The organism is Chryseobacterium sp. II3a, assembly GCF_057815135.1.
This window is the reverse complement of the sequence record NZ_JBYPZJ010000002.1, coordinates 689,649-747,319: the sequence shown is the minus strand read 5'-3', so window position 1 is coordinate 747,319 and position 57,671 is coordinate 689,649. Positions and strand designations below refer to the sequence as shown.

Below are 57,671 nucleotides of genomic sequence, written 5' to 3'. Positions count from 1 at the left end.
TATGTTGTAAGACGCCAAGGCGCAAGAAAATCAACGATTTTCAGCAAGTGCATATTTTAAAAGCAAAGATTCTATGTATCCTTTAGTTTGTAAAAAGAAATTAAGTTTACAAAATAAAGGGTATATAGGCTTATAGGTAACCTAAAAAGTGGGTATTAAGAAAGACCATTAACATAACATATCTAAAGTATTTGAGAAAACATCTGCTTTCTACCTTCAGATTTACACAGTCTCTTTTTGTGTACTATAAAAGTTAGGGAACCGCATCTGTACCGTAGTTCCTTGATTTTCATTTGAAGTGACGATCAGTTCACCATGATGCATTCTTACGATGTTTCTTGCCAATGGAAGCCCAATTCCGTAGCCTTCATAATTATTGGTATTGGAAGCTCTGAAAAACGGATCGTAGATTTTATTCATTTCCTGCTGTGGAATTCCGATCCCATTATCTTTTACAATGATGTAAACATCTGCATCTGTGGCTCCCAAGGAAACTTTCACCTGTTGAAAATTAGAATATTTACAGCCATTACTGATAATATTGGCAACTGCAAGATGTAGAAGCTGCTCATTACCTTGTACTTTCAGTTTTTTAGGATTATCAGGAAGCATACTGATATCCAGATAGATATTATTTCTGGAATCAATTTTTCTCAGGGTTTCAATAACATCCCAGAGTAACTGATCCATTCTTACCTTATCCATTTTTTGGATCTTGCCATCAAACCCTGTTTGCGCAATCATTAATAAGGCTTTAATCTTTCTGTCTAGCTTTTCAGCTTCATCCAGAATAATTTCAAGAGTTTCTTTATATTCTTCTGGTGTTCTGCTTATAGAGAGAGCAACATCAGCTTCCCCCATAATTGAGGTAAGCGGAGTTCTCAATTCATGGGAAACATTTCCGATCAGATGATTCTGAGTTTCAAAAGATGTTTCGATACGGTTAAGCATTCCGTTGAAGGTATCCACCAATTCATTCAGTTCTTTATTATCCGGTTGGGGCTCCAATCGTAAATGAAGGTTTTCTGAGCTGATTTCTTTTACTTTCCCTGTAATTTTAAGAATAGGTCTAAAAAGTGTTTTCGACAGGTAAAATGAAAAGATCATACTAAAGAACAGTGAAAGCACAATACAAGTAAGCAATGTTCTTTTAAGGAAACCAAGATAGTAGATTACGTAATGGTTTTTGGCTGAAGCAATAGCAATATAATCTTTATCGTCATATTTAAAGCTCTGCCCGATGTAATAGAATTCTTTATCATTATAGTTATCCTCACCTTTTTTCAGAACATTTTTGAAGAAATAATCGGGAATATGAACTTCCTGAGAGATTTTCTTGAAATTGGAATCTGTTGGAACAGCAAAGACATAATCTTTTTCCATCGGAAGTTCCTCATCATTCAGGTTGCTGAGAATATAATTTTCAGGAAGATCCAGGTGATCTTTACTTTTTTCTATCTGAACAATAGTAGCTGTACGAATCTTTAAAAGCTCATAAAACCTCTGATGAGAAAAATTAACAATTGAAAAGTAAACCAAACCACTGAACAACAGGATAATGACGGTAAAAACCAACATTAAAAGTACCATCGTTTTGGTCTGATTTGTCATCACTTTATTAAACATTCATTATGCTTTTTTCAGAACATAACCCATTCCTATCACCGTATGAATTAATTTATTATCATCCCTATCATCCAACTTCTTTCTTAGATAATTCACGTAAACATCTACCACATTGGTTCCCAATTCATAATTTACCCCCCATACAGCATCTAATATTTCTGCTCTGGAAATCACTTTTTCAGGATTATGAAGGAAATAAACCAACAATTTGTACTCTGTAGAGGTTAATGTAATGTCTTCTCCGGCACGGGTTACCTTTTTCGTATAATCATTTACCATTAAATCTGAAAACTGAAATACATGTTCATTATCCGGTTCCGGCTCAGCAATCTCCTGTGGACCATTATTGTGGCTTCTCCTCAGCAGAGATTTTACTCGGGCTACCAACTCAATAAACTTGAAAGGTTTTACCAGATAATCATCGCCGCCACTTTCCAGTCCCAGAACAATATTTTCAGAAGTTCCCAATGCTGTTAAGAACAAAATCGGAACAGTTTGATTGGTCTTTCGGATCTCCTTACAGACGTCTAAACCATTCATTTCCGGCAGCATAATGTCTAAAATAACCAAATCGAAATCATTGCCTTGTACCAGCTGTACACCTGTACGCCCGTCAAAAGCCACGGAAATTTCATATCCGTTTTCCTGGAGCCCCTTTTTAATAAAAGATACTACACTGGTTTCGTCTTCGATGAGAATTATTTTTTTCATAAATGAAATAAGGAGTTTTACAAAAATAGGAAAATTTTATTGGGATAGACAAACCTGGAATAGGGAAGGAAAAGCTTTTTAAGCTGGAATAGGAATGTATTTCATTACACTTAATGAAGGTAAAAAGTCTATGACGAAGGATTTTATCAAAAAAAAACAGAAAACAATTAGATTTAAATTTTGATATTGGAACAAGGATATCGCCATCCGAGTTCCAATATTTTTTTGATTATGATTGAAGGTCTAATTCCATCTGTACATCTACACGGTCATAACCAGGGTTCGTAATTTCAGTATGCTTAAACCCTAGTTTTTCATATAACTTTATGGCAGGAACCAAGATTGAATTGGTTTCGAGGAATACTTTTTCTGCATTCAATTCTCTCGCTTTTTCAACAAGAGCATTGCCCAGCAGATAACCGATTTTCTTTCCCTGTGCTTTAGGGCTTACTGCCATTTTTGACAGTTCAAATGCAAGAGGTTCTTCCTGAGCTCTTACCAGGGCACACGTTCCTACTGCTTCCCCATTCAACAAAGCAAAGGCAATATATCCGCCTTTGTCTAAAATGTATTCTTCAGGATTATCCAAGAGTTTATAATCACTTGCTTCCATAACAAAAAATGTTTTGATCCATTCTTCATTTAAGGCTTTAAAGGCTTCCTTATATTGGGGTTCGTAAGCTATAATTTTTACTTCATTATTAATATCATTCATCGCTTAAGTTTATTATATTCTGTTTTTTATCATTTTTCCTAGTTTTTCCAGATCGCTTTCTACGCGGTCTGTCCATTCCAGAGCATAGTTTAATCGCATACAGTTTTGATACTGGTTGTATTGTGAAAACATTCTTCCCGGAGCAAAGTTCACTTTCTGGCTTACTGCTTCATCATATAAATCTTCCGTACATATTCTTTTATCCAGTTCTAGCCACAACATAAATCCACCTTTGGGTTCAGAAATTTTGGTATTATCCGGAAAATATTGGGTCACAGACTTTTGAATCTGCAAATAATTAGCATACAGCTTCTTTCTGAACATTCTCAGATGATGATCGTAACGGCCATGTTCAAGAAAATCGGCTATCACATCTGAAAATAAGGATGGACCGGAGACGGTCTGTACCAATTTTTGTCTGATAATCTTTTCTTTAAACTTTCCCGGAGCAACCCAACCTACCCGATACCCCGGAGCTAGGGTTTTAGATACTGAACCCACCCACATTACAATGCCTGCTTCATCATAAAATTTACATGGTTTTGGCCTTCCGGCTCCGAAATAAATGTTTCCATAGACATCATCTTCCACCAAAGGAACATTATATTCAGTAAGCATTCTTACCAATTCTTTCTTGTTCTCATCCGGCATCTGAAAACCTAACGGATTATTATAATTCACTACAAAACAGCAGGCAGAAAGTTTCGGCATCACCCTTTTTAAAGCATCCAGATCTATTCCGGTAATGGGATGGGTAGGAATTTCTACGGCCTTTAATCCCAGCAACTGGATAGCCTGAAGAATCCCAAAATAAACAGGACTTTCTACCGCTACATAATCTCCAGGTTGAGTAACAGCCATCAGGCAATTGTAAACCCCATTCATAGCTCCCGAAGTTATCACCAGGTCATCTTCAGTAATTCGTCCTTCCATCACAATAGACCATTTGGCAATTTCTCTCCTGAGCCCTACACTTCCCTGTACCGGCTCATAATTGGTACCACTGTCACTCTTCCGCTTTATTACGTCAATCATACATTTCTTCATCTTGGCAACAGGAAGAAGGCTTTTTCCTGGAATTCCCAACGCAAACTGAGTCATATCTGTTCCTCCAATGGCTCCAAACACTTTTCCGATAAGATCTTCCGGGCTGTTTTTCTCTTCCGAAACTTTCATTTTAGCAACAGAAGGAAGTGCCAGCTTTCTTTGAGAGGTTTGGCTCACATAATATCCATATTTAGGACGTGATTCTACAAGCGAGCGGCTCTCAAGCTCCATATAAGCCTGCTTTACTGTATTCAGGCTGACATTGTAAAGTTTTTGAGCACTCCTCAACGAGGGCAGCCTGTCTCCAAATTGCAGGGTCTCACTTTTGATCTGCTCTGTGACAGAATTCGCTATTTTGAGGTATAGGACATCTTTCAACATTGAATTACAGTTTTAAGTAAATGTACAATTTTATACAGATCTTACTGAAGATCAAGCCAGCTCATCATACTTTTGATGCTGCTTTTTAATTGTTCAGGATTTCTAAAATTAGGGGTTGTATTCCTTTTAAAGTAGTTTTCAACTCTTATTGAAAAGGATCTTTTTTCTATTTCACTCGTTCCTTTCTTATCATAAACGGCAAATTTGATTTCTCCTTTCTCACCAATGACAAGACTGGCAAATAATACAATTTCTTTTTTCTTCTTTGCCAAAAGGAATGGAATTCCAAAATCTGAAGCGGTCTTTGAAATACTCTGTGTCTGTAAAAATATGTTTTTCAATGCTAACATGTCTGAAATATAAACTTCAGCATATTGAAGCTGTTCTTGATGTTGGGCGATTGTTTCCATAATATTTCTTCTTTACCTTAACAAAATTATGGAGTCTCTCAGTCTGGATACAGATACAGAAGTATAGAATATTGTGGGTACAGATTTTTATACGTGAAGAGATTTGTTGGAAAACGCGAAGGACGCAAAGGATTAACCTAGTCTCCTGCTTTTAAGGCGCAAAGATTTTATCTGCGATAAAATTGAATACTGCTAAAGCTATGTTTAGAGGGCCACGAATTCACGAATAAAATGATTTTACGCAGCCTATAAGCCTATGTGCTTATATGGTAAAATATTAAACCACATAATAGCATAGATATTCTTGATAAAATATACGCTTGCTGAAAATCTTCGATTTTCTTGCGCCTTAGAAACAGCATAGTATTTAAAAATCTTTGCGTCCTTCGCGTTTTCCAACAGAATTATTATTTCTTTTCTCTCGCTAATTTCGCTGATTAAGCAGATGTTCATGTAAAATCTGTGTTATCTGAATGATCTGCGAGAATATTTAAAATAAAAACGGCTGCTTCAAAGAAACAACCGTTTTTATCTTTAGAAATAGAAGATCTGAAGGACTACTCCACTTTTTTCAAGGCTTCTTTAATACCTTCCAGCCCGTCTCCGAATTGAGCAAGCAAAGCTACAATCTGAGACATTCTATCGTTTTCCCCTAAGCCTTTTAGCGTTTTATTTTTAACAAAAGTCTTTTTGATCTCTTCCCAACGTTCTTTTTCGTCTTCCGAGATGACTCCTATCAGTTCTTTAAGCTTCAACATATTAGCTTCTGCACCTGTTGTTAAAGTCTGAGATTCGTTCTGATAGTGGTTCAATACAATCTGAATGACTTCATTTTCCTTTAAAATAGGCTGTATCTGAGCAATAAGCTTATTCATATTACGGTAAGATCCCTGAAGTTTAAAGGGCGGTTCATTCCTGTAATCATCGGACATCGCTGCGGAGGCAATGTATTCTTTGTTAACTTTCAGAATCATATTTCTAACCAAAATGGTATTTTTCAGTACTGCCCTAAAGTCTGATATTTCATTGGAGCTGAAATTCCCTTTCAGATTGTCTGCGGGATTATCTGTTAACACACAGTCATACAGCTCATAAAGGTTCTCCATACCCGGATGCGTAAGTCTAGTCAGATATTCGTTAGACATCAGGGAATTTTCGATCAAACTTAAATCAAAAAGATCTGTTTTTGAACCTGATATTTCGCCCAGATTGTAGGTATCTGAACGGTTGGCCAGCATATCCGGGATTTTAAACTTCTCACCGCTTTCCGTATATGGATTTCCTGCCATGACCAGACAGAATCTTTTTGAACGCAAATCGTATGTTTTACTTTCTCCATTATAGATTCCTTCAATCTTTCTCTGCCCATCTGCCAAGGAAATGAATTTCTGAAGGAATTCAGGATTACAGTGCTGAATATCATCCAGATACAACATCACATTATCTCCCATTTCCAAGGCAAGATTCAGTTTTTCGAGTTCTTGTCTTGCCCCTGCGTTTTTAGCTTCTGCCGGATCTGTAGAAACGATGTCATAGCCTAATGAAGGCCCATTGATTTTCATAAATACCAATCCCATACGTTCTGCCATATATTCCATGAGGGTGGTCTTTCCATACCCAGGAGGAGATACCAAAAGAAGCATTCCCATTCTGTCTGTCCTTTTATCAGAACCAACAGTTCCAAGCTGTTTGGCAAGGTTTGCTCCTATTAAAGGGAAATAGACATCATTAATCAATTTATTCCTTACAAATGAGCTTAAAATCTGAGCATGGAAAGTTTCCAGTTTCAATGCTTTTTTCTTTTCATTTACCCAGCTGTATTTCAATTCCTGAAGTCGTTTGTATTTCGGAACGGTCACTGTATTGAAATGATTCATTCGGGAAACAAATTCAAAGTAGTTAAGATGATACTCTGCATCCTTTTCAAGGGACTTCAGTTCTTTTATCGCTACTTCATAAGTGATTCGGCGAATATTTTTCGGATCAAACTTTTGAGTGATGACAAATGCGAGAACCTCATGTATAATCTCTTTGTCCGCATTCGGATCAAAAGCCTGCAATGCCCCTTCTGCAATATAATAACATGCTGAAGGATAAGAATACATAGCCTGTATTTGAGCGAAAAACTCCAGATCTTTTCCTTTTTCCTTAAGCTCTTTTAAAAATAAACCATACAGTGCTCCTGCTTTTTCTGAGATCAGGAAGTTTTCTTTGTCTTCCTGTTTCAGGTATATTGCAGCGTTGATATAATCTGTCTCTATAAAAATACCATTTATCGATGCAAAAGATTTCATCTCTGCAGCCAATTCCTTGCTTAGGTATTCAAATACCTGTTTTACAGCAAAAGATTGAGCAATAATAGTGGCTGCTTCAAATTGCTTGGTATAATATTCTTTTCTTTCCATATCCAGGAAAAACCAAAATATCTGCGCCATAGCTCTTTCCTCTGTGGTAAACCTCATCAATCCCAACTCATTATGCATTTGCTGTAACCTTGTTACAATGAGCTGAGCATCTTTATCATGAATTCCTTTTACCAACCCTTCTCCAAAATGCTCGGCAGTAAACTGTTGAATGGTCTTTTCATTTTGTTCTTCTGTTTCTATTTCTTTATGATTTGAAAATACATTCCAGGCAAGGTATTCAAATCGCTTTACCTTGGTGTTTTCTGAAACAAATTCCTGGTTCCAGACTTCTTTGAACTCATCAACTGTAGGAAAGTTCAAAGGTTCATAGAAGCTTGTTCCGGTAAGATGGTAGTAATACTGCGCATTCCTCAGCACAAGAGTAAGATCCAGTTTCTGCTGATTGACTGCAAATTTATAATCTCCTAATGCGATAATGCTTTCACCATCTACATAGATCTCTTTTTTATCTTTAAGCTTTCTTACGGATTCCTGCTGACAGGTTTTTAAAAGGGTTTGAATTTCTTCACTCTTTGCTGAATCTTCCAGCTCTGTCAATTGCCTGGCGAGATCTCTCACTTTCTCAACCATCAGGTCTGAAACGAAATAGCCATTGATTTCATTTTCAGAGTCAAAGGACTCCGCCTTGGTCTGAACGGATTTCAGGATTCTTTGGGCTGCATCAAAGAGACTTTGGGTTCTTTTGTTTCTTGATTCTGTAAGCTGTACTCTTTTATTCTGGAAATGTCCGTAGACTTCTTCTCTTTTGGCTCCTATCTGCTGTATAAATTCATCAAAATCAATAAATTTAGTCTCCATTTCTTCTAATTGAATGGAAAGTTTAGTCAGATATTCATCACATTTCTCCGGTGTTTGAGAAAGCTCCAGGAAATTAATCACAGACTGATCAAATAAGGTAATCTGCGCCTGGAAATCAGAAGCCAGTTCTTTTCCTGAGATCTCTCGTTTCCTTTTGCTGAGCTCAAGTCTTTCCTGATTCAATCTTGCAAAGATCAAGGAGATATTTTCAATGATCTGGGTAGATTGTGAAGTATCTTCAATTTTAAGATTATTGACAATATCTACCAGCAACTCCAACTGTCCGGATAATGTGCTTATGTTTTCATCGATGGTTTTAGCATCAATAGCCTTTTCTAATGCTATAATATCCTCCGAAATGGTCTGTGCTTTCTCCTCATAAGGCAATAAAGCTCCTTCCTGCAGCAGAAAATCTACGCAGGCATTAGAAAGTTCGGTATAACGGTCTGAAAGCGCTTTTTCAAGAGAATCCAACAGATTTACATCTGCATATTTCAGTTCTCTTGCTCCTGTAACTTCACCTCTTAAAGCTCTTATCTGTGAAAGAGCATCAATATATTCTGTAAGCTGAGCATAATGAACCCTTTTTGTATCCTCAAGGATCTTATCACAAACGTGTTTTATTTTTTCTAAAGCTTCTTCTGTGTTTTTCCTTTGATCAACTACTTTTTCGTATTCATTGATTGCCGAATGGGCAATTTTCCGGATTTCTTTAAGGGGCTGATCCAGTTTCTGCACTTCATTCTCACCCAAAAAGTAATAAGTATCGAGAATAAAGGTGGAAAGCTTTACAATATCATCGTATAATCCACTGTAAGAATCTTTTTTATTCAGAAGGGTGATAAGCTCCTGGCTTTCTGCCATTACTCTTACAATATCTTTATTTCCGATCTTGTAAATCAGACTATCCGCTTTTTCAGCATTTGGCTGTAATTCTTTCGAAAAAGGAGTTTGCCAGATCTGAGCGAGATGATGCTTCGTAGTTTCAATACTATCTCTAAGATATATTAGTTTTCCATCATTAAGAAGTGAGAAACCGCTGCAACGGATAGGCGTTTCTATCGTTTGGGTAATGATATTATAGGAGATCAGCTGATAATTATTTGATTTATCATCATAGAAAACATATAAGAAGTTCTCTCCGTTGGGCTCTGTAACGGTTTTCAGATAATACAGTCTGTTCTGATCCTGTGAAATCACCTTTAACCCACCGGTTTGAAGAGCATATCCGTTTGAAAACAGTACTCCCTGATTTTCCGGGAGTAATAACCCGGAGTATTTGAGCGCATCAGCTCTTGAAACCGTCTTCTCTTTATGATTATAAATGAAATAGCGTTCTGTTTCCTGATAGGGCTTTATTTTAAACAAGACAAGGTTATCCAAATCACAGAAATGGATCTCGGCATCATCGAGATTCTGATCTTTATGGATTACATCTTCGGAATAAATTCCTTTTCCGGTATCTGTATTATCTTCAATCTTAATGGTGATATCTCCACCGATACTTTCCACGAAAACCTTATCGGCAAGGGAAATATGTGGATGTTTTCCGGATCGCTGCATGTCTCTTGTCGCTTTCGTCCATGCAAAGCCATGCTGTGGCGGATATGCAGTTTCTGAAGCACTTCTTGAATCTACATAAATAAGCTGATTGTCTTTGATCAGCCATTTGAATGCTTTAATATCTGTAGTGCTTTCCGAAAGCTGGAAAACCATATATAGGTAGTTCTCTGTAAAAGTAAATCTTGCAAAGAATGTATTTCTGTAATATTTGTAAAGGTTTTTAAACTCATCAATAAAGACCTCGTCACTGATCAGGTCATAATCCTGAGGTTCAAACCTGTTTTTATTGATTCTATAAATGGAAAAAACGTCTGAAATATTAATTTCAGTCTGTAAGCCTAAATGAGCATTGGAACCAAATATTAAATAATCTCCTAATGAATAGATATCTTTGGCTATACAGTTATGGTCTGTGGAAATCCTTTCATTAGCAATCAACGAAAAATCTATTCCACCGAAGATATTTTTACGATCTTCATTAAGCTGCTGAAGCCTTTGAATAAGGTCATTTTTCTGCTCATTCAGACGATTCTGAATAATTTCGTAGGTTCCTGAATTAAGTTGTTCTGACATAGTGTTGGATTAGATGGTTAAGGCTGTGTTCAACAGCATATCTTTGTGTAGAACTTATTATACTTTCATCTTCATGTAAACCTTATAGGTTTTGAAAACCTATAAGGTTTGTCATGCAAACAGTCAATCTATTTTATAAATTGATTATCAATAAATTAACTGTTTTTCATATATTAAACATGGTTATTGTTTACTGGTTTATGTTCTACGCCCATATGTCTGGCCATGTCAAGGGCTCTTTCCAGAATTCCTTTTTCCTGTTGATTGGCTACACCGTTCAGTTTAAAGATCAGGGAGGCGATACTCATATTCTTGATATCGTCTGATGAAATATTGTATTTGTCTACCATTCCCATTACCTTGGCAATGATATTTTCACCGTCACCCAACAGGTTTTCTCTCACCATCTGTGCATTTTCACTATGGCTCACGAATTTATCCAATCCTTTTCCTGCTGAAACCTGGCGGATTACATTATCAAAGAATGTGTTGTCACCTCCTACGATATCGATCTTCGCTGTTTTGAATGCTTCTGCCAATACCAGAGACTGCGCTTCTGCAATATCTTTCTGGATAGCAATTTCAGCTAACTCCACTTCTTTTTCTTTATTCAGTTTCAGACGGAATTCTTCGTGATCTTTTCCTGCATCGTTCAGCTTCTTCATCGCTTCTGCTTTTTCATTGATTCCTGCCGCTTCTGCCAATGCTTTTTCTTTAATCACTTCTGCCTGTGCAATTCCTTCTTTCTTCACTGCTTCAGCCTTTTTCTCAATGACTACCGCTTCTACAATTCCTTGTCTTTCCGCAGCGTCTGCTTTTGCGTGCAGCACCTGAGCCTCAGATAAACCTACAGTAGCTTCTTCTTTTGCCTTAGCATCTGCAATGATCTTACGGGCTTCTGCCTCTTTCTCTGCAGCGTCTCTCTTCGCCTGTGCTTCGATCACATATTTCTGAGCATCTTTTTCTGCGGCCAGCTTACGTGCTTCTGCTGCTCTTGTTTCTTCAATTAGCCTTTTCTCTGCTTCCTGAGTAGCGACTGTAATTTCAACCTGTTTGTTTCTTTCAGCGGTTTTAAAAGCTTCAAGATCTTTAATTCCCTGCTGTTCTTCCACTACTGTTTTCTCCATGGTCAAACGTTCGCGGATCGCATCCTGAATGCTTTTCTTTTCTATTTCTATCGCTTTCTCTTTTTCAATCTGGGCAAGGGAAACAATTCTTTCTCTTTCTGTAGCTTCTAAGGCTTTGTCTTTTAATACTCTTTCTGTTTCTACAAGATCTGCACGTTCTTTATTTTTTGCAGCAATAACAACCTGGCGAAGTTTATTTTCTTCTGCAATCTGAAGCTTTTCTTCTGTTGCAATACGAACGGTTTCATATCTCAGACGTTCTTCTTCTTCTACTTTTAAGATTTCAGCATTTTCACGTGCTTTGATATTGGCTACTTCTCTTTTTTGAGATTCCTGCTTTTCTGCCAGCTGTTTTTCAAGCTCAAGAATAGCTTCTCTGGCTTCTACATTCTGTTTCGTAATGGTTTTTTCTTCATCACGACGAACCTGATTGGCTTTAATATTTTGCGTTGCTGTAAGTTCAGTGATTTTTTTTATCCCTTCAGAATCAAGAATATTATCTTTATCCAGTTTGTCAATAGACGTTTGTTCAAGATAATCGATTGCGCAATCATCTAAAACATAGCCATTTAAGTCTGTTCCTATGATATCAAGAATTTCCTGACGGAATTCACTTCTTGCTTCGTATAATTCAGTGAAATCAAATTTCTTTCCTACTGTTTTTAGGGCTTCTGAAAATTTAGCTTCAAAAAGTTCTCTAAGGGTTTGAGCATCGGAAGCTCTCTGGCAGCCGATTGTTTGAGCGACATTCACAATATCATCTACTGATTTGTTCACGCGGATAAAGAATGCCACCTGGATATCTGCTCTCATATTGTCTTTACAGATCAGCCCGGCTCTTCCTTCTCTTGATATCTCCAGTTTTTTCACGGAAATATCCATAGATTCCATGCGGTGAATGATAGGGATTACGATTCCTGCATTAAAGAAAACTTTTGTGCCACCATAACCGGTTCTTAAAATAACGATTCCCTGAACGGTCTTTTTATACATGGATAAAATCCAGAAAATCAACCCAATTGATGCTACTGCAACAATGATAATTCCAGCAATTAATGGTAAGTTCATAGTTTTATAAGTTTAATAGTTTATATAAATGTGTTTTTTAAAAGGTGTTGAGAAAAATCTCCAACATAGCGTTCAACATGATTAAAAATAAGCTGAGCATGGTTATTTGTTTTTAATACCTCATGGATTTCTGTACATAGTAAATGCGCTTGTCAAGGTCTTCATCTACAATCATTACTTTGGTTCCGTGTTCCAGCTTTGTTCCGTCCTGGCTTCTCACCATAAGCGTCATAGGGTCACTTCCGATAAAGACTTCCATCATTCCTATTTTATCATCCTGAATACTTGATTTCAAACGCCCTTCTCTTCCTAAAAAGGCATAGGACGCTTCGCCTTTGTGATTAATTTCCTTGAAAAAGGGGTTTAAAGGCTTTAGAATAACCTTAGTGATCAGCATTCCTGCAATGAACAGGGGAAACAGGATCAGTATTCCCGCCCATGTTGGCAGTGGAATGAAGTAGCTCAGGTAAAATGAGCCCAACCACGTAATCAATAGTGACAACGTAAGAAAATAGGTAACCGGAACAATATCCAGATTCAGAAATTTCAGGAAGTGCATCCATGCAGAAGGATCGTGATCCGGAGCATGAAAATGGCCATCCGGGACGTGAGTATCCGCCCCTACATCAAGATCAGAATGCAAACCCACATCAATATCCAGCCCAGTAATAATGGTAAATAACCAATAGACCACTGAAAGCCCCAGCAACACACTCAAAACAGTGTTCACCGGTGAAAATGCTATGTTTAAAAATTCCTGAAAGGTCATATATTAGCCTTTTTTAAGTGTTTCCTTTAATCTGTTTAAAGCTTCTTCGGCTTCATTATCTTTGTTGTTTACCATCGCGTCAATCTCTTCATCAATCGTCTTTCCTGATTTTGATAGATCAGAATAGGCATCTGCCAGCGTTTCTTGCTGTACAACTCTTTCTTTCAGTTTCTCCAGCATACTTACCGTACTTCCGGTATCCATCTGGGTCATTTTCTGATTAATGTCTTTCGTAGCTTCACTTACCTGAACTCTTGCTTTAAGGGTTTTTAATTCATTTTCCCATTTGCTAATACTGGATTTCAGATGATTGATTGTCGCCTGCATCTTTTCACATTCACTGTGAAGCTTTTCGTGTTCTTTATGCAACTGATCTGCATTTTCCTGGGAAGAAGCCTGTCTTTTTAAAGCTTCTTTGGCCAGACGATCTGCTTCTGAAGCTTCCACTTCTCCTTTATCCGCTTTCTGAACAATCACTATAGCTTTGTTGTAATAGTCCTTTGAAGTCTGTTCTTCTGTTTCCGCCTCATTTTTCTTGCGAATGGTAAGCGCTTTCAATTGTGCCAGGGATTCGATACTTTTTCCCAGTTCTTCTTTCATTTCACGGATTCCCTGTTCCGTTGCATTGATAGGATCCTCAAAGTTGTCGATCACAGAATGGATCTCTGCTTTTCCTATTGTTAATAATCTTTTGAAAATGTTCATTTTAAATATCTTTTGTGAATTACTTACTCATTTCAAGCATCTCATTAGTAAACTCTCCTACCAAAATTCCTAATGAATTGATGGAAGCCATTACTTCATTCTGTGCCATATGGTCTGTAGGAAGCGTATCTCTGAAAATCACCCGCTTTCCTGTGTTGTCTAAAACAAAAGCTCCATGCACGATATCTCTGTTTTTCTGAAGCAGTCTTCTAAAGGTTTGTTCTGTCGGATTTTTTATTTCGAAAAGGAATTGTTCCATAATAAGGATAGAATCTGAAATAATAAGGATCATATTTTTGATTCCGTTGGACTCTTTTTCAATGATTAAGATTCTCTGAGCCTCATCTTCAAGAATAATGTTAAACTCATAATCTAACAACCACTCTTTGACCGTTCTAAATATTTGATTTTTCATGCAGGTTGGTTTAGTGTTTTGCTTTTTCGCTCTACACAAATATACCATAAAATTTTCAAATTGCAAATATTTTTAGCAATTATTTATTTGAGATTCTCTATCTTTGCAAAAAAGATTAGACAAATAATGAGCTTCTTTGGAACTAATATTAAGAAAATAAGACAGGTTAGAGGTTTGAGCCAGAAGGCTTTTGCTGATTTATTTGACTTAAACAGAGGGGTAATAAGCTCTTATGAAGAAGGCCGTGCAGAACCGAAGATTGAAACGATATTAAAGGTTGCCAGTCATTTTAATCTTGATCTTGATAAATTATTGACAGAAACACTACAGGTGAATCAGTTAGCCAGCGTTTCAGACATTGACCAACTGATGCTATTCCCTGAATTGGCTATTAACGAAAGAAAAGAAGCAACACATCCAAGGACAAATAATTCTGAAAACAGTACAATTCTGCAAAAAATATTAGCATCCGTAGATTTAGTGTATGAATTTACTACAGAAAAACAGCTTCTTCCTCCGTATCATTATGGAGATATTCTATTTCTGAATAAGGCAGACCTTAAAAAAGAAACAACCAACCAGCTCCTGGAAAATATCAATGGTAATTTGCAGCATGCAACAAATACAGACAACAAGGATCTTTATAAGATTGTAGGACATGTTTCAACTGCTGAAAAGAACATATTCACAACTATTTTTGAAAGATTGGAAAGACTGGAAAGAAATAACAGCTAATTCCGGATATTCCAATCTGTTTATTTTTGCAATATAATTTTGAATACACACTGAAGCCCTATGAACACAACTCAGAAATGAAGACACCTGCAATATAAGCATTCTTCCTTCCTCAGAATGGCATCAGATGGAAAATCACAAACAGTGCCCCAAATAGTAATATATAGAGCTCTTTACGATAGTATGTAGGAGCTTATTTTTTTAGCTTATTTCAAGCACTAAGGTTATATAAACAAAAAACCCTCCGTATTCAAAATACAGAGGGTTTTGTACCCCAGACGGGACTTGAACCCGTACGTCCTTGCGGACACAGGATTTTAAGTCCTGCGTGTCTACCAGTTCCACCACCAGGGCTGGTGTGTGGTATAAAAAAAGGATTTGAAAACAAATCCTACTTTTCATATGGTGCGGATGAAGGGACTCGAACCCCCACGCCTCACGGCACCAGATCCTAAGTCTGGCGTGGCTACCAATTACACCACATCCGCTGGTTATATTGATCTGTTTTCACAGATTCAAAATCAATTCTCTTACAAATATAAGAAATTCTATTAAAGAACACTCTCTATATAAACAAAAAACCCTCCGTAACGAAATACAGAGGGCTTTGTACCCCAGACGGGACTTGAACCCGTACGTCCTTGCGGACACAGGATTTTAAGTCCTGCGTGTCTACCAGTTCCACCACCAGGGCATGGTGTGGAGCGAAAAACGGGATTCGAACCCGCGACCCCAACCTTGGCAAGGTTGTGCTCTACCAGCTGAGCTATTTTCGCATAGTGCGGATGAAGGGACTCGAACCCCCACGCCTCACGGCACCAGATCCTAAGTCTGGCGTGGCTACCAATTACACCACATCCGCTGGTTTTTTTGTATTGTAAGTTTTAAAGAGCTTGCTTCGTTTTTGTGAGTGCAAATATAGGACAATTTCCTTTACCTCCAAACTTTTCCGGGAAAAAAATTAAAATTTTTAGTTTTTTTTTCACCGGCACCTATTATTACATTTCATTTTCTTACTTTTACAACGTTAATAATTACGATATGGAATTACAAGGAACGGTAAAGAAACTTTTTGAAACTCAAACTTTTGCAAGCGGATTTCAAAAAAGAGAATTGGTTATTTTAACCCAGGAACAGTATCCACAGCCGATAAACATAGAATTTTTATCTGATAAAATTAGTTTGTTAGATAACCTTAAAGAAGGTGAAAATGTAAAAATAGGAATCAACATCAGAGGTAGAGAATGGGTTTCTCCGCAGGGTGAAACTAAATACTTCAACTCCATTACAGGATGGAAAGTAGAAAAAGTTTTTGATAATGGATCAGAACCTACTCAGGCTATGCCTCAGCAGTCTGCTTCTCCTGTTTCTAACGAGAATCCGTTTGCCGGAGATGACGATGATGATTTACCTTTCTAATTAAAGAATTAAGATCAAATATAAATCCTGCTTTCCTAAAAGTAGGATTTTTTTTCTAAAAAATGGTCCGACTAGACGAAAACGAGATTTCATTTCCCGATCCGGAAGTGTATGATGGGCATGACGGGCTGATTGCCTTTGGTGGAGATCTGTCTGTAGAACGTATTTGGTTTGCTTATCAATTGGGTATCTTTCCCTGGTATAACCCGGGAGAAGAAATCTTATGGTGGAGCCCGGATCCTAGATTTATTTTAATCCCTGATGAAATAAAGGTTTCCAAATCGATGAGAAAAATCTTAAACAGGAATGTTTTTACTTTTTCAGAGAATAAAAATTTCAGGGAGGTCATCAAAAACTGCCAACAGGCTGAACGAAAAGGCCAAACCGGCACCTGGCTTTCTGATGAACTGATGAATTCATTCATCAAGCTTCATGAATATGGTCTTGCCAGAAGCATTGAAGTATGGCAGAGCGGAGAACTTGTAGGTGGTTTTTATGGGTTACAGATTGGAAATGTTTTCTGTGGTGAAAGTATGTTTGCCAAGGTGAGCAATGCTTCCAAAGCAGGATTTATTCATTTTGTAGAAAGCAATAAAGACCAATTAGAATTAATTGACTGCCAGTCTCATACTGAACATTTGGAAAGTCTGGGCGCTAAAATGATTCCCAAGAAAGAATTTTTAAAAATCCTACACGAAAACAATGAACGCAGATAAAGAAAAATGGCTTCTTCTGGCCACCCTAAGTATTATTTGGGGGTCTTCTTTTATTTTGATCAAAAAATCACTGGATCATTTCAATCCTTGCCAGGTAGGATCTCTGAGAGTTCTTATTGCTGGGATTATTTTACTTCCGGTTGCCATTTCCAATTATAAACTTTTTCCGAAAAAACATTTAAAGTGGCTTATTTTGGCTGCATTTACCGGAAATTTTATTCCTATGTTCCTGTTTCCTATTGCAGAGACAGAAGTAAGCAGCAGCATCGCAGGGATCATCAACTCTATGATGCCTATTTTTGTTATTATTGTAGGCGCTTTGGTATGGAAATTTGAAACCACGAAGAAACAGATTATAGGAACACTGATAAGCTTTACAGGAGTCTGTATTCTGGCTTTTGGTGGTGGTGACAGCGCCACATTCAAATTGATTCCCATCCTATTGTTATTGCTGGCTACCTTATGCTACGCTTTGAGTACAACTACGGTAAAATCAAAATTGATGGAGGTTTCTTCAGTCGTTTTATCATCTTTTATATTTTCGTTTGTTTTAATTTTTCCCTCCATAATTGCCCTCACAAGTACCGGATTCTTTTCTGAATTTAGCTTTTCAAAAAACAATATGCTTGGGCTTATGTTTGTAAGTTTGCTTTCCATTTTTGGAACCGGGCTTGCCATGACCATGAATTATCGATTATTGAAAGTATCTACTCCTCTTTTCGCCTCAACGGTTACGCTTATCATGCCTATTGTAGCAATTATTTGGGGGCTCATTGATGGGGAAAAACTAACGATTATGCAATTTATTGGTGCAGGAATTATTATTGCGGGGTTGATCTTTTTAAGAAGCAATCCAAAAAAATAGGAGGCTGGAAGAAGGAGGCTGAAGGTTTATTTTAATCGTATACAATTCATTGATTATTTTCTAATCAATATTTCAGTATTATTATTTTAACACAGAGCTCTCGGAGAATTAAAAAAATATTGCTTACAAAATGTTCGCAAAGGCGTTTCACTCAGCGGTGCTCGCATTCTTTACTGAAACTGAGTACCCTTGCGCACGAAAAATGTCCATCTAATTTTATACTCCCCCACGGCTTTTTAGATTAAAACAACCACACTTCCATTCGGAGAAGTAAGATTATTTTGGTCTCTTCATGCCTTATTTTTACTTTGAATTTACCAATCTCTTTATCAATAAAAAAACCTGTATTTCTACAGGTTTTCATTATTATTTAAGATAATATTTAGTTCTTTTTCTTTACTTTGTTTGCTTTTACTTTTTTCACTTCATCTTTAATAAAAGGATATTTTTTCTGCATATCCTTAGCTAAAGACGGATCCAGTTCTAAAGCTTTCTGAAGCGATTCTATTCCTTTCTCCTGATCTTTCAGATTGAAAAAACAGTTGCTTAACTGGTAAAACAATTCTGCTCTGTTGTGGTGTTTAATGGCTGCATTTAAAACTGTTACGGCATCTTCATATTCTCCTACAAGCATCAGAACTTCTGAGTATGCGTACCAGTTGTAAAATCTTGATGGCTCAGCATCTACAAGCTTTTTAAGGCATGAAAGGCTTTCTTCAAATTTGCCGGAATCAATGAACAGGAATGCTAATCTTTTTTGATAATCAAGATTATTTTCATTCAACTGAGTGGCTTCTTTAGCAAAATGAAGGGCTTCAGACATTCCGCCCATTTCTTCATATAGATAAGACTGCTCCATCATTGCCAGATAAAACTGAGGATCTTCTCTCAACGACTTCTGAAATGAGTTTAAAGCCAAAATAGGCTGCTTTAAAGCTTTATTACACAATCCGATTTTATAGAAAGTAAATGCTTTGGTATATTCCAGTTCAAGCATTTCCTCATAAGTATCAATCGCTTTTTGGTATTGCCCCAAAGCTTCATAACAAGCTGCTTTATTGGCATATACTCCTACAGAATTTGAATTGATCGCTAATAAATAGTCATATCCTTTTATCGCTTCATCGAAGTTCTTCCTGTTGAAATAGAATTGTCCATATTCAAACCAAGCGGTTTCAGAATAAGGGAATTCATCTAAATATTCATTAAGAAAGGCAATTGCCTCCTCACTCTTATTCAGATCACTAAAGCACACCATTGCATTTTCCAGCGAATATTCATCAGCCGGATCTTCTTTAAGTGCTTTTCTGTAATGCTTAAGAGCGTTAAAGGGATCTCCGAGATTTACATATTCATCTGCAATAAAGTTGTGAAGGAAGTTTTCTTCTTCCTCCAACGTAAGGGCTTTTTTACAGATTTCAATGGATTTTCTAGGATTACCCAGGTTCGAATAATACTTGGCGTAACAAACTAAAAAGTCTGTATTCTCCATAGAGGAACCTTTCAGCTCGTCGATAAGGTCTTTCGCCGCATTGTATTCTTCCCATTCCAGAAGAATTTCAAGTCTTTTGATCTTGATATCTAATGAATTGGGGTGAAGCTTCAGTCCATAATTAACCGCCATATCAGCGTAATTAAAATCACCAAGCTCCAAATAATAAACAATGATATCTTCCAACTCCTCGGTATCGAAGTAGAATTCGTCATTGTTTTCCATCATTTCTTCGAACTTTTTTACAAGTTCATTTCCAAAATACTCTTCCAATAGTGTCCTCTCCGTCGGCCCAATGCCTGAATTTACTTGCAGACCTCGGCAAACTTTATTAATTAATAATATATCTGAAACTGATATTCAAATATTTATGCAAAGTTGCAACTTTTTTTTGAAATATCCATTTCATAAATTTCTATTATAAAAATAGTAAAAAAAGAAAACCGATAAAAGAATTGTGGATAAAAAAACAGAAATTGGGGTTAAATTTTTATTACGAGCCTTTTTCCACTTTGTATCTCAGTATTCCATACCGTTTCGATATTTTTTATATCAGCCTCTTCTGTTTCTATTTTAATTTTTCCTTCCACAGCGGCCTGGAATATCTCAGGAATAATTTCTGAAAATAATAATGCTGATTCTTCCTTCGTCCAGCTTCCTAAGCCTGATCCCGAAATCTGAATATCTGTTGCTCTGAGAATCTGCGAAGACAGCTGAACGGTATCACTGCTCATCCCGCCAATAGTAATCAGTTTTGTTTTATGGGAAAATGTTCCGTCTCCTTTCAATGCAGATAAAATCATTTCTACAGAATGTCCCCAGATATAATCAATAATAATATCGATGGGACTTTCAGCATGAATTTCCTTTATTCTATTTTTAAAATCTTCGTCATTTAACTGTAAAGAGACAGCTTCATCCGCTCCCAGCTCACGGAGTGCCCGCAGAGATTCCCCGTTTCTTCCTGTAACAATAATCTTTTTAGCTCCATACACTTTCGCAATCTGTACAGCAATTCTACCTGTAATTCCAGTTGCTCCATTAACGAGAACAACATTACCCGGCTGTATCCCTGCTTTAAATTTTAATGCCATTGCGGATCCCATTACTGCATTGGGAAGAGCTGCAGCTGTAGAAAAATCCAACCCTTCGGGAATGGGTACCATCATTTGCGGATTGGCAATTGCTTTTTCTGCAACAGTTCCTTTCTTGCTGAAAAAATAAACTTTTGATCCGTCTTCAAGATATCCTACTCCATCGGAACCTACAACGGCTGGCTGATGAACTTCATTTTCTGTAGAATAATGTTTCCCGCTGGCTCTTGCCTTATCAAGATTTTTGATGGATGCGGCCTTTACAGTGACCAATACTTCGTTTTCATTTGATAGTTCCGGCTCGGAAAAATCGGCATATTGGGGAGTGCTTCCTTTTTCAAATACTACTGCTGCTTTCATTATTTTAAATTTTTATACAAAATTATGGAGAGGAAAATAGCAGGGCGATAACATTTGTTATCAATTAGGAGGGAAGATGGAAGCGGGAGGATGGAAGTTATTGTAAGCCGTTATACTAATGAAAGGATTAAAAACGCAAGGTTCGCAAGATGATTATTTTGCGTCTTATTTTTTTCGGGCGCAAGGGCACTTCGTTCAGCTAAGAATACGTTTCATTGCTGAGTGAACCGCATTTACGAACGTTTTTTAAGTATTATTTTGAAAATTCATTGCATCTGTTGTAATAAAAAATAATTTATTTGGACAGCCGTTGAATCTCGACTGCCAGAAACTTCTGTCTTCCAGCCTCCATCTTCCAGCCTAAGAAAGCTTTTCTTTCAATATTTTACTTTTAATCCGACTGAGGTGCACTGTTGTAATTCCTAAATAAGATGCAATATAATGCTGGGGAACTCTTTTAATGATTTCCGGTTTTTTTTCTGCAAGATTTATATATCGCTGTTGGGGAGTATCTTTTATAAAGGAAAAGAAATGTTTCATATAGTCGAAGATTCTTTCAAAAAGAGCATCCATAAAAAATGTTCTCATTTCTGGACTTTCATAGATCTCTTCCAGAAATGCTTCTACGTCCGGTTTTTTTATTTTATATAAAACACAGGCTTCTACTGTTTCAAAGGAGACCATACTGGGTAGGCCTTTTTTAAAGCTCTCAAGAGAAGAAAACATGGTGTTCTCAAGGAAAAACTGAAAAGTAACGTCTTTACCATCATTATTATACCACGCTCTTACAATTCCTTTTTCCAGATAAAAAGCATTATTGGAAACCTCACCTTCATTTAAAAGTAAGGTTTTGGCAGGAACTTCTATCCGCTCAAAGCAGCCTAGGAATTTTCTCCACTTCTGTTTGGAAAAGGGAAATTTGTTTTTGATATGCTCAAACATACAGGTATAAAAAAAGAACGGAGCAAGTCCGTTCTTATGCATTATTTAAATTAAACTTTTAATCTTAGCGATGATATCATCTCCTAATCTATCAGCTTCTTCCTGAGATTTTGCTTCTGTATAAATTCTGATAATCGGCTCTGTATTGGATTTTCTAAGATGCACCCAATTGTTTTCGAAGTCTATTTTCACCCCGTCTACAGTAGAAACCTCTTCGTTCTCATATTCTTTCTCCATTTTGGTTAAAATAGCATCCACATCGATCTCTGGAGTCAGTTCTATTTTCTTTTTACCCATGAAATAGCTTGGATATCCAGCTCTCAATTCGGAAACCGTTTTATTTTCTTTTGCCAGATGGGTAAGGAATAAGGCAACACCTACTAAAGAGTCTCTTCCGTAATGAAGATCAGGATAGATAATTCCACCATTACCTTCGCCTCCGATTACAGCATTTTTCTCTTTCATTAAGGTTACCACGTTTACCTCTCCTACAGCACTTGCAAAGTATTCTGAATCGTGAGACTGCGCAACGTCTCTCAATGCACGGCTTGAAGAAAGGTTAGAAATTGCTGCTCCTTTTTTATGTTTTAGCAGATAATCTGCAACGGCTACCAATGTATATTCTTCACCGAACATTTCTCCTTTTTCATCAATAAGAGCCAATCTGTCTACATCCGGGTCTACTACCACTCCAAGATCTGCGCTTTCTTTTTTTACCAATTCGCAGATATCTCCTAAGTGCTCTTTTAACGGTTCAGGATTATGCGGAAAATGGCCGGTTGGCTCACAGTACAATTTAACTGTTTCACAACCTAATTTATCTAATAACATTGGAATAGCAATTCCTCCTGTAGAGTTTACAGCATCCAACACCACTTTAAAATTTTTAGCTTTGATCGCCTCAACATCTACCATTGGTAAATCAAGGATTTGTTGAATATGAATGTCAAAAGCATCTTCTCTGATTTCATATTTTCCAAGATAATCTACTTCTGCATAGTTGAAGTCTTCGCTTTCTGCTAAAGCAAGTACATCTGCACCATTTTCACCGGTGATAAATTCTCCTTTTTCGTTTAAAAGCTTAAGCGCATTCCATTGTTTTGGATTGTGGGATGCGGTAAGGATAATTCCTCCATCAGCTTTTAACTCTGGAACCATTATTTCAACGGTAGGAGTTGTGGATAGGCCCAGATCAATCACATTGATTCCTAGTCCTTGTAATGTTGCTGTTACCAGTGAAGAAACCATTTGTCCTGAGATTCTGGCATCTCTTCCGATGACCAACGTTAAGTCTTTTTTATTTTTATTATTCTGAAGCCATGTTCCGAATGCGGAAGCGAATTTTACCACATCTAATGGTGTCAAGTTATCATTTACTTTTCCACCTATGGTTCCTCGGATTCCCGAAATAGATTTTATTAACGACATTCTGTTTTATTTCTTATTGATTAGTGTAATAATTTATGAGAAACAAAGATACTTAAAAAGACAGTGTCCTTATAAAACGGGAATCTTTTTTTGAATTTTATCATAGGTATTCGCTACAACTCTCGGAGGCGCAAAACGATAGCCTATGTACAGTAAACCATATACGCTATTGTTCTGTACAGCCTGATTCCTTGTTTGATTATAAGCATAGGCACTGAAATTCATTTTTCCACCGAATAAAAACCGATCAGTATTGTACCCTATGTGAAGCCCGCCTTCCATTCTTAAAGTCAGATACTGTACATTCTTTACAGATCCATCTCCAAAAACATCGCGATACGTTGAAAATTTTCCTCCGAGTCCGAGAGCCAGGTAAGGGGCAATATTTACATTTTTTCCGAGCACCCAATTGTAGAAGTAGCCCATATTGGCTCCTAATTTATACTGTGTTTCCTTGGCTTTCTGATCTTCTATTTTATTTCTTAAAATCGTAAGGTCATAATCCAGAAACGGAACCCAGCTGCCACTGCTTTTCTTTTGCCATTCACCCTGAGTGTAAATACTTCTTGCGGAAAAGTTTTTATTCAGAATATAGGCGGTAGAGCCTCCAAAGCTTTGTACTCTTAAATCCGGGAATTGCATATAAGGATCTCCTTCTTTCCAATCAGGAAAGATTTCTTTCATATTTTCAATATAAAAGCCCTTTACATTTTTGTAATAAAGATTCTGGATCAATCTATTAGGAAAAAATCTGACACTAAAGTCTGTATAAGAACTATTCCCTTTCAGGTCGTTGTCATTATTTCCATCAAAAAATCGAGGAGCAAAGGATATGGTAGCACTTATGATCTTATAATCTATCGAAAAGGAAACTTTTGTTTTATTATTGATAGAAAAGATCTGTTTCTTTTCGTTTCCTTCTTCGCCTTCTGTAAAAATATAACTTTCAATATTGGTATCCAGATTGGCACGAATCATTACCTGATCAGCGTAAGATTTAATATCTGTGGTATCTCTTTGTGCATTGACCGGGATGGCCAACAGTAAAACCGATACAGCAAATATTCCTTTAGTAAGACTCAATCTGGATATTTTAAATTAAAAAAATGAAAATACTACATTTTTTTCAATTATCCATTGAGTTTTGTATTAAGAACAACCGCAATCTTTATCGCAGCTTGATCTTTTGGAGCTGAATTTTTTAGGAGCAAAATTCTTTTTAAGTACTTTGAATAAAGAATAGCATGCAAATGCTACCAATAAAGCAATAAGTACATACTGAATAATTAATGAAGAATCCATTATTTTAAAATTTGATATACTATCATCGACACAAAATATGCCAAACCAGTCATCATAGCTACCTGAAAGCCTGTCCATTTCCAGCTTTTGGTTTCTCTATAGACTACTGCCAGTGTAGATACACACTGCATTGCAAACGCGTAAAACAGAAGAACGGAAATTCCGGTTGCAAAACTGAAGACTTTTTCTCCGTTTGGTTTTACATCTCTTCTCATTTTATCAATTACTTTTACTTCCGGAGCATCATCTTCAAGGCTATACAACGTTGACATAGTACCTACGAATACTTCTCTTGCTACAAAGCTGGTCAGAATTCCTACTCCCATTTTCCAATCGTAACCCAGCGGAGCGATCAGCGGTTCTATTCCTTTCCCCATTTTAGCCAGATAAGAATGATCTAAGTGAACATCTGAAGCTACAAACTCATTCGGCTGCTGTTTTGGCCCGAAATAACTTAAAACCCAGATAATAATACTTACAATGAAGATTATTTTTCCTGCTCCGGTAATGAAATCCCATACTTTTCCTAAAACCATTTTAAGGTCATATCCGAAAAGTGGTTTTTTATAAGCAGGAAGATCCATTACCAAATATGTTTTTCCTTTGTCTTTAATGAATCTTTTCAGAATAGCAGCAGAGAATAAAGCCACTAAGAACCCTAAAAGGTACATTCCCATCAGAACCAAAGCTTTATATTTTATTCCTAAGAACGATCCTTCTGAAATAATTAATCCGATAATAATACTGTATACCGGAAGTCTTGCAGAACACGTCATAAAAGGTGTTACCAATATCGTAAGTAATCTTTCTTTAACGTTCTCAATATTTCTTGTAGAAATCACTGCCGGAATTGCACATGCTGTTCCTGAAACAAGAGGCACAATACTTTTACCGTTCAATCCAAACGGACGAAGAAGCCTATCCATCAGGAAAACAACTCTTGCCATATATCCTGAATCTTCCAATAAGTAAAGAAAATATAATAAAATACCAATCTGTGGTGCAAAGACTACAATTCCGCCTATTCCCGGAACAATCCCGTTAGAAATCAGTGAATTGATTGGCCCTTCCGGAAGATGCTCACCTGTAAAGGCTGACAGCCAGGAGAAAAATTCTTCAATCCAATTCATCGGATATTCTGCAAGGAAAAAAACACTTTGAAATATTATTAATAAAATCAATAAGAAAACTACATATCCCCAGAATTTGTGCACCAAAATTTTATCCAGTTTCTCTGTCAGCAATTCTTTGAACTGAGGTTGTTTGGAAATGACGTTAGCCAGTATTTTATCTACATTCTGATATCTCCTAACTGTCTCCTGAACCTGTAATCTTTTAGGAACCAAACTTTTAACCTCAGAACCATTGATCTGATCCATTGCGGGATCTATTTTTTCAAGATCTGTTCCCAGTGAAAGACTCATCCAGGCCTTATATTCATTCTCAAACCCTTTTTGAGAGATCAGTTTCTGAATAAAATCTTTATGTTCGTTCGGTGTTTCAAAAGAGGCTTTATCAGCCTTCACAAATGTATTGTTATAAACAGCTTCCCTCACTTCATCAATCCCAATCTGTTCCTTCGCATTGGTTTGAATGATCTTAATCCCTAATGCTTCTGAAAATTTCTGAACATCTATTGTGATCCCTCTTCTTTCCGCCTGATCGATCTGGTTAACGATCAGAATCATCGGGATGCCAAGATCCTGAATCTGCTGGAATAGAAGAAGACCTCTTTTTAAACTTAATGCTTCAAGAATATAAACAACTCCAGCATAGTTCTTTTGTTCATCAATAAGGTATTTTGAGAAAATAGCTTCATCTTCTGAACTTGGATATACACTGTAAGAACCCGGAAGGTCAATAACTTCAACATCCTCGTTTTTATAAGAATAGTTTCCCGAATGACTTGCTACGGTAACTCCGGCATAATTTCCGGTTTTCTGCTTTTTGTTACAAAGCGCATTAAAAACCGTTGACTTTCCTACATTAGGATTTCCGACTAAAAGTATCTGTTTTTTCTTGTTTGCCTGCATTAATTCAATTCTTCAACAATGATATAATCTCCTTCTTCCTCACGAAGAGCAATCCGGCTTTTCTCAGCTCCAAATTCCACATACATCGGTCCATTGAATGGAGCCTGGTACAAAATCCTGAAAACAGTCTCCGGTAGAAGTCCCATTTCAATGATTTTATTGGGCATTTTCAGATGGTCATTATCATATCCCAATATCTTTCCCATTTTATTTTTAGGAAATCCACTTAATTTATGTAAATCTTTCTCTTTCAAAGCCCTATTTTTTTGTAGTGCAAATATACGCTATTTAAATTTAATCTAAATAACGTTAGCCCGATAAAAAAATCAACCCAAATACATTACTGTACCTGGGTTGATTCGGAATATAATTTAGTTGATATGAATGCTTATTTTTTCTTTTTGTCTGAAGAAGACTCTCCTTTTTCAATAGGGTTATCATTCGCGTTAAAGTAATCTTTCGTCATTTTTTCCTGTCTTTTAAGGGCGTCCCCGATAGTTACATCTGATCCCGGCATCTTCATATTCATCATTTCCGGGGTCACTCTCTGCCTGATTTCGGCCATCGGATCTTGTTTAAAACTGGCGTAAGCCTTCTCAAATTTTTCCTTTGTGGTAGGTGTCACGGTATTAGAAATACCATATTTTGCGTTGATTTTATCGGAATAGGACAATTCCTCATAATTTTCAATCTTTTTATTTCCGCTCAACATCCATGAATAATTCTTCTCCTCATCTTCAATTTTAATGATTAAACCTGGAAGGCCATAAAACTTATAAGGGCCATCCTGAAAGGGAATATCTGAGCTAAACCATGCCGTCCATTTTCTTCCTCCATATTCTGTAGTCGCCTTTTGAGTATTATATTCCCCAATTTTTTGTTTTTCCGGCTGAATATTCCAGTTGAACTTAATAGGGTCATCATATCCAAATAAATTCATGCTTACTCTATCCACATATTGTTCTTTCATTTCCGGATAAGTCTTCACTATTTTATAAGCAAACTTAGGCATTCTGATAAGCTTTGAAATATCTTTCCATGTTTTGGCTTTCTCCATTTCCTCAACAGCAACTCTGATAATAGAATCCTGCGAAGGTATGGTATAATCCTGATAAATAGACTTTTTAGGAGTAATATCCAAAATTGTTATCAGCTTATCCAGCTTTGCAGAATCTTTTTTGGGCTTAAAGGTAAGCTCATAAAAGAATCGGTTAGCTGTTTCTTTAGTCTCCTGAGCATAAGCAAAGGCAAAAAGTGTAATAAGAAATACTGAAAATAGCTTTTTCATTCCTCAAGTTTTATTAATTAGTAATCACTCTTTGAGATTTGTTACAGTTTTTTTTCATTTTTTTTATGTGGAAAAGCAAGGATAGAAATTAATATTGATCAACCTATAACTGCCTGCATGGAAAAATTATGATTCTCTTAAAACATTTTCAGGGATAAAAGCTATAACTTTAATCCTCTCAAAAACAAAATATTATGGATACTTTATCACAATTTAAAAATGAGTTAGAGGCCGAATACCAAACTACCAGAAGATTCTTTGAAAATTATCCTGACGGAAAAAACGACTTTGCCCCTCATGAAAAAAGCATGAAAATGCTGCCCCTAGCCACTCACATCGCTGAAATTTTTGAATGGCCCAACACAATGCTCACCACTTCAGAACTTGATTTTGGAAAAGGAGATTATCAGCCTAAAGAACTTTCTACAAAGGCTGACCTCCTTCAAACTCTGGATCAGAATTTTAAATCTGGAAGAGAAGCCCTTGAAAGTGCTAATGAAAACGATCTTACTGCAAGCTGGGCCCTGAAAAACAATGGAGAAGAGCTGGCAAAATGGTCTAAGTATGAATCTATCCGCCACGCTTTGAATCAAATTACCCACCACAGAGCGCAATTGGGTGTTTATTACAGAATCAATGATATCCCTTTACCTGGAAGTTATGGACCTTCTGCCGATCATCAGGCTTTTTAATTAATCATTATATCTCAACAAAAAACCAATCCGCTCTGGATTGGTTTTTATTTATTTAAAGTTGAATTTTACGGTAAACATCACCTGGCTAGGACGGAGCTGCATTGTTGTTTGTTGAATCGTTGCATCTTTTACGCTCACTTTTTCAAACACTTTTCTGTCTGCAATATTCATCCATTTTAGCTCGAAATCAACTTTTTTCTTAGTCCAACTAAATTGATAAGATAAGTCAAAAAATCCATTATTGAATTTCGTGTCTCCAAATTTTGAATTGATCTGATCCCAATAGAACCCAAGCGTATGACCTTCCAAAGGATAGAAAAATACATTTAAATTGTGTGTATATCCTTCAACTTTTCCTAGGTTTCCCGTCAAATAAGCATTTGACTGCTTACTCCAGGTTTTGGTGGCATTAAAATCTATACTCATCCACGAGAAATAAGTATTATTAAACTTAAATCCTAGTGTATTTGCATTGGTCTTATTATCAATTAAATCCGCATTTCTTATCAACTGTGATTTTGATAAACTATTCGTGAAACTAAAAGAAGCATTAGTTTTAAATTTTGGAAAATATTTACCAATTTCTGCATAATAGCTATTGCTTGTTCTTTTGTTTTCTCGTTCGATATATTCAATCACACTAAATCCTAACTCATTGACAACACTTGATGCCAATAAATTGTTTTTAGCGTCACTTAATCTATACCCTACATTAAAAAAGAGATTATTGAGCGGGTTTCTGTACTCCAATCGAATACCTCCATTTTTAGTGGTGGTCTCAGGTATTGGGTTTTTAGGATTCATTAGATTAAATCCTCCCGGGCTTGTCAAAATATATCCCGCATATGCAGTTTGTATATCTCCAAAATTATTAGTGATTCCTCCACTCATGCTTGCTTTAAAGAAAGAAGCAAAAGAATATTGTGCAAAAATATTAGGCGTAAAGGTTACTTTATTTAAAGATTTTGAAACATTTCTGAACTGATCTTCTGCTTTTATATTATTAAAATTGACTGGAAAGCTGGAAAATATGCTCCATGCTTCTGATTTATAATTAATTCCCACTGAAGCAGATGGGTTTACCCTTGTGAATTTTAAATTGTTTTCATAAGCTGGACTGGTAAAATCTGGTTGATTATTATTGGTAATCCCGTAAAAATCACTAGTTAATTTATCTGATGAAAAATCAATTCCCACTTGCGGCGTAAATGTCCATCCTTTGGCAGAAAAGCTAATGCTTGCGGAATGAGATGTATCTAGATTTTTAATTCTAAAACTTTGTAAAACAGAACTTCCCGGAATAAATTGAATTGTTGAAAACTTTGTACTATCCGGCGCTTTGTAAGGAAACTTTAAATAATCTGCTGGAGTAATTTCCAATACCTGCTTATCATCCTGATAGCTGATATAAGATTTAAAGTTTACCATTTTTTCTTTCCAAGGGATGATAGTACTCAAGGAGTTCTGAAATGAGGATGTTGGAGACTGTAGCGCCTCATTCCCAAATCTATATCCTATTTTGTCATTTCTCTCCGCTAAGGCTCTGTCTGCATTCCAAAACTGAGAGAATGTTGTTGTATTTTTAAAGAAACCCTTTTTGGCATTTTTAGTAAAGATTAATTCTCCTTTTAACTTATCTGTATAAAAATGATTCAAAAATCTCATATTATACTTTGTTCCTTGCTGAATATCTGTAGTTGAAGTATTTGATTCTCTTTCCACCGCGTTGTTTGTATAATTAGCGTTGGCTTTAAATTCCCATTCCTTTTTCTTATCAATATTGGTAAGATAATTGGCCGAAAGATAGTGCACACTGTTCAATAAATATCTTTTTACCGGAAGATCTGGTGTTTCAGCATTTTCAACACTCAACCAATTATTTTGGGTAACATTACCCCTTCTTCCTTCCCAGCTATTTCCAAAAGCAAGTATATTCCCTTCATTTTCCACCTGCTCACCCATATTATTCGTCTTGTAATTAACTACCCATTGGCTTTTCTGCCCGAAAAACATGGGAGTCAGTTTTACATTCCAAAGCCAAGGTTCTCCAAAGCCGGTTCCTACTTCTCCACGGCCTGTCATTGTTACGGAATTCTTAAGCTTAATATTAATGGCAGCCTGCTCTGAGGGTACTTTATCCTGAAGGATTTTTACCGGCTGGTGGTTTTCAAGGACTTCCACTTTTTGTACAGCATCTTTTGGCAGAGAGTTGTTGATGGTCCCATATCCGCCTTCCATAAGGTCTTTCCCATTAACATAAAATTTGTTGATAGCATTTCCCTGGTATAAGATGGTTCCGTCTGTATTGACTTCAATTCCAGGAATCTTTTTCATAACATCAGCCAGTGTTCTGTCATTTTTACTGTTGAAAGCCTTAAGATCATAGGAAATGGTATCTCCTCTTGCCGTGATCATCTTGGTTTTCAGCTGTACTTCCTTAATTTCCGTAGCTTCAGACTGCATTTTAAAATTCAGGGTCTGATCACTGTTGCTTACTTGCTTTGTTAGAGGTTTCTGGTTGAATGCTTTTACTTTAAGATCTACATTGGATTCCGGAGAAGTAAAAGTAACTTTATATTCTCCTTTGGAATTGGTAATTCCATAAGCAAGAATAGCGTCTTTACCAGGTTCTTCTATGGTTACACTCGCACTTGGAATACCTATCCCGTCATCATCTGTAATTTTTCCAGAAATTGTTTTCTGTGCGAAGGTGAATACCACCATAAAAAGCATTAGAAATAAGGAAATATTTTTTTTCATATTCATGATTTGATTAATTAGTTAATCATTGTTGTTTTTCGTTACACTTTCTTTAAAGATATATTTTTAGCCAAAAAGTTAAATTATATCACTATAAAAATAGTTATTCCTTAGTTTTTTGTACAGAAATTAAAGGAAATTATAGTTTCTTTTACCATTTGGTGGAAAAGTATCTATAAAAGGTTTTATAACTGCTCTTCACTCCACCTTATTAAGATGTAAAACATTATTAATCAAAGGATTTGTATTTTATTAAAAAAGTTGAACATTTTTTTTAAATAAAAAATATTCTTACATCATCTTTTTTTAAAAATAAAAATCAAAATTATTTCCCTATACGTTGAATTGAAATAACATAAGTAACTTAAAATCTTTATTTTATCCTCTTTTTGCAAAAATTGACTGTGAAATAAAAGTTATATCTTTGCATCAGAATGGATTTTTATTCATCTATTTTGTGTTTTTTACCCTGTCATTCAGTCAGGGTATTTTTATGTTTTGATAAGAAAATAAACATTTTAACAGTAATTCTCAAAATATTAAATTTTAATTTAGACTAAATAATATAATTAAAATTGAATGATAGATAAAAAAAAATTTAAACACTGGTTCGTAAATATTTATTTAATAATTTTGTAACATAAAATTTACAAAATGGGAATTATTTTAAAGCCTATAGATATTGTAGATGATATTTCTAAAGAGGAGTTCTTCGAAAAATATCTAAAGCCAAGAAGGCCCGTTGTCATCAAAAATATGGCAAAAAAGTGGCCTGCTTACCAGAAATGGACAATGGAATATATGAAGGAGGTAGTAGGAGATGTGGAGGTACCGTTATATGACAGTTCAAAGGCAGATCCTTCAGCTCCCATCAATGCTTCTGCAGCTCAAATGAAATTCGGTGATTATATAGACCTTATACAAAGAGAGCCTACTGATCTTAGAATTTTCCTTTTTGACCCCATAAAATATGCCCCAAAACTTCTGGAAGATTATATTTCTCCAAAAGAACTGATGGGAGGTTTCCTTGACAAATACCCGAATATGTTCTTCGGTGGTAAAGGTTCTGTAACTTTCCTGCATTTCGATATTGATATGGCGCATATTTTCCATACTCACTTCAATGGAAGAAAACATATTCTTCTTTTTGATTATAAATGGCGAGAAAGATTGTACCAGATCCCTTATGCAACTTATGCTTTAGAGGATTATGATATTGAAAATCCTGATTTCACAAAATTTCCGGCATTGGACGGTGTAGAAGGTATTGAATGCTTCCTTGAACATGGAGATACATTATTTATGCCTACAGGATGGTGGCACTGGATGAAATATCTTGACGGGTCCTTCTCTATCTCATTGAGAGCTTGGGATAAATCATGGGCAGTAAAGGCACATTCTTTATGGAATCTTACAGTACAACGTAAATTTGACGACATTATGAAATCTAATTTCAAGAAGAAATACATGGACTGGAAAGAAAAGATGGCTATAAAAAGAGCAGAAATAGCTTTAAAAAGAGGCTTACCAAAATAAATAAAAAGACGTTTCAATGAAACGTCTTTTTATTTAGCTTACCCATTCGTAATCATTTATTTACAAAACTCTGTATACCGGGTACTGCCTGAATGTTTTTTCTTCAAAATAAGGAGAATGCCTGTACACCCAATCCAGTTGAGCCTGCCCATCTTCGGACAACTTTTGATCTGATTTCTTTGCCGCTTCAAAGGCATCTTTCAACTTTTGATCTTTTTTTAGCAGTTCTGCTGCAGTGTCTTCAAAGATGTAAGCTGAATAATATTCTTTCTGAGCCAGAATACCATCAAAGAAATTCCAGTTAAAAAAGGAATCTAATGCTTCAGGCTCAAGAGTTTCTATAATGTATTTAACTCCAGGCTGATCAGTAGAAACAATATAATCCCCTGCGGCAAATATTTGATCTTTTTGGGAAGCATCTACCATAGTTTCGTAATGCAGATAATGTCCTTCGTAAGGGTTTTTAACGGTTTTAAAGTCTTTGATCTTATAGGATTCAACAGCGATGGTACTGTCCTTTCGAATTGGTTTCAACTGAATTCCGTTTCTCTTAAATTCTTCAATAACCCTGTATTGTGACTGTGGAATCACATAATACTTAGGAATTGTAATATATCCTGTAGGAACGGCAGTCGTAAAAAGTTTTATATTTTTTGTAAAAGGTTTGTTTCTGTCATAATACAATCTTGGTTTTCCTGAGATTTCGCTTGGTTTATATTTACCTTCATACCCCTTAAAATCCATAGTTGTATACTTTGTAGAATCAATTTTCCACCGGATTCCATATTGTTTCCCTGCCTTGTACTGTTTAAGATTCTCTATACGAAGCTGTTTTATCTTTTGATAATCTTTATCGAGATTCTGTAAGTTTACCAACATATATTTATACGTAGCATCAACTCTTTTATCATAAGGTTTCAGCATGTGTGTTTCAGGAACCGTTCCTAAAGAATTGAATAGAGTGGTATATCCTGTAGAATACCTCGGAGAGTCTTCGAACGAAGCGAAACCAACTTCCGGAATGTCTCCATGAATATTAACGTAAGGAGTACTCTCATAGCCCAGTTTTTTCATATCATCAAGATTTTTAGCCTGATAATCATTATAGAAATAGGATCCTAATGTATTCCCTAAGCGTTCTTTAAAGGTTGAAATATAGGTAAACGTATATTGGTAATCTGCCCCATTACTGACATGGTTATCTATGAAAACATCAGGTTGCAGCCATTGGTAGATTTCCTGGAAGCTTCTTGCATTTTTAGAATCTGCTTTGATAAAGTCTCTGTTCAGGTCATAATTCCTAGCATTTCCTCTGAATCCATACTGTTCCGGGCCGTTTTGATTGGCTCTGGAGTGAGAACCTCTATTCAGCATTCCGCTGATATTATAGGCTGAAATAGCAGCAATAATAAAGTTTTGCGGAGTTTTAATTTTTCGGGTTGCCAGATCTCTTATCAGCATCATCGTGGCATCAATTCCATCCGGTTCTCCAGGGTGAATTCCATTGTTGACAAATAAAATTGCTTTGTTTTTTCTCAATTTTTCGAGATCTTTTTCAGGAAAAGGATTGTACACCACTACATAAATAGGCTTTCCGTTGTCATCTTCTCCTTTTTTAAGGTATTGGATGCTATTAAAGTTTTTGGCCAGATCCTGATAATAGGCATTCATTTCATCATAGGTAACGGTTTGATTACCATTTCCTTTTTCAAAAGGGGTCTGAAATGATTTCTGAGCAAAAATAAAAGAAGAGCTTAGGATTAGCAGGAGATATTTCAGTTTCATTATTGACATAATTTTCAGGATTTAAAATTAGGCAATATGATTCTGGCAAAAAAGCGAAATATGAATCATTCTATTATTTTTTCTGCATTGTGTTCAATGAAAAGGCGATTACAGATTTCTTGATTTGATTTCTTTATTGACCAGATTTAAGTTGATCAGTAAAGGCATCATCGTTACAGGCATTACGATGAATGGAGTAAAAGCAACAAATGGAAACCATTTAGCTCCTTTTATCGAAAGAAGAACAATAAAAGCTATGATTCCCAACAAAAAAACAACACCAAAGCCAATGGAGACTCCCTTGAGGGTATTCTTTTTTTTAATCAGGTCATTATCGGTTAATCCTTCGTAAATATTTTTCTTCATGATGCTTACTTTTTACAAATATAACTGGTTTCAGCGATATAAAATACTGGACAGAAAAGAGGAAAAATCACTAAGTTTGAAAAGTGGGTAATAAGATCACTACTCTAACCAGATTATAGAACTTTAATAATGAAGACAGAATTTATCAATGCTTTACATATACTGAAAGAATGGATTTCAAAAAATGAAGTTATTCTCGAAACTCTTCAATGGAAAGATAGCCAACAGATTGTAGAATCAGAAATTTTAAAGTTTATTGTTCAACCTATTTCGAATGCAGAAATAGAGGAAATAAAAGCTTTTACCCAATATTTGCTTCCTGATTCTTATTATCATTTTTTAGCCGAAATTGGAAGCGGGCAATTTTTAATAGGTGAATATTTACCTTGTTTTGAAATCTATAACCTAAAACAATTACAAGAATATAACGCTCATGTTCAACAGGAGATTGAAGCTGCAGAAATAAACGATCATTTTATCATGATTGGTTCTCATTGCTCTATGGGTGACTGGATGGGATTCTGCACAACAAGAAAGGATGAGAGAAACTATGATGTCTTTTGTCATGAATATCCTATTGATGAATATACAGAGGTTTCGGATGAATTGAATTCATGGAGAACTTTTGAAGAATGGGTTATCAAAGCTGTTGAAACGAAAGGAAAAGAAACGTTGTAGAATGTATGTAGGAACTACCATACAAGGAAGACCGGATCAATTTATTATCCTCGAAAAAGGAGATTTGGCAGAGGACTGTTCTTCGTTAATGAAAGAGAAGGGTATTTATAATCTTATTGTTTCAGGGAAACAAATTGATGAAAACGTCCTGACTAACATCACATTCTCTGAGGTATTCAGCGAAATCAAAATATTGCATATAAAAGATACAGCATTCAATACAAGCGAGGAACTTTATCAATTTAAAAATGTTACACGGCTAGAAATCAAAAACTGTAAGTTCAAAGGAAAGGAAGCTATCGATTGGGCCCAATTGAAGCATCTGAAGGAACTTTTTACAGGTTATTCCAAACGTTTCCAGAATTTATTTAATCATCCTTCACTCAAAACGCTGTTTATTGAAAAGTTTGAAGATCCAGGATTTGAATTTCCTGTTAATCATCAGCTGGAAACGCTTTCGATTGAAAAAAGTAAAGAGTGCCTTTGGGCTTCATTACCTAATGTAAAAGCAATAAAATCGCTCTATTTAGTGGATATTCCTTCGGTTGTGGATATTAGCTGGATTACTGAGTTTTCACATTTAACGGATATTGATTTTACTTCCTGTAAAAACATGGAAAATGTAGTGCAAAATATATCTGAAGTCCTCACTTTAAAAACCATTTTCTTAGCATATTTGGGAGATTTTAATTCATTGTCTCCTTTAAAAAAACTCATCCATTTGCAAGAACTTACCATTGAAAATGGCGGCAGGCTCATGAATAAAAAGAATATTGACTTCCTTCATAAAATGTCTCATCTGGAATTTAGTATTGACATGAAAAATTGTGTAATGAATAATGACGACTAAAGAACCCATACAATCCTGTATATCATCTGTTTAACACGTCTCCGTTTCTTCCTTTTTCATCAGGATATAATGAGGGAAGCAGATCGCTTTGCCAGAATTCATTGGTATCAATATCCATGATAGATAAAGCTCCTGTAAAGGCTGCCCCGGTATCCATATTCCAGATATTGGCTTTATTCGTTGGAGTTTTACTTCCAATATACAATGTTGGAGTATGCCCGATAAATATTTCCTTATAAAGAAGCATTCGTTTAGGATAAAGTACTGAGTGCTTTTCCAATTTTTTATCCATGGCTACAGCGGTTTCCCAGAGGGTTCTGTCCCAGCGGTAATTACTAGAGTACACTTCTTTCTCAGGGCCATGCATAGAAGAATATCCTGCATGAATAAACAATCGGTTCTGGTCATCAACATGATAACTTTTCATGCGTTGAAAAAACTCAAGATGAATTTCCAGATCTTCCGGGGAATACTTTTCATAGCTTTCTACGGTGCTTTTTCCTCCATTGGAAAGCCAGACACCAGGGCCTTCCCCACGGGCCAGCCAATCTTCACACCAGACATCATGATTTCCTTTGATAAAAATACATGGGTTCTTTTCGGAAAGTTCTATTAAAGCCTGAATAACCTGAGAAGATTCACTCCATCCGTCTACATAATCTCCAAGGAAGATCAACTTGTCATTTGGGGTTACTTCAGCTCTTTCAAGCACCTGCTGTAATGCTCTAAATCCGCCGTGAATGTCTCCTATTACTAATGTTCTGCTCATGCTCAAGGTTTAGTTTCGCTGGTGAAAAGATAAGCCATTATCTTTAAAATAATGGCTTTTGGGGTTCAACACCGTTGTATTATTTTGAAATGTATTTTGGATCTACAAATTCTGTAAGCCACACTCCATTCGCTGATTGGAAGAATTCAACTCCTTCTTCATGCATTTTTCCGGTTCTGATGGTCAGAATTATAGGTTTCCCATGTCTCATCCCCACCTTTGTAGCGGTCTCTTTATCAGCACTTAAGTGTACATGCTGTCGGGTTCTTTTTTCAATTCCTTTTTCTAAAATGGATGAAATATTGGCTTCAGCGGTTCCGTGGTATAAAAATTCAGGTGGTTGTATAGCTTCCAGGGCTAAATTGATATCAATAGAATGCCCCTGGCTGGCTCTGATCTTTGTTTTATCATCATTAAAAGCAAATCTCCTTTTATTATTGGTTTCTACTACCTCATCTAATTCTTCAACAGAAAAATGCACTCTTTTTTGTGCTGATTTTGTCCTCAGCTCTTCTACATCTGCCCACCCGTTTTCATCCAGCTTTAATCCGATGGTTTCGGGTTGATGCCTCAAAATGAGGCTTAAAAATTTACTTATTCTTTTTGTTTCTATTTCGTTCATTGGTTTTTGTTTTAATTAAGCATTATAAAATTCCGGGGAAAATGTGACGGTAAATCCTGTTGTTTTCCTGATCTCATCTGCATATTGGTCAAAATAATAAATCTCTGGTGATATTGACAGCGTTACAAATGATTTTCCGTACAAATAAACCCATAAACAAGCTTCTGCTGGTCCTCTTCCTTTCAGCATATTTTGAATTTCTATTCCATTGATCTTATTCAGAGGAATTAATATAGTTCTCTTTTGATCTGAGAAACCCAACAGGCTATTCTGATTATCTATCCAAAGTAAGCTCTTGTCTTTTATCTTATTCAGGACTTCAACCGGTGTCTCAAATGCATAATCCGGCGAATAATGAACACGGCAATTTCCTACTTCCAAAGCTTTATTGATTTCAATTCTTCGTTCATATTTCTTCAAAGGATAATTCTGAATATCATTCTCGGTATCATATTTGGAAAACATATTGAGAAGGGCTTTTAAGAAAGATTTCATTGGTTTACAGAGTATTTATTGCTTAACTTCTCGCATAGTTTCTCGATGTCATCTTTTCGCACCAGTTCATCAATCCATTGTTGAGGTATATTTTCAAATCCATAATAGATTCCTGCCAATCCTCCTGTAATGGCACCCGTTGTATCTGTATCTTCACCCAGATTTACAGCTTTCAAAACCGCTTCCGAATAACTTTCCGAATTCAAAAAACACCATAAGGAAGCTTCCAGACTGTGTAGTACATAGCCACTTCCTCTTATTTCTTCTTCGGAATACCCTGAAATATCATTTTTTAAAACCTTATGAAAAAGCCCAACCTCACTTAAGCTAAACCATTGTTTTTCTGCATATTCCAGAACCAAATTTTGTATATGTGTATATGCTTCCGTTTTATTTTTTCTTTTTATTAATTGAATCGCAAAAATCACATAGATAAAACAGGCAAAAACAGATCGGAAATGTCCATGAGTGACGGTGGAGACTTCCTTTACCGTTTGGTAAATCTTTTCAATATTTTCTTCGTCTTTTAAATAAAAAGCAAGAGGAAGAATCCTCATCAAAGATCCGTTTCCGTTATCTTCTTCAAAAATATTTCCTGAAAATCTGGCGCTTTCTCCTTTAATTAGTCTTGTAATAGCTTCCCTTGTAGTTCCTCCAATATCGAAAAGTCTTCCGTGGGCTGTCCAGTGACCATCTTTTACCCATTTTACAAAGCTTTCTCCAATTTTTCCGAGATCATAGTCTTTTGTAAGGACCTCAGCAAGGCAGAGTGTCAAAGAGCTATCATCACTCCAGGTTCCTTTAGGTTGATTATGCGAACCAAATTCCTGCATTTCTGTAACAGGAAACCTTTTCAGATATTCTCTATCTTTAAACTCCACCGGAACACCAAGTGCATCACCAATGCATACTCCCATAATTCCAGCCTTTACTTTATTTTCCATCAGGCAAGATTTATCAGTTTATCAAATAAAAGCTTCATTCCCTGAGTGGCCGTTTCTTTCATCACCACTGCTCTTTGTCCGTAGCCAAAGCCTGTTTCATTAGGATTGATAACGATTAAAAGACAATCATCTTTGATGTCATGGATTAACCCGGCTGCAGGATAAACCTGTAAAGAGGTTCCTATCACCACCAAAATGTCTGACTCTCTTACCATTTCTCTGGCATCCTGATACAAGGGTACATCTTCTCCGAACCAAACGATAAAAGGTCTTAATTGAGCCCCGTCTTCTGCTTTATCTCCTATCTTAATATCATCTTTCTGCTCATAGATTAGTCTTTTATTATTGCATGAGCATGATTTGAATAATTCTCCGTGGATGTGAAGGATTTTAGTGGAGCCGGCTCTTTCATGCAGATCATCAATATTTTGGGTGATGATCTGAACATCAAAGTATTTTTCCAGTTCTGCCACTAGTTTGTGCGCTTCATTAGGATCTACTTCATGAAGCTGACGTCTTCTCTGGTTGTAAAACTCCAATACCAAGGCTCTGTCTTTTCTCCATCCTTCCGGGCTTGCTACATCGGTTACATTATGATTTTCCCAAAGACCGTCTCCGTCTCTGAAAGTTTGTATTCCGCTTTCGGCACTGATTCCTGCGCCGCTTAATATGGTTAGTTTTTTCATTGGTTTTAAATTTTTGTTTTGTACACTGTGGTCTTTAGGCACAAATATCATTGATTCTAAAGAGGAGACTTTAAAAGCTTTTTATAAATTTCTTCATTTTCTTCATCAAAACAGACAAAAATAACTTTCTCTATACTATCTGATTGAAATTTTCTTACTTCCTTGACTGCAACTTCTCCCGCCAATTCTTTAGGAAACTTATAAATTCCTGTACTGATATTAGGAAATGCAACTATTTTAACTCCAAGGTCTTCTGCAAGTTGTAACGAGTTTTTATAACAGTTTGACAAAAGTTCTGAACTCTTTTCTTTATCACCACTCCAGACTGGTCCTACAGTATGAATGACATATTTTGCGGGAAGATTTCCTGCTGTTGTCACTACTGCTTCTCCAGTATTGCATTTGCCTTGTCTGTTTCTGATCGTCCTGCATTCTTCCAGAATTTGAGATCCTCCTGCCCGATGAATTGCTCCATCTACACCACCTCCTCCTAGTAAAGAAGTGTTAGCAGCATTGACAATAGCGTCTGCATGAATCTTTGTGATGTCTCCTTTTATGATTTCAATTTTCATTGTATTTCTTCAAACGGCTTCAGCATCTCTTCTTTCTTGGTGAGCACTGCAAAAACCACTCTTTTAAATTTGTTCTTATATTTTCCCTGAAGATATTTTTTGAACAGACCGGCGATTTCCTTCGGATCATTTTTGAATACTCCGCAGCCCCAGGCACCTAAAATTAAGGTTTCATTTCCTTGATGTAAGGCCAGTGCAAGCATCTTATCTGTCCGGATATCCATTGCTCCCAATATCTCGTTTTCTCTTTGAGGTTCCTGTCGCTTTACCACACCAGCATTCACTGCTGGAGAAGTAATGAAATTACATAGTACCGGTTTCGATAACAATTCTCCTTTATCCTTTCTGAAAACAGGAACTTTTGGACTGTAAATCATTGTATCTGTATAAAAGCAAGAGCTCATACTTCGGTGTAATGTGTAATAATCTTCTGCCATCAAGAGGCTTTCATACAATGCAGAAGTTCTTGCCAGGCTTTCTTCCTGTGCTTCTGCTCCATTGATAAATCCGCCCCCAGGATTTTTTGCTGAGGCAAAGTTCAGACACATGATCTTTTCCTGATCTTCTTCTTTAGTTAATTCTAAAATTGCTTTTAGCGAGCTGCAACGCCAGGTTTCAAATTGAGTTTCAAAATGAGTTTCCGGCATTGGAACCGCTGTGAGCTCAGAAAGTTTTTCCGGGGTGAAAAGAACCGTTCCTTTTTTACTGGTTTCCAGCTCTTTTCCTATATCTATTCTTTGGTGTTCTGTATTTATATAATATTTTCTGGCCAGGATATCCAATGTATCTTTCGCCATTCCTTTATTGGTCATGATTTTTTCTGTTTTTGGCCACGAATTTTCTAGCAAATACATCATTTAAAAAACTCATTGTAATCACACTGTGTATTATATTCGTGCATTCGCGGCATTATCATTTAATTCTTTTTTTTCGCCACGAATGCACGAATGTTTTTACCATCTTACGGGTTCGTGGTGGTTATTTTTAAAGTCTTTACCAGACTTTCTATTTCTGTATTTGCTGATTCTTTAAAGTTGTTTCCTACAAATACTTTGATGACTTCTATAGTACCGACAATGGCCTGATTGAATGTGTCCAGCTCTTCTGACGGAACCCACAATTCATTATGATTCCTGGCTCCCACATTCTGTGCCGGATATTGATTGGCTGCTTCTTCCAGCACTTCAAAACGGGTAACAAAACCAAGATAGTTTCCAAACTCATCTCTGGTATTCCATTTCTCAGCAATTTCTGAGGCATAGTCTTCATCCAGAACCGGGTAAAAGATGGGCTGCCATTCCAGTCTTGGAGGAAATTTTTTATATCCATTCTCGATAATAAGAATCATTTCCTTCTCTCCTACCGGTCTGTACAATCTTGTTGTTTTCATTTTGTTAATTTTATATTTCTGATCCTATCCTCCGGGCAATCTCTTTGGATAATGGATATATTTTTTCTTTGGGTAATAATTTTTTTGCCTTATTATATTCTCCCTGCTTTGTAAGATCTAAGATCTTTTTTACCAAAGGTGAATAATCTTCTATTTTTACGATCCAATCTTCATTAAATTCTTCTATCAGATAACGGCTGATTCCCACCTGAATCGAACGATATTCCAGCTTATTTCCTTTGATATTCCTTTCGGGGTCCCATTGTACATAGACTTTAGCATTTTCAAATTCTTCTTCCCAGATTCCTGGCTTTGGATATACTCTTTTTTCAGGAGAGGTTAAAATGGCTAGTTCCAGCGCTTTTTCCCATGCTTCTCTTTTAATATGAATAGCAAGTGTACATTCCTGGTTGGGTTTCTGTCCATAATTACTTCGTTCCATCATCCAAAGAAAGGAAGGCTTAATCCATGTCATTCTGCTGAATGAAAAAGGAGCACTGAACTTTTGATTTTCTACTGCTGCTTTTGCAATGGCTTTATTATAAGCCTGGTAGACAACAATGGTATCGCGGGTATAATCTGCTCTTATTTCAAATTCTTTCATCATTAATTAATCAAAGTCATAGACATACACCTCAACATTTCTAATCAATAAGGTTCTTTCTATGATAGGTTCTATCTTTTCCCATTTTCCGCCAGCCAGACCACACCCGATTCTCGGCATATGGATGCTTGCATCAAGTTCTATGGCTTTTTTGGCTAATGTTTCCAGACATTTTTCAATGGCTTCATATCGAACGGGAACTCCGTTACTTCCGGTTTTCATTCCTTTTTGGCCGATCATATTGGCAACATACATGTATTTTTCAACCTGTATGATCTGAATTTCGCCCAGCCTAAAATTATTTTCACTCCTGAAACGATACCAATTCCTGTATTCTTTTTCCGGCTCTTTCCATCTTTTAGAAACAGCCAATACAAAACCTTTTCCCCAACCTCCCAGATCATTACAGATATGAGCAATAATTTTTACCCCTTTTGCCTGTGGAACAGTAGCATCTCCTTTTAAATAGTGTATCGTTTTCATTATGATCTGTTTTTAATTCATTATTTACCTCCTCATTCTATTCCTATGTTAAATATAAAACCTTTATCTGAAGGTATTAATAAAGCTTTTTAAAATCTTTTGAATAAGGAGAATAAGATCCGAAAATGGTGTCAAACTTCATTTCCAATTGATCCAGTTTTAACTCCTCATCGATCTGATCCAGGCAGGTTATCACTAAGTTTTTTTTTATTGACCTTACATAAGCTCCGTCCAATTTCAAAGCATAATTCAATAATTTATAATCTAAATTTCCGAATCTCAGTTCTTTCTGATATTCATTAAAGGTACAGGTTTCCTCTTCATTATTTCTTAGAGCAAGCTCTTTTTCATTGCTCATCCAGCCATTTCCATGGCGTGTTGCGTAGCTTCTGGTTACATAATACATTTCTATATCTTCAATATCAAGCTTCTTACAAATCTCATAAGCATTCTTGGAGGTTGTATGAGCATAGGTTACATGTGGAAAAACACCATGATCCATATCTAATAAAATGCCTTGGCTGCCTTCAAAGATCAGATTCTCAAATGAGTTCAGATAGCTATAATCATCTATTTTCCAATCTATTTGCTCAATGGCTTCTAAAAAAGGAATAATCTGTTTATTAATCTGATCTTCCTCCATAAAACCATAGTAATAAGCAATGCCTTTCAGTTTTTCTATCAACATTTCCTTTGGAGCAATAAGGTCAATTGCAAATAGTTTATATGGACCTTCATTTCTTTTCATGGTAGCTCCTATTCCTTTTCCGCAGGTTCCGTGTTCCAGATTTTTGGAGTTGGTTCTGTTTTGCCAGACATCAAAAGGCGTGGTTACCTTGGCTAAAGGATGAATATGAAGTTCTATACTTCCTTTTTTTGCTTTTAATTCTTCCCTTTCATTCAATAGAAATTGGGGATGAATGGTGCAGTGTTCGGTAAAATAAGATGGTAATCCACGAAGAGCTCCACTGGCAAAACTGGAATGAATATGTTTTCTGTCTTCTATCATTACAGTATGAGCAGCCTGTTGCCCTCCAGAAAATCTGATGACCACAGACTCAGAATTTTGCTGAACCAGGAAATCTGTGGTGATTCCTTTTCCTTCATCTCCGAAACCTAATCCTATAACTATTTGCGCCTTTTTCATGTCTGGTATTTTAAAATTATTGCCTTTCCTGCAACTGATGATCTAAAGCATCTGTATGTTGTCTAACCCTTCCAGATTTGGAGCAACAAAAGCAGTATCTTTACATTTCTCACAGATAATTCTTTTGATTACTTCAGGAATATCTCTATGATCTTCTATTGATATACAATTCTGTCCCAATAGTTCTTTCCAGCCTCTATCTGCTCTTACAGCCTGATCAGAATGCAAGACACTAATGTGGTATACTTCATATCTCTTTTTAGCTTCTTCCAACAGTTCATAATGGGTATACGTTTGCTGTCCTGAGCCCATAATTTCCCTGATGGCTGATGCCGGAAGTACTTTCAAACAAGGTTCGTCGCCTACAGTAAACAACAACCCTTTTTGATTTCTTTTTTCAAAGGCATCTGTTCTTGTATGAAAAGCGGCAAAATACCATGCTAATAGATAGCTCTCGCCCCCATTTCCACCTCCTCCTGATTCAATATAAGTTCGGGTAAGCCACATATCCAGTTCTTCGTCTCCTGACTCAAACTGCCCTATCTGCAATGGATAACTGTCACATTCATGATCTCCTATTCCCAGGAAAAGCAATGCCGGATCCGGAACTCCACCCTGAATAATACCTCCCATCAGTTTTGGGAGTCCTTCCTTGATAAGTTGGTGAGGAATATGCCCCATGCTTCCAGTGACATCCAATCCCAGAATAATAGGAATTGAATTAGGATGCACTTCTGAGTCCCTGGATTCTCTGAAGGAAATTCCGTGGGGAATCATTGATGGATGCGCCTGTCTCTTGGCATTCTGCGTGAAAATTTCACCTGCGGATTTTGTTCCGTAACCTGCTTTGCTTGCTCTGTCATAACGAGCGTCTATATCGTATCTTGTACTTCCCATGACTAAAATGTTTTTCCGAATAAATATTCAAATCTCTTTTGAGAAACTTCCAGCTGAATATTTAGATTTCTGATTGTTAATGATAATTCCATGTCTTTCTGAACGAATGCTTCGGGATTAAAATCCACAAAAGTCAAACTATTTCTATCCAAAGGACTGATATCAATAAGTCCTTCCTGCTCACGCTCGAGTCTTTTTATTTTCAACTCGATATCTTCTACCCTGCGCCTGTAGATCAATTCTGAATCTTCTCCGATCGTTCGCGCACGGTCTTCTCTGATCTGATCATTATTTCTTTGTAATGACTCGATAAATCTTGGTTTTAATTCATCTTCCATATCTGATCATTTTTTTTGTGTTATAATTACGCTAATTAAAAAGAGCATAGTTATGCATCATCCCTGCATTCATTTTAACAGGAATACATTACATCTGTCCTTAAAACATATTTTAATCCGCTTACCAGTGTTTTACCTTCATGTCTTAAAGGATGGTAAAAAACTAAGGCTGTGCCCTTCTTAGGAGCTACTGTGAAAAGGTTTTCAAATTCCGTTTCTCCACCTTCAAAATCATCATTCAGATAGATTAAAAATGTATAGAAACTTTTTTCTTTTTCATTTCTGATATAGCTTCCGTCTCGGTGCATTTTAAATTGCTGTCCTGGAGAATATTTATACACTCTGAACATCTCATTAAAATTCAAAAGCCTGTAGTTTTCATGTTCCTGTGAAAGAAATTCGGATGCTCTTTTGAAAAGGTCTTCTGCCAAATTATTATCGAAGATCATTAACCTGTCATTGTTTCTGATTCCTTTGCTCATCATCTGGTGTCCACCTACATTGATTTTTGCTTCTTCAAAAGTTTCCCCCAGTGCCAAAGCAATGTATTCGTCACATTCTGCTTCTGAAAGAAAGTCCTCAATTAGGAATATCTGCGGATGTAGGTCTGTTTTTTCCATGATTAATATTCTGTGACTGGTTATTGTGTTTTTACCCTCTTAATTCATCTCTTACTTCCATCAAAGCAAATCCTAAAAGGTTTTCTCCATTCCATAATAAAGGATTTTCTGCTCTTGAGTCTGTTTCCAGCATCCCGATTCCCCAAATGGTATCGTAAGGACTGGCTTCTACCAATATTTTATCTCCTGTTGACAAAAGAAAGTCTTTATACTTTTTGTTTTGAGAAAACTTTAAAAGATTTCCCTGTCTTACAATCTCATATTTGTGCTCATCCCAAAGCTTCGGATCAAAATTTTTCACCTTTCTTCCTAGGCTCTTAACCTTATTCGGACTTGTTACCTTCAATATTTCTTCCAAGGTTTCAGAATCATTAAATAATCTTGCTTTCCCAGCCATCATATAATGCTCTGCTGTTTTATAAACAACCCCATTTTCTTCAAAATTCCCTGTAAACCACTGGCTAAAGCATGATTTGGTGATTTCATTTTTAACGGTATGGCCCCAGAAAAATAAAAACTTTATTCTTTGCTTCTTCTGAAATTTCTCTTTAATATTTTGTAAGGTGTAATTCATATTGTGTTATTTATACGCAAATGTAATACAATATAGTTTTATTTGCCAAATTTATTTGCGTTTATTTTACACTAACAAATACAAACAACTGATTATCAGAGCAAAAATATCATATTTTAGTAAAACTTAACAAAATACAAAAATTATTTGGCCACGAATGCACGAATATTTTGATAAATCTCATGATATGAAAATGCATTGTAATCAACTTATTCGTGCATTCGAGGCATTTTTCATGGACTTTAGGCTCCTGTAAATAATAAAATGGTCGCCCCAAAATTGAGACGACCACTTCATTTTAAATATAATTTGTAGTGTTAAAAACTATTTGATTTCGAAGTAGAATCCTTGTTCCTCAAGTTCTTTATATTTTTCCTGATTAAAGGTGAAAAGTTTTCCGGGTCTTCCGCTGCCCTCTTTTTTAACGTTATTGGTTTCATTAAGCAATCCGTAGCTCATGATTTTTTTACGGAAATTTCTGCGGTCTATCTCCTGCCCTACAATCGTTTTATAAAGGTTTTCAAGATCTGAAAAGGGGAATTCTTCATTAAGAAGATTAAAGCCAATGGGTTGGTATTGAATTTTAGTACGAAGTCTTTTTAAAGCAATATCAATGATATTTTTGTGGTCAAAAGCTAACGTTGGAAGCTTATTGACACTAAACCATTGTGCATCATCTGCATCAGAATCTGCAAAAAGTTCGTGATAAGATGGGTTGACAAGACCCAGATAAGCCACAGAAACCACTCTATTTCTAGGATCGCGGCCTACGTTGCCAAATGTATAGAGTTGTTCTAAAAAATCGGGTTTTATGCCTGCTTCTTCATGCAGTTCTCTTTTTACCGCATCATCCAGATTTTCATCATCCAGAACAAGCCCTCCCGGAAGTGCCCAACCGCCCTTAAAAGGGTCAATATTTCTCTTTATTAAAAGGATTTGAAGGTCTTTTTTATCGAAATATCCGAAAATGACTGCATCTACAGCTACTTTGATATCCTGTAATTTTTTTGGAGACTCCATAAATTTATTTGCGTTACGAATACACAAAACTAAGAATAAATATTTACTATTTTTACTAAATGATAAAAAAGCTGCTTTACTTTAGTCTTATCCTTGGATTATTCTCTTGTAAAAAAGAATCCTCATTTGCAGACTCCATAATTTTACACCATGAAAAAAATGAGAAGCTAACCTTCCAAAAGTTTAACGAAGGGATAGGGGAAGGAGAAACTGGATTAATATACGTAGGCAAAGGTACTTCCAATGTTGAAGTAAAATATTACACCTCAATGATACCTGCTCCGCCACCTCCACCAGGTACAGAAGTTGAGAGCAACCCTGCTCGTAATGCTGCATATTTTCATGGATATTTTGAAAGAATGAAGTTTTCTAAAGCACCAGTTAGTTTTGATTCCTTATCTGAAAATAATGTCAAAATTGTAATCAAACCCAATGACACAATTCCTAAATATGCATACAATTTAGAAACAGGAACCCTTAAAAAATATAAAGCTTTTCCTGTATTTATTAAGAATATTTCAAATCGGAAATTAATACTTTCTGGTTTGAAAAATCTACCACTTGCTATACTCAACGATAAGCAAAAATGGCAAATGATATGGAACGACGATGCCCTTATTTGTGGAACCGGTTGGGGTATGCATTACTGGGAATTTGAACCTAATGAAATCATGATATTTTCAGTTAACTATCTCACAGGAAAAGACCGAGGAAAATTTAAAGTCACGCTGTTCGATAGTTCTTCTGAATCATTTATGATGAATTACGACAAAAATATACTCAAAGTGCAGAGAAGGTATTACGAAGTAAAATAAAAGCATTCATTTTAAAGAAAGTAGTTTTGGTTTGTATTACGAATACATAAATTATCATAAAAATAAAAAATATTTTACTAGTAATAAAAGTTCATACATTAAGTTATTATTATAACCAACTTAAAATTAAATATTTATGAAAAATTTACTAGCCATCCTTTCTCTCGCTTTCTTATGTACAGCATGTGAGAAAGGAAAAACAGCAGCTTCGGATAATTCTGATAAAAAAGATTCTGCAGCCACCACATCTGAATGGAAACCTGTGGATTCAGCAACAGCTACTAACGCATGGATGGAATTTGCCACCCCTGGCGATATGCATAAAATGCTGGCCAAATTTGACGGAAACTGGACAGGTGCTACAAGTATGTGGATGGATGACAGTGGAAAAGCTGCTACCAGTACTTCCGAATGCACTAATAAAATGATCTTTGATGGCCGCTATCAGATAAGTAATTACAAAGCAAATTTCATGGGAATGCCTTTTGAAGGAATGAGTATTATGGGCTATGATAATGCCAAGAAAAAGTTTGTAAGCACATGGATTGACAATATGGGAACAGGATTAATGCATGCCGAAGGAGACTGGAATCCAGCTAAGAAATCAATTGATTTTAAGGGCAAAATGACAGACCCAAGCCGACCGGGCAAAGAATGTGAGGTAAGAGAGGTTTATACCTTTACCGATGATAATAACCATACTTTGGAAATGTATGGACCTAATCCTAAAACAGGAAAGGAGATGAAAACAATGGAAATAAAATTCACCCGTAAAAAATAAAATAAAAAACCCGCTTCAATGATGGAGCGGGTTTGTTTTATAATGAATTAGTCATTAAGCTTTAATACAGCCATGAACGCCGATTGTGGAACTTCCACTCTACCAATCTGCTTCATTTTCTTCTTACCTTCTTTCTGCTTCTCCAATAGCTTACGCTTTCTGGAAATATCTCCACCGTAACATTTTGCAGTAACGTCTTTCCTTAAGGCTTTGATGGTTTCTCTGGCAATAACCTTCGTTCCCAAAGCTGCCTGAACAGCAATATCAAACTGTTGTCTTGGAATCAGCTCACGAAGTTTCTCACACATTCTCTTACCAATATAGTAAGCATTACTGTCGTGAATCAAAGAAGAAAGGGCATCTACCATGTCACCATTGATCAGGATATCCATTTTTACAAGCTTGGAAGCTCTGAATCCGATTGGGTGATAATCAAATGACGCATATCCTTTAGAGATTGATTTCAATCTGTCATAGAAGTCAAATACAACCTCTGCAAGAGGCATATTGAAAATTAATTCAACTCTTTCAGATGTTAAATAACTCTGGTTAACGATTTCTCCTCTTTTCTCGATACATAAAGTCATTACAGCTCCCACAAAGTCAGATTTTGTAATGATAGAAGCTTTAATAAAAGGCTCTTCTACTCTATCCATTGTAGAAGGATCCATCATTTCAGACGGGTTGTTGATCAGGATAGGAACTTCAGGTTCTTTTTTAGTATATCCGAAGTACGATACGTTAGGGACCGTAGTAATCACGTTCATATTGAACTCTCTGTCCAAACGTTCCTGAACAATTTCCATGTGAAGCATTCCTAAGAATCCGCAACGGAATCCGAAACCAAGAGCTGCAGAACTTTCCGGTTCGAAAACCAAAGAAGCATCGTTTAGTCTTAGTTTCTCCAAAGAGAACCTCAACTCTTCAAAATCCTCAGAATCAATTGGGTAAATACCTGCAAATACCATTGGTTTTACTTCCTCAAACCCATCAATTGGTCCATCTGCTGGCTTATCAAAAGAAGTAATGGTATCTCCCACTTTTACTTCACGCGCATCTTTAATCCCTGAAACAAGGTAACCTACATCTCCACATTGGATCGTTTTCTTTGGAACCTGCTTCAGTTTTAGAGTCCCCACCTCATCAGCTCCATATTCTTTTCCTGTTGCGAAGAATTTGATCTTTTCATTTTTAGTGATGCTTCCGTTTACTACTTTGAAATAAGCTTCAATCCCTCTGAACGGGTTGTAAACAGAGTCAAATATCAATGCCTGAAGTGGTCCGTCAGGATTTCCTACCGGAGCAGGAATTCTTTCAACGATTTGTTCTAATAAATGATGAACTCCTTCTCCTGTTTTTCCTGAAACTCTCAATACATCTTCGTATTCGCAGCCGATAAGATTCATGATCTCATCAGTTACTTCTTCAGGGTTAGCAGAAGGAAGATCAATTTTATTCAAGATTGGAATGATTGTTAAATCATTTTCCAATGCTAAATATAGATTACTAATGGTTTGTGCCTGAATACTCTGAGCAGCATCTACAATAAGAAGCGCTCCTTCACAAGCAGCAATAGAACGGGAAACTTCATAAGAGAAGTCAACGTGTCCCGGTGTATCAATCAGGTTTAGAATATATTTTTCTCCTTTATATTCATAATCCATCTGGATCGCGTGCGACTTAATCGTAATCCCACGTTCCTTTTCCAAATCCATATCATCTAGCGTCTGAGACTGTAATTCTCTTTGAGTAACAGTATTTGTATACTCCAAAAGACGGTCTGCCAAGGTACTTTTACCGTGGTCGATATGAGCGATTATGCAAAAATTTCGTATGTTTTTCATTTAAGAATCTTGTAATTTGCAAAGATAAAAAAAAGAGAGAGATTATTGTCTTTCATCATCTTATTGTATCAATTTATTTAAAATAGCTGGTAAAATCTATAAAGACAGCGGGTCTTTTTTCTTTTAATTACTCAAAAATATAGTTTCCGGTTAATGAATCCAGATATACATTCGGCATCACTGAAGTATCAACATTATTAGTCCTTCTTCTTGGATCAGAACCATAATCAGCGATAGCCCCAATAAGTCCGCCAATAAGTCCGCCAATAAGTCCACCCGACATAGCAATTGTTGACGCAGCACCTCCATCATTTGGTAGGTAAAGTTCTGATGGATTGGCAATAACAAAAAAGCCTTTATCATTTTTCAAGATCTCTAAATATCCTACGGGTGTAGATCTGTAAGCTTTACCATTTTCTATATATCCAAATACTTCTTCATTATAAATAATATCCTCATTCACATTGGCATTAGTATCCTTAATATTGGTTACCCTTCCTTTTTTATTTTTATCTGTGATATAATTCGGTTCCGGTTTCTGCTCATAAAATGATTTAAAGTCCTTATAGACTCCATCTTTTAATTCTGAACTACTGAAAGCTGGAGAGTTTTTAACAAGATATTTCTCATAATTCATGAATTCTTCCTCCGGAATTGGAGCACGAACAGGTAGACTTGTATAAGATTCCCTGATGAAATTCACCATAATATTGGATATATTGGATACTATATTCCTTGGTACATTGGGGGTTAACTTTTGATCAGAAATAATCACATTCTGAATACGGTTTAAAAAGTAATACTTATTATTTTTTTTAATAAAACTTGAAAGCTTAATCTTAGTTTTTCCAATAGTATATTTATCTTCTTGTTCCCCATTATAAACCTTTAAATCTTCCAATAACAAAACGATATCATTATTCCCTTTTGTTTTATTATCGCTCAAGAACCAGCTTTCGATATAATTTTTCAAATCATCATTAGCAAATTTAAAAGTAAAAGTTTCCTTATGATGGAGTATATTTCCAATTTCCCTATATGGTCGATTATCAATAACGGTTATCGATTTTGTAGTTCCATTTCGGTCTTTAATACTTTGCTTCAATTCTACTACTTCTGTTTTCTGTGCTGATAATGAAACCGCCATCATTAGGAAGAAAAATACTTTTTTCATGAATAATTTTTCGCGCAAAAGTATAGCTTTAAGAATAAAATTAAACGGCTCTCACAAAAAAAGATTTGTAAGAGCCGTCCAACATTAAAAAAATAAACTATTATGGGTTTTGTTTAGGTCCCGAACTATTATTATGTACATGAGGTTTTCTTTCATTCATTTTATCTCTCATCATGCCCTCAGACTGAAACAGCTTCAGAACTTTCTGGCAGGGAATTACCTCCTGCATTTTCTCTGCGTATTTTTTTCTGTTATCCAGAAGCTTTTGTCCAATTTCAAAGCTTTGCTGTAACTTAGCTTTTGCTTCATCATCCGTTAAGGTTTCAGGGTTGAAGCCTGGATCAAATTGACTTTTTATCTGTTTCTGACTGTCAAGATACTCGTTATAAAGCTGTGTAAATTCTGCTTTATCTCCCGGATCTACATTCAGATTATCCATGATCATATTATTCCGGAATTTCTTAAGGAGTTCTTTTCTTTCTTCAGGAGAAAGATTATTGATGACCTCCTTCCTTTGTTTAGGATCCATCTTTTTCCAGTCATAATCCGTTCTTTGAGCGTTTAAGCCAAAGCTAAAACCATAAATAATAAAAAACGTCAATAGTATCTTTTTCATCTTTCTTTATTAATTATATAAATCCAAATAAACATCCTGAGTTGAGTTGCTTGCCAGTTCTGCAATTTCAGAATTGGAGAATGAATCCAAATATTCATTCATCCGTGTTTCTTCTTTTTTAGTTACAGGTTTCACTATTTTTTGTGAAACAGTTTGTTGTTCGTTTCCTCCTTCACTTTTTGAAGCTAAAGAAGTATTATTTTTCTGATTTACAACTATTTGATTATTATTTTCAACAGAAGTTAAATCATTTTCCAATGTTTCGTAAGCCAATTCGGCTTCCGTTTTAGGTCCCCCTTTATGAGCAGCATAGGCTTCTTTTGAATTCAGCCCTTGATCTGCAGAATCGTTATTGGAATTATAAATAAAAGTGACTCCAAAGATCAAAGCCAGTGATGCCGCTGCAGCATACATCCAATTTAACTTAAAGACCGGTGCTGGTGCTTTTTGCTCCGGCTTTATATCATTCATAACCCTCTCCTGAATATTTTCAAATAAATTTTCAGGGACTGTGTAAATGTTTTTACGTTCTAGTTTTTCTAAGTCGAACTCTTTCATCTTTGTTTTGTCAAAAATTATCTCTCGTAATTTTCTTTAATATACTCTTCTATTTTCTGTTTGGCATAATGATAATTTGTTTTCAGGGTACCTACTGACATATCTACAATTTTAGATATTTCTTCATAAGGCAAATCATCATAATACCGCATCATAAATACCAGTTTCTGCTTTTCCGGCAGGCTTTGTATGGCGTTCTGCAGTAAAATCTGTATTTCTTCAGCATCTCCTTCTACATTATCGGCAACGAGATTTTGCATGTGATACTCCGGATCTTCATCTGTTTTCTGCATTTTCTTCAGTTTGTTTACCTGTTGGAGCGCCTCATTGGTTGCTATTCTATACAGCCATGTGTACAACTGGCTATCGTTTTTAAACTGATGAAAATTCTGATAAGCTTTAATAAAAGTTTCCTGCAAAGTATCCTGGGCAAGATCTCCGTCTACAATAATTCTTCGTATGTGCCAGTACAATCTGCTTTGATAGGCATCCATCAAGGCACGAACACCTTTATCCTGTGTCCGTGGATTCTGCATCAACGAAATAATTTCCGCGTCCTTAATCTTCATAAGATGCCTTTCATTGTTTTGGATTACAAAAATAACTGAAAGTTAAATTAAATATTCAATTTTCAGTTTAAATATTAAAAATAATATGAGACACTTACGCAATAAACGTGCCTATATTTAAGTTTGGAGTTTCTATACCTTTCTTCCTTTCCCGGCTCAGCTTAAAATCCTATATTTGTTAGATGCAAATTGTAATAATCGGTTCCGGAAATGTGGCTTATCATATGGCCAAAGCCTTCACTTTGAAAGGCATTTCCATTGCTCAGATTTTTGGGCGGAACGAAAAAGAATTGAGTAAAATTTCTGAAGAACTTACTATTCCATATTCAACGGATCAGCTGGATGATGCAGATCTGTATATCATCTGTGTGAGTGATAATTCTATAGAAGAGGTTTCTAAGATAATTTCCAAAAAAAACTGTCTGGTTGCCCATACTTCAGGCTCACTTCCAAAAGAAACTTTGAGCGGAGAATATAGAAAGGCCAGCTTTTATCCATTACAGACTTTTTCGAAATCGAAAGAACTGGAATATGAAAAAATTCCATTTTTCATTGAAACTGAGAATGAAGGAGATACAAAAATCCTCTTTGAGCTTGCTTCCAAAGTTTCGAAAAATGTGATGGAAAGCAATCATGAAAAAAGAAAGTACATTCATTTGACAGCCGTCTTCGCCTGCAATTTTGTGAATCATCTTTTTTCAAGAGCTAAAGAAATTTCAGATTCTCAGGAAATTCCATTCGATTATTTTTTACCGCTGATTGATGAAACGGTTCAGAAAATCCATGAAATAGAACCCAAAATGGCCCAAACAGGACCGGCGGTAAGAAATGACTTAAGGGTTTTAGAATTACATGAGCAATTAGTACAGGACGAAGAAAGTCTTGCTATTTATAAGACAATGAATCATTCTATTCAAAAAATGTATGAGTTATAAAGAGAAATTAAAGGATATTAAGGCCTTTGTATTTGATGTAGATGGTGTTTTCACAGATGGAAGCGTTTATCTGATGCCAGGTGGAAATATGTGCAGGGTAATGAATGTACTGGATGGTTATGCAGTAGTAAAAGCCTTAAAAAACAATTATTTGATTGGAGTTATTACAGGGGGAAATGATGAGATGGTAAAACACAGGATCAATTACCTTGGTATTCAGGATTATTATCCGAAATCACACAATAAGATTGAGGATTTTGAAGATTTTAAAAGGAAATATAATCTTAAGAATGAGGAGATTCTCACTATGGGTGATGATCTTCCGGATATTCATATCATGGAAAGTTCAGCGATTGCAGCATGTCCTGAAAATGCAGTTCCTGAAGTAAAAGGAGTATCTCATTATATTTCTCCGAAAAAAGGTGGCAGCGGAGCTGTACGTGATGTGATCGAACAGGTAATGAAAGTTCAGGGGAACTGGCATGATGATAATACTCAATCTGTATAATTCTAACCTATGAAATTACTTTTAGCATCACAATCACCAAGAAGAAAAGAACTTCTTTCAAGCCTTGGTTTTGAATTTGAGGTTGTAAAAATCGATTGTGAAGAAATTATTCCTGCTCATATTGCCATAGCCAATGCGGCGGGCTATTTATCTGAATTAAAAGCGGATGCTTTCAGAAGTCTGGAAGCGGATGAAGTTTTACTGACAGCAGATACCGTAGTTGCCTTTGATCAAGAGATCCTGGGTAAGCCTAAGGATGAAGCAGATGCCCAAAGCATGCTGAGAAATCTTTCAGGAAGAACCCATCAGGTTTATACGGGAATCACTATAAAAACTGCGGATAAGGTGTTTACAGAAACGGATGTTGCAGAGGTAACTTTTGATGAGATCACTGATGATGAAATGCAGTATTATATTCAAAATTACAAACCTTTTGACAAAGCTGGAAGCTACGGGATCCAGGAATGGCTGGGAATGGCAAAAATCAAAAGCCTGACAGGTAGTTTTTATACCATTATGGGCCTTCCTACCCATCTTGTTTACAAGATTTTGAATGAAATTTCCAAAATTTAAAAATCATATGATTTCTTACTTCCACAAAGATGAAATAAAATATTTCGGAGCGAAATATAAATATTATTCATTATAAAATTTTATTATTTTTACAAAATCATCAAACTGCTGATAATAAAAAGCAGATTAGCAAGTTATATTGAATAATGAAAAAGAATATATTGTTCCTTTTAGTGATCTGCCTTGTTGCTTCCTGTGGTACCAAAGTAAAAAAGCCGGAGCAGCGATCCAAACTATTGAAGGGATTTTCTACATACTACAACACACTATTTAATGCTAAGGACGCATTAAACAGTGAATTTACAACCAGGGATAAAGCGCATAAAGATAATTTTTATGCTCCTTATATCCCTATTCTTACTTTTGAAGATCAGCCTTTGGGAAGTGACCTGGGACAATCAGCTGCTTTTGCAGAAAATTCCATGAAAATGGGAGAAGTTGCCAACAGGCCATCCGGAAGAAATTCCGGAATTCCCAACATGCCAAACGGTCCGGGAACTGATCCTACCAATATGGATGGAGCTACTTCATCCAAAGGAGCAACCATTCTGGAAATTGCTGAAGCAAAGGCCTTAAAAGCCATCAATAAATATTCTGTTACCAGAAACGGTGAAGAGAAAAACAAACAGATTTTTGATGCCTATATGATCCTTGCCCAATCAAGAATTTATCGAAATAAACCTTTGGAAGCGATGGATGCTCTTAATTATGTCTTCGCTCATATGAAGGATGATAAAAGGATTCCGCTGGCAAGAATCTATCAGGGAGTAGCTTATGATAAAATAAAAGACTATCATAGAGCTCATGAGACTTTTGCTAAATTAAAAGGTGAAAAGATCAATAAAACTTACGCCAAATTATTGAGCATTTACTATGCTGAGTCCCTTTTGGATGCAGGAAAGAAAGAAGATGCTGCCAAAGAGCTTGATTTGGCTTTTGAGCTGAATTCCAACAGGAAGCTGAAGAGCAGAATTGCTTATTTAAGAGGGCAGGTCCTTGAAAATCTGGGGCAAAATGATAAGGCAAGAGAAAGCTATACTGCAGCCTATAAATATTCCAGTGATTTTGAATTTGAAGTAAAATCCCAAATTGCCATTGCTAAAACATTCAATGGTAAAGGGGATTATAATGGTGCTAAAAGCTATCTGGAAGGGATTAGTAAAAAAGGTACTTATGGTTCAAGAAAAAATGAATTTTTATATGCTTTAGGATTGATGGCCAATAAAGCCGGAAAAAAGGATGAAGCGCAGCAGTTTTTCAGGAAATCTTTGTTTGAAAAGGTTTCTGATCCTCAGATTCGTGGGTTGGCGTATTATGAGATAGGAAAAGGCTACCTTGAAAAGAATGATTATATCGGTGCGGGAACTTATTATGACTCTGCACTTGCCGTAATGACCTATGAGCCTTCAAAGATCTTGCTAAAAGATCAGTCTGCATACATTAAAAAGATCTCTAAGAA

Annotated in this window: 57 protein-coding genes and 5 tRNA genes (1 of these 62 only partly in view); 14 read left to right on the top strand and 48 right to left on the bottom strand. The window is 36.1% G+C overall.

All coding sequences use genetic code 11. The annotated features are described in order from the left end of the window. Positions 1-222 precede the first annotated feature (222 nt). From AC3HD6_RS08080 to AC3HD6_RS08035, 10 genes are all read right to left on the bottom strand, one after another. Positions 223-1,611: a sensor histidine kinase gene (locus AC3HD6_RS08080; protein ID WP_488895871.1), complete on the bottom strand. Its 1,389-nt coding sequence runs from the start codon at positions 1,609-1,611 to the stop codon at positions 223-225. An 18-nt stretch (positions 1,612-1,629) separates the two neighbouring features. Then, entirely contained in the window at positions 1,630-2,337 is a 708-nt protein-coding gene (locus AC3HD6_RS08075) for a response regulator transcription factor (RefSeq protein WP_488895870.1), read from the bottom strand. A gap of 229 nt (positions 2,338-2,566) precedes the next feature. Further along, positions 2,567-3,052 (bottom strand): GNAT family N-acetyltransferase, encoded by a 486-nt coding sequence (locus tag AC3HD6_RS08070; protein WP_488895869.1) that lies wholly within the window; start codon positions 3,050-3,052, stop codon positions 2,567-2,569. A 12-nt stretch (positions 3,053-3,064) separates the two neighbouring features. After that, on the bottom strand, positions 3,065-4,480 hold the full coding sequence (locus AC3HD6_RS08065; RefSeq protein WP_488895868.1) for an aminotransferase-like domain-containing protein: 1,416 nt from the start codon (positions 4,478-4,480) through the stop codon (positions 3,065-3,067). A 41-nt stretch (positions 4,481-4,521) separates the two neighbouring features. Further along, positions 4,522-4,890 carry a hypothetical protein gene (locus tag AC3HD6_RS08060; RefSeq protein ID WP_488895867.1) on the bottom strand — a complete coding sequence of 123 codons (369 nt, stop codon included), beginning with the start codon at positions 4,888-4,890 and terminating at the stop codon, positions 4,522-4,524. 557 nt (positions 4,891-5,447) lie between these two features. After that, a complete protein-coding gene (locus AC3HD6_RS08055) occupies positions 5,448-10,250 on the bottom strand; it encodes a DNA repair ATPase (protein WP_488895866.1) in 4,803 nt (1,600 codons plus the stop codon). 173 nt (positions 10,251-10,423) lie between these two features. Continuing rightward, on the bottom strand, positions 10,424-12,445 hold the full coding sequence (locus AC3HD6_RS08050) for a flotillin family protein (protein WP_488895865.1): 2,022 nt from the start codon (positions 12,443-12,445) through the stop codon (positions 10,424-10,426). Between the two features lie 112 nt (positions 12,446-12,557). After that, a complete protein-coding gene (locus tag AC3HD6_RS08045) occupies positions 12,558-13,214 on the bottom strand; it encodes a hypothetical protein (RefSeq protein WP_488895864.1) in 657 nt (218 codons plus the stop codon). Between the two features lie 3 nt (positions 13,215-13,217). Continuing rightward, positions 13,218-13,919 carry a PspA/IM30 family protein gene (locus AC3HD6_RS08040; RefSeq protein ID WP_488895863.1) on the bottom strand — a complete coding sequence of 234 codons (702 nt, stop codon included), beginning with the start codon at positions 13,917-13,919 and terminating at the stop codon, positions 13,218-13,220. Positions 13,920-13,938: 19 nt separating this feature from the next. Next, positions 13,939-14,334: a YbjN domain-containing protein gene (locus tag AC3HD6_RS08035; RefSeq protein ID WP_488895862.1), complete on the bottom strand. Its 396-nt coding sequence runs from the start codon at positions 14,332-14,334 to the stop codon at positions 13,939-13,941. Between the two features lie 126 nt (positions 14,335-14,460). On the opposite strand from AC3HD6_RS08035, the gene AC3HD6_RS08030 reads away from it, so the two are divergent. Continuing rightward, positions 14,461-15,069: a helix-turn-helix domain-containing protein gene (locus tag AC3HD6_RS08030; protein WP_488895861.1), complete on the top strand. Its 609-nt coding sequence runs from the start codon at positions 14,461-14,463 to the stop codon at positions 15,067-15,069. Between the two features lie 270 nt (positions 15,070-15,339). Here the strand turns inward: AC3HD6_RS08030 and AC3HD6_RS08025 are convergent. From AC3HD6_RS08025 to AC3HD6_RS08005, 5 genes are all read right to left on the bottom strand, one after another. Further along, positions 15,340-15,423, bottom strand: a tRNA-Leu gene (locus AC3HD6_RS08025). Positions 15,424-15,472: 49 nt separating this feature from the next. After that, a tRNA-Leu gene (locus AC3HD6_RS08020) sits at positions 15,473-15,557 on the bottom strand. Between the two features lie 122 nt (positions 15,558-15,679). Further along, a tRNA-Leu gene (locus AC3HD6_RS08015) sits at positions 15,680-15,763 on the bottom strand. 6 nt (positions 15,764-15,769) lie between these two features. Continuing rightward, positions 15,770-15,845: transfer RNA gene (locus tag AC3HD6_RS08010), tRNA-Gly, on the bottom strand. 4 nt (positions 15,846-15,849) lie between these two features. Then, positions 15,850-15,931: transfer RNA gene (locus tag AC3HD6_RS08005), tRNA-Leu, on the bottom strand. Positions 15,932-16,110: 179 nt separating this feature from the next. Between AC3HD6_RS08005 and AC3HD6_RS08000 the strand changes: the two genes are divergently transcribed. The 3 genes from AC3HD6_RS08000 to AC3HD6_RS07990 all read left to right on the top strand — a co-directional run bounded on the left by AC3HD6_RS08000 (position 16,111) and on the right by AC3HD6_RS07990 (position 18,069). Further along, a complete protein-coding gene (locus AC3HD6_RS08000) occupies positions 16,111-16,488 on the top strand; it encodes a DUF3127 domain-containing protein (protein WP_045492249.1) in 378 nt (125 codons plus the stop codon). A gap of 62 nt (positions 16,489-16,550) precedes the next feature. After that, positions 16,551-17,204, top strand: coding sequence for a leucyl/phenylalanyl-tRNA--protein transferase (gene aat, locus AC3HD6_RS07995; protein ID WP_068941288.1), 654 nt, complete (start codon positions 16,551-16,553; stop codon positions 17,202-17,204). After that, positions 17,191-18,069, top strand: a complete 879-nt coding sequence (locus tag AC3HD6_RS07990) for a DMT family transporter (RefSeq protein WP_488895860.1) — start codon at positions 17,191-17,193, stop codon at positions 18,067-18,069. Before aat ends, AC3HD6_RS07990 begins: the two co-directional genes overlap by 14 nt. 382 nt (positions 18,070-18,451) lie before the next feature. Here the strand turns inward: AC3HD6_RS07990 and AC3HD6_RS07985 are convergent, their stop codons facing one another. The 9 genes from AC3HD6_RS07985 to AC3HD6_RS07945 all read right to left on the bottom strand — a co-directional run bounded on the left by AC3HD6_RS07985 (position 18,452) and on the right by AC3HD6_RS07945 (position 28,008). Further along, positions 18,452-19,834, bottom strand: coding sequence for a tetratricopeptide repeat protein (locus tag AC3HD6_RS07985; protein ID WP_488895859.1), 1,383 nt, complete (start codon positions 19,832-19,834; stop codon positions 18,452-18,454). 209 nt (positions 19,835-20,043) lie between these two features. Beyond that, positions 20,044-21,015, bottom strand: coding sequence for a quinone oxidoreductase family protein (locus AC3HD6_RS07980; RefSeq protein WP_488895858.1), 972 nt, complete (start codon positions 21,013-21,015; stop codon positions 20,044-20,046). A gap of 360 nt (positions 21,016-21,375) precedes the next feature. After that, complete coding sequence (locus tag AC3HD6_RS07975; RefSeq protein ID WP_488895857.1) at positions 21,376-21,999, bottom strand: Crp/Fnr family transcriptional regulator; 624 nt, start codon at positions 21,997-21,999, stop codon at positions 21,376-21,378. A gap of 3 nt (positions 22,000-22,002) precedes the next feature. Beyond that, entirely contained in the window at positions 22,003-23,385 is a 1,383-nt protein-coding gene (glmM, locus tag AC3HD6_RS07970) for a phosphoglucosamine mutase (protein WP_488895856.1), read from the bottom strand. 69 nt (positions 23,386-23,454) lie between these two features. Beyond that, positions 23,455-24,468 carry a DUF4421 family protein gene (locus AC3HD6_RS07965; RefSeq protein WP_488895855.1) on the bottom strand — a complete coding sequence of 338 codons (1,014 nt, stop codon included), beginning with the start codon at positions 24,466-24,468 and terminating at the stop codon, positions 23,455-23,457. A 66-nt stretch (positions 24,469-24,534) separates the two neighbouring features. After that, positions 24,535-24,687, bottom strand: a complete 153-nt coding sequence (locus AC3HD6_RS07960) for a hypothetical protein (protein WP_167386964.1) — start codon at positions 24,685-24,687, stop codon at positions 24,535-24,537. Beyond that, the gene (gene feoB / locus AC3HD6_RS07955) at positions 24,687-26,720 is read right to left on the bottom strand and encodes a ferrous iron transport protein B (RefSeq protein ID WP_488895854.1); all 2,034 of its coding nucleotides are present in this window, start codon (positions 26,718-26,720) and stop codon (positions 24,687-24,689) included. The genes AC3HD6_RS07960 and feoB overlap by 1 nt, the downstream gene beginning before the upstream one ends. Next, positions 26,720-26,974: a FeoA family protein gene (locus tag AC3HD6_RS07950; RefSeq protein ID WP_082811058.1), complete on the bottom strand. Its 255-nt coding sequence runs from the start codon at positions 26,972-26,974 to the stop codon at positions 26,720-26,722. The genes feoB and AC3HD6_RS07950 overlap by 1 nt, the downstream gene beginning before the upstream one ends. A gap of 134 nt (positions 26,975-27,108) precedes the next feature. Further along, positions 27,109-28,008 (bottom strand): GLPGLI family protein, encoded by a 900-nt coding sequence (locus tag AC3HD6_RS07945; protein ID WP_488895853.1) that lies wholly within the window; start codon positions 28,006-28,008, stop codon positions 27,109-27,111. Positions 28,009-28,202: 194 nt separating this feature from the next. On the opposite strand from AC3HD6_RS07945, the gene AC3HD6_RS07940 reads away from it, so the two are divergent. Continuing rightward, positions 28,203-28,700 carry a DinB family protein gene (locus AC3HD6_RS07940; protein WP_488895852.1) on the top strand — a complete coding sequence of 166 codons (498 nt, stop codon included), beginning with the start codon at positions 28,203-28,205 and terminating at the stop codon, positions 28,698-28,700. Between the two features lie 51 nt (positions 28,701-28,751). Here the strand turns inward: AC3HD6_RS07940 and AC3HD6_RS07935 are convergent, their stop codons facing one another. Further along, positions 28,752-31,463 carry a carboxypeptidase regulatory-like domain-containing protein gene (locus AC3HD6_RS07935; protein WP_488895851.1) on the bottom strand — a complete coding sequence of 904 codons (2,712 nt, stop codon included), beginning with the start codon at positions 31,461-31,463 and terminating at the stop codon, positions 28,752-28,754. Positions 31,464-32,117: 654 nt separating this feature from the next. On the opposite strand from AC3HD6_RS07935, the gene AC3HD6_RS07930 reads away from it, so the two are divergent. Beyond that, on the top strand, positions 32,118-32,999 hold the full coding sequence (locus AC3HD6_RS07930; protein ID WP_488895850.1) for a cupin-like domain-containing protein: 882 nt from the start codon (positions 32,118-32,120) through the stop codon (positions 32,997-32,999). 60 nt (positions 33,000-33,059) lie between these two features. Here AC3HD6_RS07930 and AC3HD6_RS07925 read toward each other — a convergent pair whose 3' ends face one another. Together AC3HD6_RS07925 and AC3HD6_RS07920 are read right to left on the bottom strand one after the other, a co-directional pair. Continuing rightward, positions 33,060-34,784: a M14 family metallopeptidase gene (locus AC3HD6_RS07925; RefSeq protein ID WP_488895945.1), complete on the bottom strand. Its 1,725-nt coding sequence runs from the start codon at positions 34,782-34,784 to the stop codon at positions 33,060-33,062. 108 nt (positions 34,785-34,892) lie between these two features. After that, positions 34,893-35,150, bottom strand: a complete 258-nt coding sequence (locus tag AC3HD6_RS07920; RefSeq protein ID WP_488895849.1) for a hypothetical protein — start codon at positions 35,148-35,150, stop codon at positions 34,893-34,895. Between the two features lie 129 nt (positions 35,151-35,279). Here AC3HD6_RS07920 and AC3HD6_RS07915 point away from each other — a divergent pair, with 129 nt between their 5' ends. Beyond that, positions 35,280-35,828 (top strand): SMI1/KNR4 family protein, encoded by a 549-nt coding sequence (locus AC3HD6_RS07915; RefSeq protein ID WP_488895848.1) that lies wholly within the window; start codon positions 35,280-35,282, stop codon positions 35,826-35,828. Next, entirely contained in the window at positions 35,800-36,678 is an 879-nt protein-coding gene (locus AC3HD6_RS07910) for a hypothetical protein (RefSeq protein WP_488895847.1), read from the top strand. Before AC3HD6_RS07915 ends, AC3HD6_RS07910 begins: the two co-directional genes overlap by 29 nt. A 22-nt stretch (positions 36,679-36,700) precedes the next feature. On the opposite strand, the gene AC3HD6_RS07905 is transcribed toward AC3HD6_RS07910, so the two are convergent. From AC3HD6_RS07905 to AC3HD6_RS07830, 16 genes are all read right to left on the bottom strand, one after another. Further along, positions 36,701-37,447: a metallophosphoesterase family protein gene (locus tag AC3HD6_RS07905; RefSeq protein WP_488895846.1), complete on the bottom strand. Its 747-nt coding sequence runs from the start codon at positions 37,445-37,447 to the stop codon at positions 36,701-36,703. Positions 37,448-37,526: 79 nt separating this feature from the next. Further along, on the bottom strand, positions 37,527-38,069 hold the full coding sequence (locus AC3HD6_RS07900) for an RNA 2'-phosphotransferase (RefSeq protein WP_488895845.1): 543 nt from the start codon (positions 38,067-38,069) through the stop codon (positions 37,527-37,529). A gap of 15 nt (positions 38,070-38,084) precedes the next feature. Continuing rightward, positions 38,085-38,564, bottom strand: coding sequence for a hypothetical protein (locus AC3HD6_RS07895; RefSeq protein WP_488895844.1), 480 nt, complete (start codon positions 38,562-38,564; stop codon positions 38,085-38,087). After that, on the bottom strand, positions 38,561-39,508 hold the full coding sequence (locus AC3HD6_RS07890) for an ADP-ribosylglycohydrolase family protein (protein WP_488895843.1): 948 nt from the start codon (positions 39,506-39,508) through the stop codon (positions 38,561-38,563). The genes AC3HD6_RS07895 and AC3HD6_RS07890 overlap by 4 nt, the downstream gene beginning before the upstream one ends. After that, complete coding sequence (locus AC3HD6_RS07885; protein WP_488895842.1) at positions 39,508-40,194, bottom strand: Sir2 family NAD-dependent protein deacetylase; 687 nt, start codon at positions 40,192-40,194, stop codon at positions 39,508-39,510. Before AC3HD6_RS07885 ends, AC3HD6_RS07890 begins: the two co-directional genes overlap by 1 nt. Positions 40,195-40,250: 56 nt before the next feature. Further along, positions 40,251-40,766, bottom strand: a complete 516-nt coding sequence (locus tag AC3HD6_RS07880) for an O-acetyl-ADP-ribose deacetylase (RefSeq protein ID WP_488895841.1) — start codon at positions 40,764-40,766, stop codon at positions 40,251-40,253. Beyond that, on the bottom strand, positions 40,763-41,623 hold the full coding sequence (locus AC3HD6_RS07875; RefSeq protein WP_488895840.1) for a TIGR02452 family protein: 861 nt from the start codon (positions 41,621-41,623) through the stop codon (positions 40,763-40,765). The genes AC3HD6_RS07880 and AC3HD6_RS07875 overlap by 4 nt, the downstream gene beginning before the upstream one ends. A gap of 104 nt (positions 41,624-41,727) precedes the next feature. Next, positions 41,728-42,156 (bottom strand): ADP-ribosylation/crystallin J1, encoded by a 429-nt coding sequence (locus AC3HD6_RS07870; protein ID WP_488895839.1) that lies wholly within the window; start codon positions 42,154-42,156, stop codon positions 41,728-41,730. Between the two features lie 10 nt (positions 42,157-42,166). Next, on the bottom strand, positions 42,167-42,763 hold the full coding sequence (locus AC3HD6_RS07865) for a DUF4291 domain-containing protein (protein ID WP_488895838.1): 597 nt from the start codon (positions 42,761-42,763) through the stop codon (positions 42,167-42,169). A gap of 3 nt (positions 42,764-42,766) precedes the next feature. Beyond that, complete coding sequence (locus AC3HD6_RS07860) at positions 42,767-43,243, bottom strand: macro domain-containing protein (RefSeq protein WP_488895837.1); 477 nt, start codon at positions 43,241-43,243, stop codon at positions 42,767-42,769. 76 nt (positions 43,244-43,319) lie between these two features. After that, the gene (locus tag AC3HD6_RS07855; RefSeq protein ID WP_488895836.1) at positions 43,320-44,390 is read right to left on the bottom strand and encodes an adenylosuccinate synthetase; all 1,071 of its coding nucleotides are present in this window, start codon (positions 44,388-44,390) and stop codon (positions 43,320-43,322) included. 42 nt (positions 44,391-44,432) lie between these two features. Then, on the bottom strand, positions 44,433-45,287 hold the full coding sequence (locus tag AC3HD6_RS07850) for a hypothetical protein (protein WP_488895835.1): 855 nt from the start codon (positions 45,285-45,287) through the stop codon (positions 44,433-44,435). Positions 45,288-45,289: 2 nt separating this feature from the next. After that, positions 45,290-45,625 (bottom strand): hypothetical protein, encoded by a 336-nt coding sequence (locus AC3HD6_RS07845; RefSeq protein WP_068941230.1) that lies wholly within the window; start codon positions 45,623-45,625, stop codon positions 45,290-45,292. A 74-nt stretch (positions 45,626-45,699) separates the two neighbouring features. Further along, on the bottom strand, positions 45,700-46,245 hold the full coding sequence (locus AC3HD6_RS07840; RefSeq protein ID WP_488895834.1) for a prolyl hydroxylase family protein: 546 nt from the start codon (positions 46,243-46,245) through the stop codon (positions 45,700-45,702). Between the two features lie 31 nt (positions 46,246-46,276). Then, positions 46,277-46,819 carry a riboflavin biosynthesis intermediates N-glycosidase gene (ybiA, locus tag AC3HD6_RS07835; protein ID WP_488895833.1) on the bottom strand — a complete coding sequence of 181 codons (543 nt, stop codon included), beginning with the start codon at positions 46,817-46,819 and terminating at the stop codon, positions 46,277-46,279. Between the two features lie 324 nt (positions 46,820-47,143). Next, a complete protein-coding gene (locus AC3HD6_RS07830; protein ID WP_488895832.1) occupies positions 47,144-47,839 on the bottom strand; it encodes an NUDIX hydrolase in 696 nt (231 codons plus the stop codon). Between the two features lie 59 nt (positions 47,840-47,898). Here AC3HD6_RS07830 and AC3HD6_RS07825 point away from each other — a divergent pair, with 59 nt between their 5' ends. Next, positions 47,899-48,654, top strand: a complete 756-nt coding sequence (locus AC3HD6_RS07825) for a hypothetical protein (protein WP_488895831.1) — start codon at positions 47,899-47,901, stop codon at positions 48,652-48,654. A 136-nt stretch (positions 48,655-48,790) separates the two neighbouring features. Next, complete coding sequence (locus AC3HD6_RS07820) at positions 48,791-49,435, top strand: DUF1579 domain-containing protein (protein WP_488895830.1); 645 nt, start codon at positions 48,791-48,793, stop codon at positions 49,433-49,435. Between the two features lie 47 nt (positions 49,436-49,482). Here the strand turns inward: AC3HD6_RS07820 and lepA are convergent, their stop codons facing one another. The 5 genes from lepA to AC3HD6_RS07795 all read right to left on the bottom strand — a co-directional run bounded on the left by lepA (position 49,483) and on the right by AC3HD6_RS07795 (position 54,196). Further along, the gene (gene lepA / locus AC3HD6_RS07815; RefSeq protein WP_291936077.1) at positions 49,483-51,279 is read right to left on the bottom strand and encodes a translation elongation factor 4; all 1,797 of its coding nucleotides are present in this window, start codon (positions 51,277-51,279) and stop codon (positions 49,483-49,485) included. A 127-nt stretch (positions 51,280-51,406) separates the two neighbouring features. Beyond that, positions 51,407-52,453, bottom strand: coding sequence for a hypothetical protein (locus AC3HD6_RS07810; protein ID WP_488895829.1), 1,047 nt, complete (start codon positions 52,451-52,453; stop codon positions 51,407-51,409). A gap of 100 nt (positions 52,454-52,553) precedes the next feature. Continuing rightward, complete coding sequence (locus AC3HD6_RS07805; protein ID WP_068941218.1) at positions 52,554-53,069, bottom strand: hypothetical protein; 516 nt, start codon at positions 53,067-53,069, stop codon at positions 52,554-52,556. A gap of 9 nt (positions 53,070-53,078) precedes the next feature. Further along, the gene (locus AC3HD6_RS07800) at positions 53,079-53,627 is read right to left on the bottom strand and encodes a hypothetical protein (protein ID WP_488895828.1); all 549 of its coding nucleotides are present in this window, start codon (positions 53,625-53,627) and stop codon (positions 53,079-53,081) included. A 17-nt stretch (positions 53,628-53,644) separates the two neighbouring features. Continuing rightward, entirely contained in the window at positions 53,645-54,196 is a 552-nt protein-coding gene (locus AC3HD6_RS07795) for an RNA polymerase sigma factor (protein ID WP_068941214.1), read from the bottom strand. 182 nt (positions 54,197-54,378) lie between these two features. Between AC3HD6_RS07795 and AC3HD6_RS07790 the strand changes: the two genes are divergently transcribed. The 4 genes from AC3HD6_RS07790 to porW all read left to right on the top strand — a co-directional run. Beyond that, on the top strand, positions 54,379-55,131 hold the full coding sequence (locus AC3HD6_RS07790; RefSeq protein WP_488895827.1) for a Rossmann-like and DUF2520 domain-containing protein: 753 nt from the start codon (positions 54,379-54,381) through the stop codon (positions 55,129-55,131). Continuing rightward, a complete protein-coding gene (locus AC3HD6_RS07785) occupies positions 55,121-55,639 on the top strand; it encodes a KdsC family phosphatase (protein ID WP_488895826.1) in 519 nt (172 codons plus the stop codon). Before AC3HD6_RS07790 ends, AC3HD6_RS07785 begins: the two co-directional genes overlap by 11 nt. A 9-nt stretch (positions 55,640-55,648) precedes the next feature. Beyond that, on the top strand, positions 55,649-56,212 hold the full coding sequence (locus AC3HD6_RS07780; RefSeq protein WP_488895825.1) for a Maf family protein: 564 nt from the start codon (positions 55,649-55,651) through the stop codon (positions 56,210-56,212). Between the two features lie 146 nt (positions 56,213-56,358). Continuing rightward, positions 56,359-57,671, top strand: the 5' portion of a protein-coding gene (porW, locus tag AC3HD6_RS07775) for a type IX secretion system periplasmic lipoprotein PorW/SprE (RefSeq protein ID WP_488895824.1). Its footprint extends 1,282 nt past the window's final position; only the first 1,313 of its 2,595 coding nucleotides appear in the window; it begins with the start codon at positions 56,359-56,361; its stop codon lies off the right edge, out of view.

Bases quoted from the DNA above. Each gene is read 5' to 3' on its own strand.
- glmM (WP_488895856.1), bottom strand. From the start codon at position 23,385: ATGTCGTTAATAAAATCTATTTCGGGAATCCGAGGAACCATAGGTGGA.
- AC3HD6_RS07820 (WP_488895830.1), top strand. From the start codon at position 48,791: ATGAAAAATTTACTAGCCATCCTTTCTCTCGCTTTCTTATGTACAGCA.
- aat (WP_068941288.1), top strand. From the start codon at position 16,551: ATGGTCCGACTAGACGAAAACGAGATTTCATTTCCCGATCCGGAAGTG.
- AC3HD6_RS08045 (WP_488895864.1), bottom strand. From the start codon at position 13,214: ATGACCTTTCAGGAATTTTTAAACATAGCATTTTCACCGGTGAACACT.
- AC3HD6_RS08070 (WP_488895869.1), bottom strand. From the start codon at position 3,052: ATGAATGATATTAATAATGAAGTAAAAATTATAGCTTACGAACCCCAA.
- AC3HD6_RS08080 (WP_488895871.1), bottom strand. From the start codon at position 1,611: ATGACAAATCAGACCAAAACGATGGTACTTTTAATGTTGGTTTTTACC.
- AC3HD6_RS08030 (WP_488895861.1), top strand. From the start codon at position 14,461: ATGAGCTTCTTTGGAACTAATATTAAGAAAATAAGACAGGTTAGAGGT.
- lepA (WP_291936077.1), bottom strand. From the start codon at position 51,279: ATGAAAAACATACGAAATTTTTGCATAATCGCTCATATCGACCACGGT.
- AC3HD6_RS07915 (WP_488895848.1), top strand. From the start codon at position 35,280: ATGAAGACAGAATTTATCAATGCTTTACATATACTGAAAGAATGGATT.
- AC3HD6_RS07780 (WP_488895825.1), top strand. From the start codon at position 55,649: ATGAAATTACTTTTAGCATCACAATCACCAAGAAGAAAAGAACTTCTT.
- AC3HD6_RS07920 (WP_488895849.1), bottom strand. From the start codon at position 35,150: ATGAAGAAAAATATTTACGAAGGATTAACCGATAATGACCTGATTAAA.
- AC3HD6_RS07855 (WP_488895836.1), bottom strand. From the start codon at position 44,390: ATGAAAAAGGCGCAAATAGTTATAGGATTAGGTTTCGGAGATGAAGGA.
- AC3HD6_RS07940 (WP_488895852.1), top strand. From the start codon at position 28,203: ATGGATACTTTATCACAATTTAAAAATGAGTTAGAGGCCGAATACCAA.
- AC3HD6_RS07785 (WP_488895826.1), top strand. From the start codon at position 55,121: ATGAGTTATAAAGAGAAATTAAAGGATATTAAGGCCTTTGTATTTGAT.
- AC3HD6_RS07830 (WP_488895832.1), bottom strand. From the start codon at position 47,839: ATGGAGTCTCCAAAAAAATTACAGGATATCAAAGTAGCTGTAGATGCA.
- AC3HD6_RS08040 (WP_488895863.1), bottom strand. From the start codon at position 13,919: ATGAACATTTTCAAAAGATTATTAACAATAGGAAAAGCAGAGATCCAT.
- AC3HD6_RS07960 (WP_167386964.1), bottom strand. From the start codon at position 24,687: ATGGATTCTTCATTAATTATTCAGTATGTACTTATTGCTTTATTGGTA.
- AC3HD6_RS07925 (WP_488895945.1), bottom strand. From the start codon at position 34,784: ATGAAACTGAAATATCTCCTGCTAATCCTAAGCTCTTCTTTTATTTTT.
- AC3HD6_RS07845 (WP_068941230.1), bottom strand. From the start codon at position 45,625: ATGGAAGATGAATTAAAACCAAGATTTATCGAGTCATTACAAAGAAAT.
- AC3HD6_RS07825 (WP_488895831.1), top strand. From the start codon at position 47,899: ATGATAAAAAAGCTGCTTTACTTTAGTCTTATCCTTGGATTATTCTCT.
- AC3HD6_RS07810 (WP_488895829.1), bottom strand. From the start codon at position 52,453: ATGAAAAAAGTATTTTTCTTCCTAATGATGGCGGTTTCATTATCAGCA.
- AC3HD6_RS07990 (WP_488895860.1), top strand. From the start codon at position 17,191: ATGAACGCAGATAAAGAAAAATGGCTTCTTCTGGCCACCCTAAGTATT.
- feoB (WP_488895854.1), bottom strand. From the start codon at position 26,720: ATGCAGGCAAACAAGAAAAAACAGATACTTTTAGTCGGAAATCCTAAT.
- AC3HD6_RS07790 (WP_488895827.1), top strand. From the start codon at position 54,379: ATGCAAATTGTAATAATCGGTTCCGGAAATGTGGCTTATCATATGGCC.
- AC3HD6_RS07795 (WP_068941214.1), bottom strand. From the start codon at position 54,196: ATGAAGATTAAGGACGCGGAAATTATTTCGTTGATGCAGAATCCACGG.
- AC3HD6_RS07850 (WP_488895835.1), bottom strand. From the start codon at position 45,287: ATGGGAAGTACAAGATACGATATAGACGCTCGTTATGACAGAGCAAGC.
- AC3HD6_RS08050 (WP_488895865.1), bottom strand. From the start codon at position 12,445: ATGAACTTACCATTAATTGCTGGAATTATCATTGTTGCAGTAGCATCA.
- AC3HD6_RS07900 (WP_488895845.1), bottom strand. From the start codon at position 38,069: ATGAACGAAATAGAAACAAAAAGAATAAGTAAATTTTTAAGCCTCATT.
- AC3HD6_RS07865 (WP_488895838.1), bottom strand. From the start codon at position 42,763: ATGATGAAAGAATTTGAAATAAGAGCAGATTATACCCGCGATACCATT.
- AC3HD6_RS08055 (WP_488895866.1), bottom strand. From the start codon at position 10,250: ATGTCAGAACAACTTAATTCAGGAACCTACGAAATTATTCAGAATCGT.
- AC3HD6_RS07870 (WP_488895839.1), bottom strand. From the start codon at position 42,156: ATGAAAACAACAAGATTGTACAGACCGGTAGGAGAGAAGGAAATGATT.
- AC3HD6_RS07800 (WP_488895828.1), bottom strand. From the start codon at position 53,627: ATGAAAGAGTTCGACTTAGAAAAACTAGAACGTAAAAACATTTACACA.
- AC3HD6_RS07805 (WP_068941218.1), bottom strand. From the start codon at position 53,069: ATGAAAAAGATACTATTGACGTTTTTTATTATTTATGGTTTTAGCTTT.
- AC3HD6_RS07935 (WP_488895851.1), bottom strand. From the start codon at position 31,463: ATGAAAAAAAATATTTCCTTATTTCTAATGCTTTTTATGGTGGTATTC.
- AC3HD6_RS07860 (WP_488895837.1), bottom strand. From the start codon at position 43,243: ATGAAAACGATACACTATTTAAAAGGAGATGCTACTGTTCCACAGGCA.
- AC3HD6_RS07980 (WP_488895858.1), bottom strand. From the start codon at position 21,015: ATGAAAGCAGCAGTAGTATTTGAAAAAGGAAGCACTCCCCAATATGCC.
- AC3HD6_RS08060 (WP_488895867.1), bottom strand. From the start codon at position 4,890: ATGGAAACAATCGCCCAACATCAAGAACAGCTTCAATATGCTGAAGTT.
- AC3HD6_RS07890 (WP_488895843.1), bottom strand. From the start codon at position 39,508: ATGGAAAATAAAGTAAAGGCTGGAATTATGGGAGTATGCATTGGTGAT.
- AC3HD6_RS07840 (WP_488895834.1), bottom strand. From the start codon at position 46,245: ATGGAAAAAACAGACCTACATCCGCAGATATTCCTAATTGAGGACTTT.
- AC3HD6_RS07895 (WP_488895844.1), bottom strand. From the start codon at position 38,564: ATGAAATCTTTCTTAAAAGCCCTTCTCAATATGTTTTCCAAATATGAT.
- ybiA (WP_488895833.1), bottom strand. From the start codon at position 46,819: ATGAATTACACCTTACAAAATATTAAAGAGAAATTTCAGAAGAAGCAA.
- AC3HD6_RS07905 (WP_488895846.1), bottom strand. From the start codon at position 37,447: ATGAGCAGAACATTAGTAATAGGAGACATTCACGGCGGATTTAGAGCA.
- AC3HD6_RS07930 (WP_488895850.1), top strand. From the start codon at position 32,118: ATGGGAATTATTTTAAAGCCTATAGATATTGTAGATGATATTTCTAAA.
- AC3HD6_RS08035 (WP_488895862.1), bottom strand. From the start codon at position 14,334: ATGAAAAATCAAATATTTAGAACGGTCAAAGAGTGGTTGTTAGATTAT.
- AC3HD6_RS07945 (WP_488895853.1), bottom strand. From the start codon at position 28,008: ATGAAAAAGCTATTTTCAGTATTTCTTATTACACTTTTTGCCTTTGCT.
- AC3HD6_RS08065 (WP_488895868.1), bottom strand. From the start codon at position 4,480: ATGTTGAAAGATGTCCTATACCTCAAAATAGCGAATTCTGTCACAGAG.
- AC3HD6_RS07885 (WP_488895842.1), bottom strand. From the start codon at position 40,194: ATGAAAAAACTAACCATATTAAGCGGCGCAGGAATCAGTGCCGAAAGC.
- AC3HD6_RS08000 (WP_045492249.1), top strand. From the start codon at position 16,111: ATGGAATTACAAGGAACGGTAAAGAAACTTTTTGAAACTCAAACTTTT.
- AC3HD6_RS07975 (WP_488895857.1), bottom strand. From the start codon at position 21,999: ATGCATAAGAACGGACTTGCTCCGTTCTTTTTTTATACCTGTATGTTT.
- AC3HD6_RS07875 (WP_488895840.1), bottom strand. From the start codon at position 41,623: ATGATGTATTTGCTAGAAAATTCGTGGCCAAAAACAGAAAAAATCATG.
- AC3HD6_RS07880 (WP_488895841.1), bottom strand. From the start codon at position 40,766: ATGAAAATTGAAATCATAAAAGGAGACATCACAAAGATTCATGCAGAC.
- AC3HD6_RS08075 (WP_488895870.1), bottom strand. From the start codon at position 2,337: ATGAAAAAAATAATTCTCATCGAAGACGAAACCAGTGTAGTATCTTTT.